Genomic DNA, 57,671 nt, shown 5'->3' with positions numbered 1-57,671 from the left:
AGAATATTAAATTACTATATTGGAATTCTTTTATACTAAGGGGGATGAAATGCATGGATGAGGAAAAAGAATTAACACTCATTTGTGTAGGAGAAGAGGAAAAGGTAAATAGTTTGCGAGAATTAGTACCTTTTCAAAGTGATATGATTATTTTTACAGTAGATGAACATGTAGCAGATGAAGTACGAGCATGTGGATTTGAATCAACGTATTGCTGTGATAAGGAACTAAATATAACGAGCATTTGTAGCGGAATCAAAAAAGTAATCTTGCTAGGAGATGAACTTCCAACAGTTAGCTTTTTCACTGAACGGATTCGCTTTTTTTTTCAAGCGCCTATTACAGTTGTCACAAGAAATAAAAGCTATCCAGTCAGGCTCTATCAAACAATTGGAGCTAAATTTGTAGTGTTTACGAACTGTGATAATATTTCTTTTTTATTTTTTGAATAGGGCGGAGGAAGCGAAGATGAAGGTGTTATTACTTGGAGATATAGCACATCGTTGGGCGGTATCAGTAGAGCGAGTTCAAGAATTGGCTGCGCTAGATCTTAGTTTTCCAAACCCATATATGATATTGCCATCAGAAGAGAGTTTGTATTTGGAAACGGATATTATCGAATATGAGCAGGTACGTGTAGAACTGTCACAAGTTTATATTCGAGGAAGAAGTTTACGTGCATTTTTGCGAAGAGGGTAAATTTTGAATGAAAAAGAGCGAATGATTAAGTGCAATAAGCTAGGCACTTATATGAATTCGCTCTTTTTCTTTCATATTTAAAAGATTATTTTCATGAAAAAGAAAGAAAAGACAAGGAAACAGGTGATAAAATATTAATATTAACCAATGTAAGCGTTTAAATAATTGAATTTTTTCTTATTTTAGGAAATACTCCTCTTTACAAGTTAAATATAGAGGAGTATATTTACATTCATAAATTGTTTATAAAAATTTCCAAAAACAACCTGATATCGCTGAGTCCAAGTATTTGGAGCGGGGGAACCAATTTTGTGCATTGTCACTTGGGGTGAATCTTTCATTAAGAAAGTAGGGCTACTCTTTAGGCCCGAATCCGACAGCTAACCTCGTAAGCGTTTGGAGAGGAGGTTTACTTTTGTGTTGTTCATTTTTGAACACTGAGTAGAGCCTCAGTGTTCTTTTTTTGATGGATAAATGGTAAAATTTAACATTTTGAAATGAGGGATTGGAATGCTAGATGTAGTGATGATCGGAATCTTTGTTGTATTAGTAGCATCTATGATAGGGCTTGCAAGCTGGTCAGATAAAGTTGTGAAAGAAGGGAAGCAATCATGATGATTGCCTTATCAGTTATTGTCGCAGCGATTACTGTGTATTTAGTTTATGCGCTATTAAATCCGGAAAAGTTTTAATTAGGGGGAATCATTCATTATGATTTGGATTGCAGTTGTCATCACAATGCTATTATTTATTCTTGTAGCAAAGCCAACGGGGATTTATTTAGAAAAAGCTTTTCAAGGTAGTAGAAAACTAGATAAAGTATTTGGACCTTTTGAAAAGCTTATTTTCAAAGTTACGGGTGTTAAGCATTACAACCAAACTTGGAAACAGTATGCATTATCATTAGTTGCACTTAACGGTTTTATGATTGTTGTCGTATATTTCATTTTCAGGTTACAAGGTGTATTGCCGTTAAATCCAGCACATATTGAAGGCATGGAGCCAACGCTTGCTTTTAATACAGCGATCAGCTTTATGGCAGATACAAACTTGCAGCATTATAGCGGTGAAAATGGATTATCTTATTTATCACAATTAATCGGAATTACATTTTTAATGTTTGCTGCACCGGCAACAACATTAGCGCTTGTAATGGCTTTTATAAGAGGATTAGCAGGTAAGGAACTTGGCAATTTTTTCGTAGATTTTACAAGAGCTCTAACAAGGGTCTTTCTTCCAATTGCATTTGTGGCAGCGCTGATTTTTGTTGCGCTTGGTGTACCGCAAACTTTAGACGGAGCGGTTACAGCACACACGATTGAAGGCGTGAAACAAAATATTTTACGCGGGCCTGTAGCTTCATTCATTTCCATTAAGGAACTTGGTAATAATGGTGGTGGATTCTTCGGAGCAAACTCCACGCATCCATTTGAAAACCCAGGACAAATCAGTAACATTTTACAAATGATGCTCATGATGCTATTGCCAACAGCCTTACCATTTACGTATGGAAGAATGGTTGGAAATAAAAAACAAGGACGTATCCTTTTCGTTTCTTTATTTATGGTGTTTTTAATTGGATTTGGAACCATTGTTTCATCAGAATTACACGGAAATCCAGCATTAAATCAAATGGGTATGGAACATGTACAAGGAAGTACAGAAGGCAAAGAAGTACGATTTGGAACAGTTTTTTCTTCACTGTATGCGACTGTAACAACAGCAGCGGAAACAGGTGCAGTTAATACGATGCATGACACGTTAACACCAATTGGTGGATTGGTACCACTTGTAAATATGATGTTAAATACAGTATTTGGCGGCGTTGGGGCAGGTTTCGTTAATATCATTATGTACGCAATTATTGCTGTTTTTATATCTGGATTGCTGGTTGGACGGACGCCAGAATTTCTAGGTAAGAAAATTGAAGGTAAGGAAATGAAATTAATTGCAGTAACGATATTATTTCATCCATTGCTTATTTTAGGATTTTCGGCTTTAGCACTTTCAACAAATCTAGGAACAGATGCAATTTCTCATTCAGGTTTCCACGGTTTAACGCAAGTTGTATATGAGTACACATCTTCTGCTGCGAATAACGGATCTGGATTTGAAGGCTTAGCAGATAATACACCGTTTTGGAATATTACTACTGGTTTAGTTATGTTTTTAGGACGCTATTTCAGCTTAATTACAATGTTAGCTGTTGCAGCTTCATTGAAAGAGAAAACGATAGTGCCGGAAACAGTCGGAACATTCCGAACAGATAATAGTTTATTTGGTGGAATTTTCATTGGGACAATTGTAATTGTCGGTGCGTTAACGTTCTTCCCAATGTTAGTATTAGGTCCAATTGCAGAATTTCTTACATTGAAGTAATGGAGGGTAAATGATGAGACCTGTAGTGGTAAAAGAAAAACAAGTGAATCAATCACGGGTACATGTTGTAGAAGATGAGGTTAGACAAGCGAAAACAATGGATCGTGATATTGTGAAACATGCGATGAAGCAATCTGTTGCGAAATTGAATCCGAAAGTAATGGTAAAGAACCCTATTATGTTCGTTGTGGAAATTGGATTTATAATCACTTTGATTTTATCCTTTCTTCCGAATGGTTCTAGTAGTATACCAGGATGGTTTAATATAACAGTTTCTTTCATTCTATTATTTACAGTTTTATTTGCTAACTTTGCAGAAGCATTAGCAGAAGGACGTGGGAAAGCACAGGCTGATTCTCTAAAGCAATCGAAGAAAGATGTATTTGCAAACGTCGTAAAAGAAAATGGGAAAATCGTTCAAGTATCAGCGACTGAACTGAGAAAAGGTGACGTTGTAATTGTAAAACAAGGGGAAATGATCCCGAGTGATGGCGAGGTTATTAAAGGGTTAGCGTCAGTTGATGAATCTGCTATTACGGGGGAATCCGCTCCTGTTATTAAAGAAGCAGGTGGAGACTTTTGTTCAGTAACAGGCGGTACAATGGTTGTTAGTGATGAAATTACGATTTCAATTACAAGTAATCCAGGTGAGTCGTTTATAGATAAAATGATTTCGTTAGTAGAGGGGGCTGCTCGCCAAAAAACACCGAATGAGATAGCTCTGAATACAGTACTGACAAGTTTAACTCTTATTTTCTTAATTGTAGTTGTAACACTACCGATTTTTACAAATTATTTAGGGTTTAAGATTGATACAGCCGTACTTGTTGCACTACTTGTTTGTTTAATTCCAACAACAATTGGTGGTTTATTATCAGCTATCGGGATTGCCGGTATGGACCGAGTAACGAAATTTAACGTGTTAGCAATGTCAGGGAAAGCGGTAGAAGCTGCAGGAGATATTAACACAATTATTCTAGATAAAACAGGTACGATCACGTTTGGGAATCGGATGGCACATACATTACTCCCAGTAGGAAATGAAACGATCGAACAATTGGGAAAATGGGCTGCACTCGGATCGGTGTTAGATGAAACACCAGAAGGTCGCTCTGTAATTGAATATGTAAAATCAAAAGCTTTATCATACAACAGTGAGCTTGCAGAACAAGGTGAATTTGTTCCATTTAAAGCAGAAACAAGAATGAGTGGTGTGGACTTACCTGACGGGACAAAAGTAAGAAAAGGAGCAGTTAATGCAGTTATTGAGTGGGTGCAGGCACAAGGTGGTACGATTCCAAAAGATTTGAATCAAAAAGCAGATTTCATTTCAAAAGAAGGTGGAACGCCACTTGTAGTTGCAGTGGATAGTCGCATTTATGGATTGATCTATTTAAAAGATACTGTAAAACCTGGTATGCGTGAACGCTTTGAACAGCTTCGCCAAATGGGGATCAAAACAGTGATGTGTACAGGTGATAATCCATTAACAGCAGCAACAATTGCGAAAGAAGCAGGAGTAGATGAATTTGTTGCGGAATGTAAGCCAGAAGATAAAATTGCAGTTATTAAAGCAGAACAAGATAAAGGAAAACTTGTGGCAATGACAGGTGATGGTACGAATGACGCGCCAGCGCTAGCACAAGCTGATGTTGGATTAGCGATGAATAGTGGAACGACAGCTGCGAAAGAAGCGGCGAATATGATTGACCTAGATTCCAACCCAACAAAAATTATTGAGGTTGTAGGGATTGGGAAACAGCTATTAATGACGCGTGGTGCATTAACAACATTTAGTATCGCGAACGATATAGCAAAATATTTTGCGATTATCCCAGCAATGTTTACATTAGCAATTCCACAAATGGAAGCACTGAACATAATGAAATTAACTTCACCGCTTTCAGCCATTTTATCAGCATTAATCTTTAACGCAATTATCATTCCACTGCTCATTCCTTTGGCAATGAAGGGGATTGCGTATAAACCGATGAGTTCTAATGCATTACTTGGTCGCAATTTATTGATTTATGGGCTTGGGGGAGTAATTGTTCCTTTCATTGGGATTAAAGTGATTGATCTAATTGTAGGGCTGTTTATATAAGGAAGAGGGGAAAAGAAGATGGCTAAAAAACAAAGTATACTTTCACCGGTCATTCGTGTTACCTTTACATTTCTTGTTCTATGTGGGCTTTTATATCCGCTACTGGTAACTGGAATTGCACAAGCAGTGATGAAGGATAATGCAGATGGAAGTCTTATATATAATGAGAAAAATGAAGTGATTGGTTCAAAATTAATTGGTCAAAACTTTACAGACCCGCGTTATTTTCATGGGCGTGTCTCTAGTATAGAATATAAAGCAGAAGCATCAGGATCAAATAACTATGCACCATCTAATCCTGATTTAGTAAAACGTGTAGAAAAAAGTGTAGCGGATTGGAAGGAGAAAAATGGGGCTGTTCCAGTTACAGAAGTACCGATGGATTTAGTGACAAATTCAGGTTCTGGATTAGACCCTGATATTAGCCCAGAGGCAGCTTACGTACAGGTTGATCGTATTTCAAAATTAACGAATATTCCGAAAGAAAAGCTGAATCAATTAATTAAAGATCAAACAGAAGGTGCTGCACTAGGTTTATTTGGAGAGGATCGTGTAAACGTCTTGAAACTAAATTTGGAGTTACAGAAAATAATGAAATAGTACCGTTGCTACCTCAATCTAATCGATTGGGGTATTGCTGTTTACTAGGAAAGGTTGTGCGCGTAATGTATGCAGATGATTATAAACCAACATTTCAAAGACGGACGCCAGAGGAGTATTTAGCGTATATTCGAGAGCAAAATCGCGGGAAATTAAAGCTGTATGTAGGTGCTGCTCCAGGAGTAGGAAAAAGCTATAAAATGTTGTTTGATGCACAAGAGATGAAAAAAGAGGGGATTGATATTGTAATAGGTTTAATTGAAACACATGGAAGAAAAGAGACAGAAGAAGCAATTTCAGATTTAGAGAAAATCCCTTTAAAAGAAATGAGTTATAAAGGGAGGATATTTTATGAGCTTGATGTAGATAAGATTATAAAACGAGCACCCCAAGTTGTTGTTGTAGATGAATTGGCACATAGTAATGTACCTGGATCAAAACATAAAAAGCGTTATATGGATGTAGAAGAGCTATTGGAGGCAGGAATATCAGTATTATCAGCCTTTAATATTCAACATTTAGAGAGTGTTCATGATATTGTGGAGCAGATAACGAATGTAAAAGTCCGAGAGCGTATTCCTGATTTTATTTTACAAAAAGCAAATGAGATTCAACTTGTTGATGTGACCCCTGAAGTTTTGAGAAAACGATTGATAGATGGAAAGATATATAAAGAAGAAAAAATTCAGCAAAGTTTGCAAAATTTTTTTACAGTTAATAATTTAGGTGCTTTACGAGAGTTATCCCTTCGTGAAGTTGCAGACGATATGGACGATAAAATGAGTCAGTCGGTGACAGAGCCAATAGGTGTAAAAGAAAAAATCCTCGTTTGTGTGCAATATAGCTCAACGGCAGAGAAATTAATACGGCGTGGTTGGCGTATGGCAGATCGATTAAACGCTGAATTATATGTATTCAACGTTGAAAGAGAAAATATAGAATCCTTATCGGCAAGTAAAAAGCAAACAATTGATGAGTGGAAGTCGTTGACGAATCAATTTCATGCTACTTTCTTGTTAGAAGAAGCGAAAGGAAGAAAGCCTGCAGATGTCATTATTGAAGTAGCGAAACGATTGCAAGTCACACAAATTTTACTTGGCCAATCAGCAAGAACAAGATGGGAAGAAATTCGAAAAGGATCAATTGTCAATGAAATTATGAGGGAAACGAAGCATATTGATATTCATATTGTGGCTGATCAGAGAGGATAAAGTGTTTCTTTGAAATAAAGTTTGATAATGTATTACGCCCATTTCCCCCATTTTGCATCCCCATAATTAGGAAACGGAATAGGATAAAAGATAAATGAAATCATGAAAGGAGCATGAATATGTACCATAAATCATGGTATCACTATCAATGGCAAAATCCAATGTATAGAAACTGGAGTAACAACAATTGGATTTATAATTGGAATCCTTATTACAGAAGCAACAGATTAACAGATTATGGACCAAAACCATTTGTAGTGAATATTGACCAAGCTACTAAGCAAAACAATACCTACCGCACCGCTTTATGGACAGGGAAAAATTTGCAAGTGACGCTGATGAGTATTAATGTTGGAGATGACATAGGTTTAGAGGTTCACCCGACAACTGATCAATTCATACGTATTGAAGAAGGACAGGGACTTGTTCAAATGGGTGATAGCAAAGATAAATTAGATTTTCAAGAAATGGCCTATGATGGTTATGCGATTATGATACCTGCTGGAACATGGCACAATGTAACCAATATGGGTAATATACCACTTAAAATTTACGCTATTTATGCGCCGCCAGAGCATCCATATGGTACAGTTCATGAAACAAAAGCAATTGCCATGTCTACTGAAGGACACCGCTATTACTAATTAATAATTCATCGATTAAAAATTATCATCTTGGATAAAATCATCTGAAGAAGAATTCATTTTGATCAACTTTTTCAAAATGAATTCTTCTTATGTACTTTAAAATAAGAGTTTGTGAGGTGTTTTTAATCAAACTGTATTCCAAGACTACATATAAGAGAGAATGTCTAAATGCAGTTGAAGAGCTGTTTTTAGACATTCTTTTTTTGCCTGTTATTTAGCCTTTTGAGTTTCTGCGTTTCTTGCAGGATGAGGAGCTAGCTTGTTTATCGCATATAACACCACGATTAGAAAAAGAATTGCCACTGTAAAGAAAATCCAAAAGTAATTTTGATTAAATAATAGAAAACCACCTACAATTGGTCCTGTACCCATGCCAATATAACGAATGAAGTTATAGATTCCAATGGCAGTTTCTCGTTCTTCTATAAATTCTTCTGTTAATAAAGTTGTATGAGTTGGCATAGATAATCCCATGCTAAAACCGTATAGGGATGTAGCCGCGATAAGCATTGGTATACTCATATGATATATGAAAGAGAATAGAATAACGCATGCGATATTAAAAAAACTAGTAATAAGTAAAGCCTGTTTTGTTGAGAGTAATATTTGTAAGAACTTGTAGCAATAACTTCCTAGCATAATAAATAAGGACATTGGTACAAACATAAGTCCAATTTCACCTGTATTTTGATGAAATAAATTTGTGAGTATGCTAGGTAAAAAAACGAGGAAACAAAAATAAATACAAAACTGCATAAAGCCAATAACCGTGATAGAAAATCCAGTATTATTTCTTAAAATACTCCAATAATGATTTGCTTTTTTAGCCGTTTTAGGTATAGCGGGTTTTGTTTCTGGTAGCAATGTCATATTGGCAATTAAAAGGAATACACCAATTGTAGATAAGAATAGGAAAATAGATACGTGACCATTTATGTTTCCAAGATAGCCACCTATGAGAGGACCTACAGCAGGAGCGAGGGCAAGTATCATTTGATAAAGACTCATCGCTTTGCCGCGTTCTTTCCCTTCAAATAAGTCGCCGATAATAGTGGCAGCTACAATAGGAATGGCAGCTATCCCTAATGCTTGAACGGCTCTGAAAATAAGAAATATGTAAATATTTGTTGTGAAAGCACAGCCAATGGCACCGATTATACTGATGAATAGGCTGGGGATCAAAATATATTTTCGACCTTTTGTATCAATGAATGGTCCGTAAATAAGCTGCATAATGGCAAGGACAAAAGTGAAAATTGAAACAGTTACATTTGCATGATAAAGAGAGGTGTGAAAGGAATTTTGAATCATTGGTAAGATAGGGGTGTAAATATTTTGTGCGAAAGATCCTAATAGAGCACTTATGCAAACAATGTATAAAATGGATTTTAATTTAGATGAAGATAATGAATGTTCCATAGTAAAACCTCCTTATTTTAGTTTCCTTGGAAACTAAAATAATTTTAACATTATTTTCTTACTTGTAAAGATAAAAAAATGATTTTAAAATGGTGTATAGTTTAAATTGTTTCTATGGAAACTTAAAAAGTATTATGGAGGGGATTTGATTTGGACCGTACATTAAGGCAGATAGAAATACTTTCGGATATTCGTACACTTGTTCATAAAAAAGAAGAGCATATGAGGGAAAATGATGAGCGTTTTCTTCGTGAGACAGGTGTAAGCGGTATGTCTCTATCAGAACTACACGTAATCCAATGCATAGGAACAAAAGCTTTAATGAATGTGACAGCGATTACGGAAGATATGGGAATGACAAAGGGAGCAATTTCTAAAATTTGTACAAAACTGTTTAATAAACAATTTGTTGAAAAGATGAAAATGCTAGATAATCAAAAAGAAATATTTTTCCGTTTAACAGATAAAGGGAATGAAATTTATATAGCACATGAGACACTTCATCAACAAGCTGAGGAGAAGTTGTTGCTCCTTTTGAATCAGTATACAGAAGCGGAATTATCATTGATTCAAAGATTTGTAAAGGATGTCGGAGCGCATTTAGAAAAGTAGAGAAATAATTTTTGCTCGCATTAAGCCTTCTGAATATGGATTTTGTAAAGACTCATATATAATAGAAAGAGATACTTAACGATGTGAATATTTAAAGAGTCTATGTATCAAGAGGAGAGGAAACAATGCTTGAAAATACGGGTTTAGTATTAGAAGGCGGCGGTATGCGCGGCGTATATACGGGTGGAATACTGGAATACTTTATGGAGCAGGATTTATATTTTCCATATGTTATTGGTGTTTCAGCAGGAGCGTGCCATGCGGCGTCGTATCTTTCAAGACAAAGAAATCGAAATAAAACAGTGAATATTGATTATGCAACACATCCGAGATATTTATCATACAAGAATCTATGGAAAAAACGTCAATTATTTGATATGGATTTCATTTTTCGTGAAATTCCAGAAAAGCATGTTCCATTTGATTTTGACACATATTTTAATAGTCCAGGACGTTTTCTTGTAGGAACGACAGATTGTGAAACTGGAGAGCCCGTTTACTTTGAAAAGGAAGGTACGAATGAAGAGGCATTGACGTTATTACAGGCTTCTAGCTCATTGCCATTTATCGCACCAGTTGTAAATTACCGTGGTAAACAATTATTGGATGGCGGAATTTCTGATCCAATTCCAGTTCGTAAAGCACAAAAAGATGGCTGTGAAAAATCAGTTGTTATTTTAACGAGAAATCATGGATATTCTAAGAAAAAATCAAAATTTGGATGGATTGCAGCAAAGGCTTATAAGAAATATCCTAATCTTGTCAATACGATGCTATTTCGTTATGAAGTATACAATGAGACACTTCATTATATTGAGAAAGAAGAGCTAGCTGGCAATCTATTTGTCATTCGTCCAGAAGTACCACTTCAAGTGGATCGAATGGAAAAAGATCAAAAAAAACTGCAAAATTTATATGAACAAGGATATAAAGATGCAGAGAGACAATTTGCTGATTTACAGGCGTTTTTACAAAGTTAATAGATGTGAAACCTCTTTAAGAGGTTTTTGTTTTTTGAAATAGATTGAATATAAAATCTATTCCGTTTCAATATGTGGTATAATATGGATATATTATTTAAAGGAATGATCCATATGGACAATGTATATAAAGGACTTCGGTATACTGGATATTTGGCAATGATTATTTTTGGTGGAGTATTTCTATTACGCTTTATGATTCATGATGAAGTTTTATTAGATCAACTAATTGGTTTTAGCGCGGGACTGGTGATGTTTATTTCTTCGTTTTTGATTCAGAAGTATAGTAAAGAATTACAAATGAATAAGGAATATTAGAAAAAGCCTTGTTTCACAACTTTTGTGAAACAAGGCTTTTTTATTAATGTGGTATGAAAACCAACTGATAAGCAAACAAAATACCAAATACGTATACAAGCGGATGAACAGCACGGAATTGTCCTTTTGCCATTTTCATAAGTGGATATGAGATGAATCCAAGCGCGATACCTGTTGCGATACTTGATGTAAGTGGCATGCTTAAAATGACTAAAAATGCTGGGAAAGCTTCATCAAATGCATCCCAATCAATGTGACGAACTGCGCCCATCATTAAGCTACCAACAATAATTAATGATGGAGCTGTAATAGCGGAAACGCCAGATACCGCACCAACAAGTGGTCCGAAGAATGTAGTTACTGCAAATAATACCGCAACAGTTAATGTTGTTAAGCCTGTACGACCACCAGCCGCAACACCAGCAGAAGATTCAATATAAGCAGTTGTTGGTGTTGTCCCGAACATAGAACCAATCGTTGCTGAAATAGAGTCGGAAAGAAGAGCACGTCCGGAATTTGGAAGCTTGCCATCTTTCATAAGGCCGCCTTGCTGTGCAACTCCAAGTAGTGTACCTGTTGTATCGAATAATGTTACAAGGAAGAGCGAGAAGACAACGCCGTATAATCCGTAGTGAATGACATCAGACACTGCTGTAATTGGATTAGAAACAATTACGCCTTCTGGTAAACCAGGCAGGGAGGTAACGCCGTTTGAAAACGTTAATTGTCCAGTAAAGTAAGCGATAACCCCTGTTAATAACATCCCGATAAATAATGCACCGTTCACGTTTAAAGACATCAGTACTAACGTAATCGCAAGTCCAGCTAATGCAAGTAAAACAGGCGGAGAATGAAGATCTCCAAGCCCAACTAGATTTGAAGGGTGTTTCGTAACAATCCCAGTTAGACGTAAGCCGATAAATGCGATAAATAAACCGATACCAGCTGTAATGGCATGCTTTAAGTTTTCAGGAATAGCTTCCATTAATTTTGTACGGAAAGAAGTTAATGATAGCAAAATTAAAATCATACCTGCTACGAATACAGCAGAGAAAGCAATTGCAAATGTCATACCTTCATGAGTTTTTACAACTGAGTAAGCAAAGTAAGCATTTAATCCCATCCCTGGTGCAACTGCAATTGGTAAATTTGCAAAGAATGCCATACATAATGTTCCGACAACAGCAGCAATAATTGTCGCTGTAAATGCTTGTTCAAATGGAACACCTGCATCACCAAGGATGACTGGGTTTACGACGATAATATATGCCATTGTTAAGAAGGTAATAATACCAGCCATAATTTCTGTTTTAATAGAAGTTTTATGTTTTGAAAGGTTAAACATATAAACATCCTTTCTGTTTACGAATGATTGTCACAACAGTTATATATAATATTCGTTTTTTAAGTGTAATGCAAGAGTTTCGTAAAAAAAGTTTATAACAATCCATATTTTATGTCTTAATTTCGAATGTTAATCAAACCAACACTTTTATGTTTCGGCTTTTCATGTATAAGTACTTTTTAGCATTGTGTACATCATAAGAAAGAGAAATGAAAAGGAGCTGAAATACGTATGTCTGAGCAGAAAAAGTTTTTAACGTTACCACCACAACATCAAAATAGGCAACCAGGAATTGAATCGATGATGAATCCTCTCCCAAAGTACGAAGACCCTAATTATCGTGGAAGTGCAAAGTTAAAAGGGAAAAATGTGCTTATTACAGGGGGAGACAGTGGAATTGGAAGGGCTGTATCGATTGCGTTTGCAAAAGAAGGGGCAAATATCGCTATTGCTTATTTAGATGAAACGGAAGATGCAAATGAGACAAAAAGAATTATTGAGGAGCAAGGAGTGAAATGCATATTGCTTCCAGGAGATTTAAGCGATGAACAACATTGTCAGCAAGTTGTAAAGGAAGCAGCCTCGAAACTGGATGGTCTGAATATTGTTGTGAATAATGTTGCGCAGCAATATCCACAGCAAAGTTTAGAATACATTACGGCGCAGCAACTTGAAAAAACATTTCGTATTAACATTTTTTCTTATTTTCACGTTACTAAAGCAGCACTTGCATATTTAAAGCAGGGAGATGTGATTATAAATACAGCTTCAATCGTTGCGTATGAAGGGAATGAACAGCTCATTGATTATTCGGCAACAAAAGGAGCGATTGTAGCTTTTACACGTTCACTTGCAAAATCTTTAGTTCAAAAAGGAATTCGTGTAAATGGTGTTGCGCCAGGCCCGATTTGGACACCGCTTATTCCAGCGAGTTTCGATAAGAAGAAGGTATCGGAATTTGGAAGTAATGTACCGATGAAAAGGCCAGGACAACCATATGAATTAGCCCCTGCTTATGTATACTTAGCTTCAGAGGACTCCACATATGTTACTGGGCAAATGATTCACATAAATGGTGGGGTGATTGTGAATGGATAAAAATAAGGGGGGAGAGCTTTATATTTTCATTCATAAGAATAGAACTCATAGTAAAAGCTAATTGTACCATCATATATTATGGGCAATTTTAAAGGGGATGCTTGGGGGGATATGAATGAAAAAAGTATGTTTTGTTGTAATACTCTTTTTCTGTCTACCAATCAGTACTTTTGCCAGTAGCGACCATTTAATACTTATTAATCTTACGACAAATCAATTATCTTTTTTTGAAAATGGAAACTATGTAAGAACGTTTCCTGTTACAACTGGAAGGCGTAATACACCAACTCCTGAAGGTACATTTTGTATCATTAATAAATATAAAAATAAAGAATATCATCGTAAAAATATTCCAGGTGGTGCGCCGAATAATCCGCTTGGAACAAGATGGCTCGGTTTAAACGAAAAAGAGTATGCAATTCATGGTACAAATCGAGAAGGGACGATTGGAGGAAGGGAATCAAATGGTTGCATTCGTATGCACGATCGAGATATACAATGGTTATACGATCGGGTATCGTTACAGACAAAAGTAATTATTTCTCGGTTTTACACATCTCCAGAATATGCAGCGCATAAGCTAGGATATCGTGTTATAAGTTGGAATGGACGTATAATAGAAGAAGAACAAATTGGAACATTAACACTTGTGGATCGTATGCATATATATTGGCAAGAACCAAACGGTCAATTTACGAAAGTAAAAACGGTATTGCCGAATGAACGATACGCCGTTTATTCTCGAGGGAAGAATGGAAACTATTATATAGGTAATAATTTGTATATTTTGGATGAAACAGGTGAAAAAGTTCGTTATGATCAAGTGCCTTATTCCATTTTAAGTAATATATATAAGCGAAAGTATAATGTACCGTAAAAGCTATCGTAAATAGACGATAGCTTATTTGTTATATCAATATAAAACCCGTTCGCTTTGGAGGATAGAGGGGGGAGAAGCGGTCAGTGCTTTTTTCGCCCCACCCCCTGCTGTGTTTAAAACAAATCGAGAAAATGAGTGGAATCTCTATTCGTTTTCATAGCCGCGATGTATGCGTTGGAAAATTAAAGAGGCTCTATTAGTTGATACAATCGCAACTATTATGTTCTTGTGAATATAATACAGTACAGATTGGGGGCGGGCGTGTTATGGGGAAAGGGAATAGCCAGTTTGCATTTAAAATCTTTTTATTGACGAATTGTTTATTTATTATTTATTTGTATGTATCATTTATGTTTGATTTTTACATTACTTTTATTGATTTAGTGCTTTTAATTGGTTTTATTTGGTCCTTTGTTGAAGCGAGAGAAGGGGAACCTGGAATATACCGCAGGATAACCATGTTTGGAAGCGTTTTTATATTGATTGTGTATATGATCTTGATGCATGATACTTGGAAATATGGATTTGCTATGATGTAGGGGCATATGATTCATCGTATGCTCCTACACCTAGAGATACATATTATGAAAGAAAAATCCCCACCTCAAAGGAGATGGAGATTTGCGTGTTAATATTTCGGTCTAAATGTTTGGCAGCATGTTTCAACGCTTGTTGACGCAGAGCTTTCAAGTGTTTCACCTGTTAAGGCCGAGTTTGTATAAGACTCATTTGATTGATTCGTGTTTTGATCATCAGGCTGGACAAAGATTGAATTCGCTTGACAAAAGTTCCCTTGTCCCCAAAATGAACAATTGGACACAGAACAGCGTACCTCTGGCATAAAATCCCCTCCTTATACATTAGTGTGGGATTTTACACAGCTTTCATGTATAGAAGGAGTTTCCTTTTCTTCTTATTTTTTGTTTTCTTTAAACCATTGTTCAAAAGCATCTTTTGGTTGCTCACCTTTAATACGATTTACTTCTTGTCCATCTTTAAAATGAATAATTGTTGGTGTTCCTTCAATTTTATAATCATCCCAAGATTTTTCATCATTAGAAATATTAATTACTTTCATATCAATATTCATGTCTTTAGCCATTGGAACAACGATAGGTGAGACTTTCTCACAATAGTGACAACCTGTTTGATAGAAGTAAACGGTTTGTTCTTTCTTTTCTTCGTTATTTTTACGGATGTCTGAAGAAGTAGTTTTATTTGTGTAGTAATTTTTTTCTTGTTTTTCTTTACTGCCACTTTCCATTTGTGTGACAGCGGCAATAGCTGCAAATAAGACGATAATGATACCGCCGAAGATAAGCATTTTTTTCATAATTTCAGCCCCCTATTTGTTTTTGATTACAATAAAGCTGCAAATTGCAATCGTGATAAATCCGATAAGTGCTAAAAACGGGATTGTGACGAATCCAAACCAGTTTATGTATTCTCCCGTACAAGGTACACGTCCGCAAGCAGCTCCTGCCTCTGAGAATGCGGGAACTTTTTGAATCGCATAATGATAGAGCGAAATACAGGCACCGATACTTGCAATTGGTAAAGAATATGTAGCAATGTGGTAGTCTTTTTTTACAACTGCAATACCGAGCCATAAAACAAATGGATACATAAAGATGCGTTGATACCAACAAAGTACACAAGGCTCAAATTTCATGATCTCGGAAAAATATAGGCTTCCAAGTGTAGCGATAAACGAAGCTCCCCAAGCGGTAAACAAAGCATATTCTTGTTTTTTCTCACGTTTCATGTTTTTACCTCTCTTATAATAGTTACATACTAAATTATAGTATGAAGAGGACAAGAAAATAAAGAGAAAATATTTTTATCAAGGTAAGTTTTATAAGAAGAAAACTTGGGAATAAAAAAACAAGGTGTATAAACCTTGTTTTTAAGGGCGATTTACGACTTTTGTGACATTAAAAAAGTTTTGAATAGCTTCTTTATTTGTTTCTTGATTTATTTTTAAGACGGAACCAGCATGTTTGGTAAGAGCCGATTCATATGCTTTATCAATGGGAATTCGCATTGTTTCCATTTTATCAATAGGCTTAGACAAAATACTATTTCCAAGTGTAAATAGCGCTCTTATATTTAAATTCGTTTCTATATATGGAGAGAGTTCGTGTGCCATTATCGGTAAATTTAGTACGCCATCTATAGAGTGAACGTTATCAGTAAGGGTTTGTTTCAATGCCTGGAGTACTTCTTGTTGTCGTTTCACACGGCCAAAGTCACTTTCAGTATCATGGCGAAAACGTGCGTATTTTAGTAAATCTTTCCCGTGAAGAGGTTGTAAACCTGGCTTTACATGCAGCCCCATATCATCGATTATGGTTTGTGTAACATTCACTTTAATTCCTTCAGGTGCAATGGTATCCACAATTTTAACAAATGCTTCAAAATCAATCGTAACGTAATGAGAAACATCGATTCCAAAATTATGTTTAATTGTTTTTCGTAATAATTCAGGGCCGCCATAGTAATAGGCAGCGTTGATTTTATTATATTTTTTATCATAAGAGGGAATTTCTACATAGCTATCTCGCATAATTGAAGCAAGCTTTGCTGTATTTTCTTTTTTATTGTACTGGGCAATCATAATGGTATCAGCACGGGCTTGTTTTTCACCTCGTGAATCACTGCCGATAATTAGGATATTCCATATGTCTTTTTCTTGTTTTGCGCTTTGAAATGATTGAGTGTTATTTGTTTTTTCACAGCCGATAAGCAGTATAAACATGTAGAGAAATAAGTACCAGGATTTATGCAAATGATCACGTCCATCCACTATTATTGATATATGTATTATGAGTAAGGGTGTGGAAAATTATTCAAAAAAATCGCTATTCTCGGGAAGGAGAATAGCGCTTCATTTACATTTGCACTTGATCTATTTCTTCTATATGTGATTTTTGTGAAGCATGGTCGATATATTGAAATAGAAGCTGAAGTTGTTTATCTACTTCGGATAGTTCTTTTCCATATTGGTAAGCATGTAAAAAATGCTCAATTCGTTTAGAAAATAGATGATCATCAGTTTGTACCATTAGAACAAGCAACTTGTCCCAATTACAACAATACGTATAATAGAGAGCTTTATCATAGTCGTTATATGTGTGCATTGTGTACCCTCCTTACTGAGGAGTTATATATAGTGTATGACAAGAAGAAGGAAATACACTTGAAAGAATTTGCTATGGAAAATGTTGAGTGAAAAATAAAAAACGAGGAATTTCCTCGTTTTTACGATTTTGGCATTGGAGTAGGTGTTGGCTTTGCGTAGCCTTCTTTATATTTATTATCAATGTATTTTCGAATTTCAAGAGTGGATTTTCCTTTTTTCTTCATAGATGCAGATTCGGTTGCAATTTCTAAACAGTTTACACAGGTCGTTGCGTGAGAATCCCAAACAACTTCTCCATTTTTCTTAATTTCACGAATAAAACAGTTTTTGTTGTTTTTATGCCCCACACTTTCTCCGCATCCACAGTAACAAGGAATCCAGTTTAATAATTCGGCATTTTTCCCTGCAACTGCATAGATCTCTTTCATTTGTGGATCTAGTTTGTCCAAAAATGTTGGTAGTGTGTCAATTCCTTTTGTCGTTTCTTGGATGTCACCTTGCTGAGTATGAGAAGCGTGTTCTTCGCTGTGTTCGGAAGATTCTTTGTGCTCGGAGGATTCTTTCTTTTCGGCTGCACCGCATCCAGAAAGTACAAGACTGCTTATTACGAGTAAAGAGAATAGATATTTTTTCATCTGCATTTCTCCTTTGTTTTCGTGATAGTGAAATTGTACCAAATATTCTGGTGATTTCCTATGTAGAAGTTTTGTTTTGTTTATTTTTCAATCGCCAGCGAATAGAGTGCCATAGAAACAGGAGAGGGATATAAACATATAAAATGTACATACCTGTTTGGGATACAAGCATATTTAATGTGTCGATACTTTCTCGATTTGTAAAAAATAAGGAAGCGATGTATACGACAAAAATAAAAAAAGGTAGTGTGATTTTAAATGGGATACGGAATGAACGCTTCATCGACTGACAAGAGGACCATACTGTTAAACAGAGATTTGGTAAAATGATAATAAACCATACAAAAATAATAATATATTCAAACCGCTGAATAAAGGGAACTTTAATAATTTTTAACATCGTTAACGTAGGCCAAATTGTATGTTTCAATAGTCCTTCACTATAGTACATAAAAGAGATAAGCGCTAAAACTACATAAAGAATGGTTGTAAAAGCAGCACCACCATGTGCCCACCTCTTTAAAGATTTTCCTTTTTCAATCAGTGGATAAAAGAAAAGTAGCGCTTCAAATCCTAGAAATTCTAATGTAGAGTCTTTCGCAGATTTTACAATATCTAAAGGTGAATGAGTGAAAATGGGCAGAATATTACGAACATGTGCATATTCCATTGGGAAAATTAAAAAGAACATTACGAATATAGGTAGTACAACTCCCCAAAAACACATTCCTGTTACAGAACGGAACCCACCTTTTATAATATAGTAAGTGACTAATAAAAATATTAAAGTTAGTTGCCATAATTTAATGGTTGGGAATACCCAAACTTGAATTACTTCGATATATGTACGAAGGACGGTGAGACAAAATAATAAAAAATAAATTGTAAAAAGCAAAGAAAATAAGGAGCCGATCCATTTTCCAAAGCATGTTGTATGAATATTGATTAGGTCGTTATCTTTTTCCAACATTTTTAACATACAAAATAATACAAAGTGAGTTGTAATTCCCGCAAGAATAAGGGAAATCCAAGCGTCATAACCGGCATTTTTTACAATAATGCGTTGATAGCCTAAAATTCCGACTCCGACTTGAAGAGAGTGAATTAAAAAAAACATCAAGTAAGGGGAGACAGTTAGTTCTTTACTATTCGTACCCACCTTATCACCTCACTATTCTCCGATACCAGATTGTACAACATTAACATCGACGTCAATATTAATATCTATAGATGGATACATTGCTTGAATTTGTTGTATGCTCCATTTTCTTGATCGACTTCTAATTTGGTCGCGTATCCCTAAAGGATCTATTTTTTTATGCTGAAATTGTTGAATCAATTTTTGAGACTGATTTTTAATCTTTTGTTCTACTTGATTTTTGACATATTTTATATTCCCCTTTTTTGTTAAATCAATCCAACTAGGGGCATTTTTTATTAATCCATTTAATTTTAAACGGATTGTTACTTTAGGAATATTACCTGTTTGATCAACGTGATAGACACTTTTTCCTGATAAATTTTGTGTTACGACAAGACCTTCATGATTATCTTTTTTTATTTGTGCTTCATAACGACCATTTTTAGTCGGATTCAGGAGCAACTTTACTAAAAAAGAGTCTTGTTTATCGGTATACATCACCACTTTGTCTCCTTTTAAAAAAGCAAGACCTTTTACGGAAACCGCGTGATCATCAGCGATTTGAATGTAAGGAAGAAATGGATCGCATACAGATGAATAATAATCATATAAAAAAATATTCAAAGCTGTCCGAGGGATATTTTCATTCCGTATATTTTGTTCAAGTAAGTCAACTAGATACAATGAACCGTTTGGTGCGACATATTTTAGAAGTTCTTCGACTGAACCATCTACAAGTGCTAATTGTACATCTCGCCCAATATTAGGATCACGTTGTAAATTACTGATGATTTCACCAATTCCATATGAACCAATAGGCTTTCCAAATAATATGACACGCATTTGTCCTAAAACAACATTGTGAGGTGATTTTGCATCTAAATGAGAAGCAATCGTTTCAAGGGATCTTGCAGTGGTTGACTGAGTTTTTGGTTTTGTTTTTACGCCAAGCGTGTAGTCAGGATATAAGATAGTACCTTGAATTTTTTTATCTTTTGCTATATCGAATCCAGCGACGTGAATGATTCTTTGCGTATCTACTATGGATGTTTGCGTGCAACCAAATTGGGAGCATAAACCAACAATTACTAATAAAAATAGAACGTTTCTCATGTTTCCTCACCATCACGTTTTTGTTTTGCTTTGTTTGGGTTATAGCGCCAATTTGCTTTTGGTCGCAGAAAAGAAGGGCGCTGGGCCGTCTGACTAAATGGCCAGCGAATGAAACCTTCCGCTGAACCGAAACCACGATATGGATATAAAGGTAATAAATAAGGTGATCCAAGTGATTTTAAATGTAGTAGATGTACCAATATAAAAACAAATCCCACAATAAGACCAAGTCCTCCGAAGGCACCCGCTAAAAGGATGAGTGGGAATCGGAGTAAACGAATGGTAGTAGACATTTTTACAGTTGGTGTCGTGAAAGAAGCAAGTGCAGATAAAGCCACAGCGATTAATAGGATTGTACTTGTTAAAGCTGCCTCAACAGAAGCTTGTCCGATTACAATTCCACCAACAATACCGATTGTTTGCCCAACTTTTGTAGGTAAGCGGGCGCCAGCTTCGCGCAATAATTCAATTGTAATTTCTAAAAAAAGTGCTTCTAGGATTGGAGGAAAGGGTACATTTGCTCTAGAAAAAATAATGGGTCCAAGCAAATCTGCTGGAATCATCTGATAATGAAATGTTAATACAGCTGTATAGATTGCTGAGGAAAATAGAGAAAATATAGCCCCAAAAAAGCGAATCAACCTAAAGAATGTGCCGATCGTCCATGGCAAATAGTAATCCTCTGGTGAAATGAAAAAATCTAATAGTGTTGTCGGTCCAGCTAATGCATAGGGAGAACCATCTGTTAAAATTAATACTTCACCATTGATTAAAGCAAATACAGCTCGATCAACTCTCTCTGTTGGTAAGAGTAGTGGAAAAGGTGAATTGCTATTATCGCTAATAAATTGTTCAATCATTGTTGCGTCGAAGGGGACGTCGAAATCAATATCCTTTAGACGTTGTGTAGCAGTATTAATAAATTGTTCGTTTGTGATTCCTTCTATATAGGCCACTACAATTGTTGTTTTGGATATAGATCCTACAACAACTTCTTTAAAAACTAGTTGCTCTGTTACAATAACACGACGTAATAAATGTAGGTTCGTGTCAATATTCTCCACGAAACCAACTTTTGGACCAATTACGCTATATTCATTTTCTGTATCATTATATAAACGCTTACCAAGAACAGTACTTTCTGCTCGAACTAGAGCATATTGTACTGTTTGTGATATATTTTGTAGTTTAACGAGTACATATCCATCCAATAGCTTTTCACGAATATCGTCAATGGAAGGCGAGATAACAATGTCTTCAATGGGGACGATGTTAGTTAAGTCAGTGATACCTTGAATCTGTTCTAATTGGTCTTTGATAGGTGTTAAAATAAATTGTTTAATTATGACTGCTTCTACGACAGATTTATAATAAAAAAGGCATAGTGTATCGTTTTCTGTAATGTTGTAAGAAACAAAATCAGTAGATTCCTTCATCGTATGAATAAATTCTGGAATGGTACAGCTCGTTTTTTTGTTTTTAGCTATAGAATTTTTTCTTGGTAAGCCAAACATGTTTTTCACTCCTTTCCCTTATATGGAATGCTCTTATTAGTTTTTGGGGAAGACAAAATTTTATGCAGGAAACATAAAAAAGCTGTCCAAAAGTTAGACACTGTGTATCTTTTGAACAGCTTTTTGATATTTGTTTATAAAAGTTAAAGGATAATTTTTATTTTGGAACAGGGGTATAAGTGATTCCTCATATTTCTTGAGAAAGTGCAAGCAGTTGCTCGCGGCCTTTAGAAATATGAGGGTGAAATTGGATTGTTGCATTTTCACGTGTTCTTTTCACATCTTGAATCGCGTGCTGTAATAAGGAATCAAGATGTGAATGAGATGGTTGTAGTTCTTTTGCAATGGCAGTTCCAGCAACAGTTCCTTGTGCCATCGCAACTTTCGCGCTTTCAATTCCTGTAATATTACCAGCAACATATAAGCCAGGAAGCTGTGTAGCCATTTTCTCATTATGAAGTGGAACATGCCCGCCAAGTTCTTCAATGTAATGAAACGGACATCCAGCGACAGCTGCTAATTCTGCTAGTGGATAGAGACCGCCAGCAATACAGACAAAATCAACAGCATGTATTTCTTCTGTTCCAGGAATAATCTCCCCATCTGGCGTGATAGTAGCAATTTTCACAGCTTCTACTTGTTTATCACCAATGATTTCAATAGCAGCCTTTCGCAAATGAAGCGGTGTGTTCCAAATTTTCATTCCACGCTTTGGATAAAATTGAATGGCTAATTTCCGCATCGCAGGATGTTTCATAAAACGGCTCCCAATTTTTAATAAAGGCGAGGGAGCGATATGAGCAACATGAAGTAGAGAGTTTAAAACGTGAAGCGGCTGTGCGCTTTGTTTTGTTACTGTATGCTTAGGCGGTAAAACGACGCTGTCAATTTCTAGCCCAGCAAGCTGTAATTCATGCATAATTGCAAATGATAATATATTTGCTCCAATAATCATTCCTTTATTGCCGACTTTGACGCGATGTACATTCGTCATAACTTGTGCAGCTCCAATGGACATAACACCAGGCAAGGTCCAGCCGGGAAGCGGCGTTGGGAACTCAGCTGCTCCTGTTGCAAGAAGAACATGCTTTGTTTGGAAGGTACCGATATTCGTATGAACAGCCCATTCATTTCCATTTTGTTCTAAATCATGTACGGTTACACCACATTCAATAGGGAGTGCTAAATCCTGCAACTGTTTTTGTAATTTCTTTGTTTCTTCTATACCATTCCACCATGTTCCGTTTGGTTCTTGATGAAGTTGGCCAAGAAGGCGACCACCAGGTTTTATAAATTCGTCAAAAACTCTAACAGATAATCCATATGTTTTGCAGGCGATGGCTGCACATAATCCCGCAGGACCAGCGCCGATAATGATGACATCAATCATTTGTGATCCTCCTTTTTTAAAGGAGTAGGTTGTTGCAAGCCGCTTTGTACAACCATTTGATCTTCAACTACAGTCATGCAGGCACGCACATTTTGCTTGCCATTTATTGTGACGCGGCACTCAAAGCAATGGCCAATATTACAATAAATAGAGCGTGGTGCTCCTGTTTCTTCATGAACACGAAACGTTCGAATGTTATTAGCGAATAGGGAAGCAGCGACTGTTTCGCCAGCTATTCCTTCGCACTTCGTTCCGTTAAATGTAAAAGAGACGGTTTTGCTGTCTGATAAGTTACCGAGAATTGGGTGGTGAATGATACGATTACTCATGATCTATCACCTAACAAGTCAAAGGTAACGGGACGAACTGGTGGCTGATGCTTTAATGGCTGACGGTTTTGCTCCTGTGATGATATAAAACTTTCTAGTGCACATCTGCATGTTCGGCCCCCACAAAATCCCATGCCTGCTCGGGTACGTAGCTTCAATTCTCGTGTAGAACAGTTGTATGTGTTCGCTGTATGAAGTAGCTCTTTGTATGTTACTTCTTCACAGCGACAAATGACAAAATCGTTTGCAATGTTCATGACAAAGCCCCCTTGTTAGATTGGTTGTTTGCTAATTTATATGCAAAATACATGCCAATCTATATATCCATTTTGATTTGCAGGCATATAAGTCGCTGCTATACAAATAAAATGGGCTCTTCACTTATTTCTACTTGGCATGGGGCAGGAAGAGGGACTGACCGCTTCTGTGCATGGCGGGTGCTCTCTTCTCACCCAAAAGGAAAGGTGCTATATTGTTTTTCAATTTGTATTTATAGAGAGAAGGATTAAAACGGGATATGTAATTTTTTCATGCGATTATATAAGGTAGCTCGTGTAATTCCAAGACGTTTCGCACATGCGAGTTTATTGCCACTTTCTAATTCCAGTGCATGCTGAATGATATTCCGTTCATATTTGTTTAAAGAGTCATCAAGTAATTCGCCTTCCGTTATATTTATTCTAAGAGGGGCAGGTGGTTGTTCTTGTTGTATTTTTGGAGAGAAGGGAAGGTCTTCTCGTTTTATGATCCCATCTGTCGCAAACACAACGAGACGTTCAATGGCATTGCGTAGCTCGCGAATGTTTCCAGGCCATTTATGTTCTAGCAATTCATACATAACATCTTGCGGTATACTTTGAATTGGACGATTATATTGAATAGAAAATTCATATAAGAAAGAATGAATTAGCTCCACAATATCTTCTTTTCGTTCGCGAAGTGGAGGTATATCAACGCTTACCACATTTAAACGATAAAATAAATCTTCCCGAAATTTTCCTTTCGCAATTTGTTCTTTTAAGTTTCGATTCGTAGCAGCAATAATATTAAAATCGGCATGCAATTCTTTTACCCCACCTACGCGGTAAAACGTTTTATCCTGCAAAACACGAAGCAGTTTTACTTGCATTTCCATCGGCATTTCACCAATTTCATCTAAAAACAATGTTCCGCCTTTTGCTAACTCAATTTTTCCTTTTTTTCCTTTCTGATCAGCTCCGGAAAAAGCTCCTTTTTCATAGCCAAAAAGTTCACTTTCAAATAATGACTCAGGAATCGCGCCGCAGTTAATAGATACAAATGGTGCTTTGTCACTTTCACGTGCTTCATGAATTGCTTTTGCGAATAACTCTTTCCCAACGCCGCTTTCCCCTAAAATGAGAACAGTTGATTTTGTTGTACATACCTTTTTCGTAATTTCAATTGTTTGTTGCAGTGCGGAGCTGCTTCCTTTAATAGCATGAAAAGGATCAACTGGCGGTGTTAATTTAGCAACTTGTTTTTCTAATTGATGCATTTTTGTAGAAACGGAGAAAAGCTCTTGATTAAGTCGAACTTGGCTCGTAATGTCTGTTTCGGATACAACAGCTCCAATAATTTCATTACGCAAGTAAATGGGATTAGAGTTAATCAGTACAATTAAATCTTCTCTTGGTTGATGTTGGTGTTTATGTAGTGATCGACCTTCTTGTAGAGTTTTTAATATTTCTAGCATATCTTCATGAAAAAATGATGTGATGGGTTTTCCTAAAATGTCTTGTCGTCTTACAGAAAAGATCGCTTCTGCCCCGTTTGTCCATACATTGACGTTCTCGTTCTCGTCAATGACAGTGACGGATGCATCTGTTGTTTTGATAACAGTTTCGAAATAAGCTTGTAAATATTCATAAGAATGAAAGATTGTTTCAGCTAGCATAACAGCTGTAATAAAACCAATTGGTTTATGGGAAGCATTCGTAAAAACAACGGCATGATAGTCTTTAAGTTTCTTTAATATATGTGAAATAGAAGGATAGTAGGAAGTTGTATAACAAGGTTGATATGTACCACAAGCAGTAAGCATGTATAGATCATTGTTTCTTTTGACTAGAACGGTTGTATCTTCATGATTTGTATGATTACTTTGTTGTAACTCTTCTAATGATGAAAAGAAGAGAAAATCTTTATTCATAAGTTGGTCTATAGAAGAGAGCTCGATTGTCATGCTAATGCCTCCTTATTGGATTGACTGTAAGTTTTTTATACACTATTTCATTATTTTTACACATTTTTAAAGGAAATGTAAAATGTTTTGTCGGAAAAGTTCAATAATTTCATGTTGGCTATGTGGTAATAATGAGCATCTCGTTTCTCAGTATGGTAAAGATAAAGGGTGGGATGAGAGAAAAAATCCTTGGGAATTACAGTTGCACGTTAAGTTGGCATTTTAATTGCAAGTAAAAGAAAATGTGAACATGAAAAAGTGATAATCTAGCAAAAAAAATTTGTTAGAAGCTTATCTCGATATTCGGTAGTAGTAAGAGATTATTTCAAAATTTAGAGAGAAGCGTGAGCCATCAGTTCCACTTTATAAATAGAAAAGAGGGAGTTTATGATAAAGCATTGTGATGTTCTTATCATTGGCGGAGGTATTATTGGGAGTGCAATTGCTTATTACGTTTCAAAATGCGGGAGAGAAGTAACGTTATTAGAAAGAGGAGAATTAGCGAGCGGTACATCATCGAGATGTGATGGAAACATTTTGGCAATTGATAAAGATCCCGGGTTTGATAGCCAAATGTCTCTTGAAAGTCAAAAGCTTGTTGATCAACTAGCGAAAGAATTGCGTCACTTTTTTGAATACCGAGCACCAGGCAGCATTCTCGTATGTGAAAGTGAAGAAGAGATGATCGCTGCGGAAAAATGGGTAAAGCGGCAAAAAGATGCGGGTTTACCATTTCGGATGTTAGACAGACAAGATATTCGGCAGGAGTCACCGTATTTTGCAGATGATTTACTGGGTGGATTAGAATGCGCAACAGATTCGACTGTTAATCCATATTTATTATCATTTTCTTTGCTTGATGAAGCGAAAAGGCAAGGAACAGATGTGTATCTTCATACAGAAGTAACCAGTATTCAAAAAGATATAATGGGTGCGTTTATTGTTGAAACAAATAAGGGGACATTTACAGCGAATAAAGTCGTAAATGCAGCAGGAGTATGGTCACCTGTTATTGGCGAGATGTTGGATGTGAAAATTCCAATTCAGCCGAGAAAAGGTCATATTATTGTTGCTTCAAGACAAGAGCCAGTGGGAACGAGAAAAGTAATGGAGTTTGGCTATTTAATTAGTAAGTTTGGCGGCACACGTCATGTGGATGAGGAAACAGAAAAATATGGAGTTGCTCTCGTATTTGAACCGACAGAAAGTCAAAATTTCTTAATTGGAAGTAGCAGGCAGTTCGTTGGTTTTCAAACGAAGGTGGATACAAGCGTTATAAAGTGTATTGCAAACCGAGCGATTCGTTTTTATCCGAAGATGGCTGATATGTTACTTATTCGAACATATGCAGGTTTGCGTCCGTGGACGGCAGATCATTTGCCAATCATTTCTCATGTCGAAGAAGTACCAGGATTTTATATTGCCGCCGGTCATGAAGGTGATGGGATTAGTTTGGCGGCCATTACAGGAAAGCTTATTGCAGAAATGATTGAGGGACAAGAGACAACCGTACCGATTGAATCACTAAGCCACAATCGATTTCAAGAAAGGATGGAACGAGTGTGAACGTAAAAAAAGTGTTTACGACAGTTGATACGCATACGGGAGGGAATCCAACAAGGACAGTCATAAATGGCCTTCCAAAGCTAGAAGGGAATACAATGTCAGAAAAGATGTTATTTATGAAAGAAAAGTATGATTGGATTCGTACATTTCTTATGTTTGAGCCACGCGGTCATGATGTAATGTCTGGTGCTTTATTAACAGAACCGTGTGACCCAGAAGCTGATGTTGGTGTTATTTATATAGAAACAGGCGGGTACTTACCAATGTGTGGTCACGATACAATTGGCGTTTGTACCGCTTTAATTGAAACCGGTATGGTTGAGGTGGAAGAACCGTATACCTATATTAAATTAGATACACCAGCGGGGCTTGTTGCAACAAAAGTGTATGTAGAAAATGGAAAAGCAAAAGAAGTAACATTTTGTAACGTGCCTGCTTTTTTATTAAAGTCTGTGGAAGTACATATAGAAAATATAGGGAATGTACAATGTGATATTGCCTATGGTGGTAATTTTTATGCGATTACAGACGCTAGAAAATTAGGCGTGGAGCTAACAACGGAAAATTCTGCGCAAATTATAGAAACAGCTATTCGGATTCGTGATGCCATTAATGCAGCGGTACCCATTTCACATCCGGAATTTTCTTTTATCGAAGGAGTGACGCACGTTGAATTTTTCTGTGATCCAACGGACGAACATGCGGATGTGAAAAATACAGTGATTGTACCACCGGGAGGGATTGATCGTTCGCCATGTGGTACGGGAACATCAGCCAAACTGGCTACATTGTATGCCTACCGTGAAATTGATCTGGAGGAATTATTTGTACACGAAAGTATTGTCGGTTCGCTATTTAAAGGGAAAATTGTTAGAACAACAAATATAGGGGACATAGAAGCTGTGATTACAGAAATTACTGGATCAGCATGGATTATGGGAATGCACCAGTTTTTATATCATGAGGAAGATATTCTGAAAGATGGATTTATTCTCATTCCACCAATGGAAGGGCATTGATTCTGAGTTAGAGTAGTTATGTTTATATGAGTTAAATAACAAGAGAGATGGAAGACGTTTTTATAAATTGGTAAGGGGAGATTGTATGAAGTTCGTAAAAGCAATTACAACAGTTGATGCACATATAGCTGGAGAGCCACTGCGCCTAATTATGAACGGCGTACCTCTATTAAAGGGACATACTTTACAAGAGAAACAAAAAGAACTAGTTGAAAACTATCAAGCATTTCGAAGAATTATCATGCAAGAACCACGTGGTCATGCAGCAATGAACGGTTGTATGATTGTACCACCTTGTTCAGAAAAAGCAGATTTTGCGGCGTTGTTTATGGATGCAAATGAATTTATTTCTAGTACAGAAGAGTTTGTGATGATAGCTGCTGGCGTTATGGTTGAAATGGGAAATGTGCAAATGAAAAATGATGTAGTAGCGGTGGAAACAATCGATGGAATTTTTCCTGTGAAAATCTGTATAGAAGATGGAGAGATACACGCTGTTTCATTACAGAAAGATTGTCACTACGAACTTCAATATAATGCCTCTCAGTCGGCCATTTCATTTGGACCAAATGAATCTTATGTAATCAGCCATACAAAGCATTTAGGTGTCAAATTAGACATGGATGAATTCATAGAATTAAAGAGCTGGGCACATACGACAAGAACCTCATTATCGTCCGAATGTAGTAGTATTTTAATAGATGCCAAGCAGATTGAGGAGAAACGATTCAAAACGATGGTGCAGAAGAAGAATGGACTTGTAAGCCGTTCTCCATATGTTAGGGCAACATGTGCATGTTTGGCACTTTTTAGAGAGGAAGGTATGTTACAAGAAGGAGAAAGTGTCCAGCATGAAAATATTACAGGCGGAACATATGAAGCAAAACTGATGAAATACACACAAAATGAAATGACGGTACAAATTACAGGGAGGGTCTTTATTACGGGAATGCATCAATTTTTATTAGACCCATCTGATCCGCTAGCGGACGGCTTTATTATTGTAGGTTCATAAAGAAAAGGAAGAGTTGTCTCTTCCTTTTCTCTATGTTTAGTTTGTCTTTTTTTCTTTTACAGACTGCATTAATTTCATCATTTCGGCTCTTACATCTTCTTTCTTCACATTTAATTTTTCGGCGATTTGTTTGACATGCATACCATCTTTTTTCATTTTTAATACATCATTAAACGGCGTATTACTTTTTTGTGCAATGATGGTTAAAACTGCGAGATGATGCAGGTGAATATGGTTATCTTCCATTATTTTCTTCATTTGTTCTGGTGTTGATTTTTGCATTTCAGCTACTTTTTGCAATAAAGCTTCTTTCATTTCTTTACTCATATGATGTTTATGCATTTTCTTTGGATCCACACCGAAATGTTTCGCCGTTTCTTTCCAAGATTTAGTTTGTTTATAGTACGATAAAACATCATTGATATCTTTTTTACTTATTTTCGCAATGTGTGCAGCCTTCCAAATTTCATGTTTTTTATAACCTAGTTTTTCTAAAGATTGTATTTGTTCATCTGAGATTAGTTTATGATGATGCGCCGTGAATTCTTTTTGTGAGGCCGCAGAAGCAGGGAAGACTGCCATTCCACATAAAAGTCCTGTTGCTAAAATGCTTGCTATTAATTTTCTGTACATACCATTGATTCCTCCTAATTGAATAAAATGGAAAACTGTATCTATAGAGTTTCCCGAAGTTGTGGAGAAGTTGTGAAGAACTTGTGAACATTGCAAGTTTTTTTCGCGATGTAATAAAAAAAATTTTTGTTAGTTTCACAACACAAAACATTGATTAATGGTAGAAAACTGCGTTATAATCGAAATTGAAAATCAATATCAATTATAAGGTGTATACATATAGATGAAAATAAGGGAGAGAAACATATGATCACATATACTTCCATTGCAAATATCATTAAAGAAAGACGAACCATTCGTACATTTACAGATAAAGCAGTAGAAAAAGAATTGTTAATTGAATTATTAAATGACGCAACGTGGGCACCAAACCATCAGCATCGTGAGCCATGGAAATGTAAATTATTTATTGGAGAAGGTCGTAAAACATTAGTAGATGCTGTATTACATTCTTTCACAGAAGAAGAACGAGCAAAAAGAGGTAAAATTTTATCCGATCGTTTTCTAAGTACACCAGCTCAAATCGTTGTATATATGGATGAAGATCCACGTCAAGTGCAACGTGATGAAGACTACGCGGCAGTGTGTGCATTTATGCAGAACTTCCAGTTATTAGCTTGGGAACGTGGACTAGGTTGTGTTTGGAAATCAGGTGGATTGAATTATAATCCTTTATTTATAGAAGGAATTGGATTAACAAAAGGACAACGTATTGTTGGAATCCTTCATATTGGTTATTTCGATAAGAAACCAGAAGGAAAAGAGCGTACGCCGATTACGAAGAAGATGGAAGTTATTGAAGGGTAATAGCTGAAGATGAGAAGCTGGATGCAAATGATTTAAAGTTTGTGTTCAGCTTTTTTGTTTTTTGGAGTTTTTTATATCTTAGTAATCTTATGATGAAGATTACTGATAAAAGAGAATAACAGAGTATCTATTTTTCATCATTTCTCATGAAAGCTTGTTTCCTCTCATACACTGTCTTAAGGGAAAGTGTAAGGAGGGAAAATAATGAGAGCTAGTGATGATAAAGCACTACAATATGCAATTGCCGAAATTACTGAAATTGCAACTGGGTTTGGACTGGATTTTTATCCGATGCGCTATGAAGTATGTCCAGCAGAAATTATTTATACATTTGGTGCATATGGAATGCCGACTCGGTTTTCACATTGGAGTTTTGGAAAACAGTTCTTCAAAATGAAGCTGCATTACGATTTGGGACTTAGTAAAATATATGAACTTGTCATCAACTCTGACCCATGTTATGCGTTTTTACTTGATACCAATTCATTGATTCAAAATAAATTGATTGTAGCACACGTATTAGCACACTGTGATTTCTTTAAAAATAATATTCGTTTCTCAAACACGAAGCGTGATATGGTTGAAAGCATGGCAGCGACAGCAGAACGAGTTAAAGCGTATGAACATAAATATGGAAAAGCAGAAGTAGAAGAATTTTTAGATGCTGTTTTGGCTATTCAAGAACATATTGATCCATCGCTTATGCGGCCGAAGCTTGCTTGGAGTATTGATGATTTAGAAGAGGAAGAAGAAAAGAAACGAGTATCTCAGTACGATGACTTGTGGGATTTAGATGATAGAAATAAAAAAAGAGAACGTTCGAATATACGGAAGAAAAAGAAAATCCCGCCGCAACCAGAGAAAGATCTACTTCTATTTATTGAGCAATATAGTAGAGAACTAGATGAGTGGCAACGCGATATTTTAACGATGATGCGAGAAGAAATGTTATATTTCTGGCCGCAATTAGAAACGAAAATCATGAACGAAGGCTGGGCTTCGTACTGGCATCAACGCATCCTTCGTGAAATGGACTTAACATCCGATGAAGCAATCGAATTTGCGAAGTTAAATGCAGGAGTCGTTCAGCCGTCCAAAACAAGTATTAATCCATATTACCTCGGTATAAAGGTGTTTGAAGATATTGAAGAACGTTATAATAACCCAACTGAAGAGATGAAAAGGCGCGGTGTGAAGCCAGGATCGGGCCGTGACAAAATCTTTGAAGTGCGAGAAATTGAATGGGACGTATCGTTCCTTAGAAACTATTTAAATAAAGAGCTTGTAATGAGAGAAGATATGTACTTATTTCAGCGCCAAGGAAAAGAATATAAAATAATTGATAAAGAGTGGGAACACGTTCGTGATCAGCTCGTTAATATGAGGACAAATGGTGGATTCCCATATTTAGTGGTGGAAGATGGAGATTATTTAAAGAACGGTGAATTGTACATTAAACATTGTTATGAAGGAATTGAGCTTGATTTAAAATATTTAGAGAAAGTATTACCATACATTCATCAGTTATGGGGAAGAACGGTGCATATGGAATCTAATGTAGAGAATAAAGGTGTTGTCTTTTCCTATGATGGGAAGATGGTGCATCGGAAGTATGTGTGAAGTTACTGTTTAACAGTAGCTTCTTTTTTTATGGATATGATTTACAAATAAAAAAGGGAAGAAGATATAATCCTTTGTTTAATAAGAATAGTTAAATGTTAAAGGATGTATAGAAAAAGAGAAAAGCAGTAGGATTTTATTATGAAGGGGCGGAAGGTAGTAAGGGGAAAATAGTTGGTGAGATTAGAATTTGAAAATGAACAAGAATCAAAAAATAGTGAATTAATTTCTTTGTTTCTTGGAAGTGATGTACAACCGTCTATCGGCTCTGTTAAGGATACAATTAGAGAATTGGATTCTGTGCTTAATGGAAAAAAAGAAAAATTTCAATGTAGTTATAATGCAACAGACATTGAGATGGATCGATATAAAACAGTAATAGAAGAGCTATACCCTGATGATGAAGATCATCCATTACAGTGTGAAATTGAAACAATAGAATTAAGAAAATTACTCTTAATATGGTTTGAAGAGTTGACACAGTATAGATATACACGAGGGGAAATTAAAAAAGAACAAAAAGAAATAATATTAAACTGGATGGAAGAGCAACAAAAGATCGGTGATAAGTTAGAAGAGAATTTGAAAAGATAAATAAAATTAATAGTACCTTAGCAATACAAAGGTTAGACTACGTTCTGGCATCAACGCATACTTGGTGAAATGAATGTAACGTCTGCTGAAGCAATTGAATTTGCCAAGTTGAAAGCAAGCGTAGTATGTTCTCATGATAGAAATATGTGTAAAGTCGCTGGAATAAATCAGCGGCTTTTTTCATACCAAGTATGTTTCAATTTAGTGAACAAGTATAAAGTTCGAGCTTTATATATTGTCATTATATTTTTTCACGGTTATTATATACCTATACGGGTATGTGTAATTTTAATTTTGTATATATCTGTAGCAGTAAGAAAAAATAGTTGTGGAGGTTAGGGAAATATGAGTAAAAAAATCGTCGTAGTCGGTGGAGTTGCCGGCGGAGCATCAGTAGCAGCGCGTCTTCGTCGTTTAAGTGAAGAGGATGAAATTATTATGTTTGAGCGAGGCGAATATATTTCGTTTGCGAACTGCGGATTGCCGTATTACATTGGCGGTGTGATTCAAGAGAGACAGAAGTTGTTAGTGCAAACAGTTGAGAAGATGTCAAAGCGATTTCATTTAGATATACGTGTATCAAGTGAAGTGATAAAAATTAATAAACAAGAAAAAACAATTATTGTGAAAAATGTAATGACAAATGAAACATACGAAGAATCTTATGATGTTTTAATTCTTTCACCAGGATCTAAGCCAATTGTGCCACCTATTTCAGGAATTGAAACCGCAAAGGCGTTGTTTACATTACGGAATGTACCAGATACAGATCGCATTAAAGGGTATATTGATGAGGAGAAACCACGCCATGCGACTGTTATTGGTGGAGGATTTATTGGGGTTGAAATGGCAGAAAACTTGAGAGAAAAAGGAATAGATGTGACGCTTGTTGTGATGAATAATCAAGTAATGCCACCAATCGATTATGAAATGGCAGCATATGTACATGAACACATGGAGAAGCATGGCGTTCAGCTCATTTTGAAGGATGGAGTAGAGGCTTTTGAAGAAGATGGTAAAGTTGTTCGTTTAAAAAGTGGTTCAAAAATCAATACAGATATGATTATTCTTTCTATCGGTGTTCAGCCAGAGAGTAGTTTGGCAAAAGAAGCAGGATTAGCACTTGGAGTAAGAGGAACAATTAAAGTAAATGAAAAACTACAAACTTCGGATTCGTCTATTTATGCGATTGGTGATGCGATTGAGGTAAAAGATTTTGTAACGGAAACAGAAACAATGATTCCGTTAGCATGGCCAGCAAATCGACAAGGTCGTCTATTAGCGGATATCATTCATGGGCATACAGAATCGGTATACAAAGGAACGATGGGAACATCAATTGCAAAAGTATTTGAATTGACAGTTGCTTCAACAGGAGTAAATGAAAAGGTATTGCAGCATTTAAATATACCCTATGAGGTAGCACATGTACAGGCAAATTCTCATGCGGGTTATTATCCGAATGCATATCCTATTTTATTAAAATTAATTTTTAATAAAGAGTCAGGCGAAATTTATGGTGCACAAGCTGTTGGACGTGACGGTGTAGATAAACGAATTGATGTCATTGCAACGGCAATGAAAGCGAAACTAAAGGTAATGGATTTACCAGATTTAGAATTAGCATACGCACCGCCGTATTCTTCTGCAAAAGATCCAGTAAACATGGTGGGGTATGCTGCAAGTAATATAATCGAAGGGCTTGTAGATACTGTGCAATGGCATGAGATTGACCATATTGTCCAAAACGGTGGATATTTGATTGACGTTCGTGAACCAAATGAGTTGAAACAAGGAATGATTAAGGGATCGGTTAATATTCCATTAGACGAATTGCGTGAAAGATTGGATGAAATTCCAGTAAATGAAGAAATATATATTACATGTCAGCTCGGTATGAGGGGCTATGTTGCTGCACGTATGTTAATGGAAAAAGGATATAAGGTGAAAAATGTAGATGGTGGTTTTAAATTGTATGCGACTGCTTTGCCAGACCAGATTGTCTATAAAGAGGTTTAAAGTAAATCCCTATTCATTATGATAAAGCTAACTAAAATAGTGCTTTACAAAATACCCTTTAGGGTATAAGATGGTTTGTAAATGCAAATCAAAATCTTACTACAGTAAGTATTTCTTTCAATAAAGCATATTTTACAAAGTATTGAGGTGATCGGGCATTGGAATATAATCAAGATATTAAAAATAGGCTGAAGCGAATTGAAGGACAAATTCGTGGTGTTCTTCGAATGATTGAGGAAGAGAAGGATTGTAAAGAGGTAATTACACAATTAACAGCGTCACGTTCTGCTATGGATCGCGCAATCGGATTAATTGTCGGGACAAACTTGGAGAAATGTTTGCGAGACCAATTTGAAAAAGGCGATACATCAAATGAAGATTTGATTAAAGAGGCTGTACAATTACTTGTGAAAAGTAGATAATCTGTCAAACGAATGTGTTGACAGATTTTTAAAACATCACTTCATACCCCTATAGGTATATAAGGTATTAAATTTTTTTAAGCGAAAATATACCATAGGGGGTAAGGTAGCGATTGACTTATCATTACAAACAATAGATGTGCTGAGAAAGTTATATTCATGTAGATGTTCGTAGTAAAGCAAATGATATGGATTGAAAAATAGAAGAAAAAGATGGAGGTATAGAATATGAATGCAAAACAAGTATTAGATGTGAAAGGCTTAGCATGCCCAATGCCAATCGTAAGAACAAAAAAAGCTATGGAAGCTTTACAATCTGGAGAAGTACTAGAGATTCACTTAACAGATAAAGGCGCGATAAAGGATATTCCAGCGTGGTCAAAAACAGGTGGGCATGAAGTACTAGATCATACGGAAGAAAACGGTGTACTAAAATTCTGGATTAAAAAAGCGTAAAAGTGACTGTTCTACGGATACGAATCGTATAGAGAAAGATTGGAGGAGAGTGTGTATGGGGGCAAATACAGTATTCAATATCATTTTAACTATACTTGTTGCTTCGTTTATCATTTCTCGCTTTTTACCGGTTAAGGGTGTTAAAAATATAAGTGGGAAAGAGCTAAGAGGTTTACTTCATAAAAAGAACAAACAATTGATTGATGTTCGCACACAAGGTGAATTTAGGGGGAATCACATTCAAGGATTCCAAAATATCCCCTTAAATGAGTTCGCACAAAAAGCGAGTCATTTAGATAAAAACAAAGAAGTAATTGTTATTTGTCAAAGTGGAATGAGAAGTAAACAAGCAGCAAAAATGCTAAGAAAATTAGGCTTTCAACATATTACGAATGTCTCAGGTGGTATGAATGCTTGGAATTAAGGAGGAAATAAAAAATGAAAGAAATGACAGCAAAAGAATTAGAAAATAAATTGATGAACCACGAAGTATTAAATATAATCGATGTTCGTGAAGTAGAAGAGGTAAAGGAAGGGAAAATTCCAGGAACTCTTCATATTCCACTAGGTTTATTGGAATTTCGTATGCATGAATTAGATAAAAACAAAGAATATATTATGGTATGTCTCTCTGGAGGGAGAAGCTCACGAGCTGCTCAGTTTTTAGAAAGCAATGGTTTTAAGGTTATAAATATAACTGGTGGCATGTTAGAGTGGAAAGGTAAAACAGAATAATACTGTATACAAGGCAGTGTTTTTTATAAATAAAGGGTTTCGTATATTTTTTGTAATACCTATATAGGTATATGGAGGTGGAGAGTTAACATGGAGAATAAGAAGAAAACAACGATCGTTTTGTTTAGTGGAGATTACGATAAGGCGATGGCGGCATATATTATTGCGAATGGTGCAGTGGCATATGATCAGGAAGTGACGATTTTTCATACGTTTTGGGGGCTAAATGCACTTCGGAAAGATGGACATGTGAAGGTAAAGAAAAACTTTTTGGAGAAAATGTTTGGAAAGATGATGCCTCAAGGTGCAGATAAGATGGGATTATCCAAAATGAACTTTGCGGGGATGGGTCCTAAAATGATTAAGCATGTTATGAAAAAGCATAACGCTATGCCACTTCCAGACTTAATTGATATGGCAAAAGAACAAGGTATTAAGCTTGTAGCCTGTCAAATGACAGTTGATTTATTAGGGTTAAAAGAAGAAGAGATCATGGAAGATGCCGAGTTTGCTGGTGTGGCAGCTTATTTAGCAGATGCTTCTGATGGAAATGTGAATCTATTTATTTGATAAGTAAATAGATTCCTTAAGAAAAAACGATGAACGCCATTGGAGAACTAGTGGCGTTCATTGATTAAGCCCAAATAACTTTCATTAATCTTTCATATTCATCATCTGCAGCTTTATATAATAGTCTTGTATGTTCAAATACAAGGGCAGGATTAAAGTATGGTTCTGTAAATACAAGGGAAGTCGAAATGTCGATAGAATCGCTGTTACTAATTGTGAATTTTGCGAATCGATATGCTGTATTTAGTTCGTTGATTACATGCAATAATTCGCTTTTTTTAGTTGAATCATGAACTTGAGCGACATTGAAGCAATATATATCGACTGTAGGATGCTCGCTATTAAAGGCAGCAATAAGCCGAACTTTTGCGCCACTCTCTGTATCTAAGTTCACTGAAAAAAATACAGAGCCATCATTTTCATCTATGTTTTCTTCCATATATATTTCATTGGATTTTAGATAATCTTTAAAGTCTGAAACGTTATGTTTTACCGCAGCTTTCATATGTTTTACCTCCTGTTAATTGGAATATACACCTATCCTTTATTATAATTTAAAGATATGGAAATTGATAGATGAAAAGTTAGAATTTTTAAAATGTTATTGTGTATGAACAGACAGGAACCATCTGATTTGGAAAAACAAAGAATATCTCACGGATAGAAGTCACATCTTATAGCGGAATTAAAAGTATAAAAAACCCAGCTCTACCTTCATGGAGCTGGGTTTTTTATTAATTCTCATTCGATGTTGTTTCTGTATCTCCATCGTTATTGTTATTTTTTTTGGTAGTAGAATTTTGGTGATTATCGCTATCGTTATTTGTATCTTTTGTTTTCTCAGAGTTTGTTTTTTTCTTGTCTTCTTTATTATCAGAATCAACCTTCTTATACTCAGATAGTCCAAGATGAGTACGAAGTTGTTTTGTTAAATTGTCTAAATCTTCTTCTACGGGAACATAATAATACGTACCACCGTCACTTGCGCGACCACATTCTTTATCACCAGCTGACATATAACAATCTTTACCATTAATCTGTAAATTTTCAATTGAAGAATCTACACCGTATTTATAGAATGATAACATATCATCAAATGTTAAGTTTGTAACAAATTGTCCATCAATGTGATCAATAATATCACCTACTTTTGTTACAGAATCAACGCTTGCTAGCTTTTTCAGAATGGCTTCAATAACAAGCTGTTGGCGTTGACCACGCATTGCATCACTATCAATATGACGTGTTCTTGCAAGAGCAAGAGCTTCTTCACCGTTTAATTTTTGAACGCCTTTTTTCAAGTGGATTGCACCTGCGTTATCGTTACTATCTTGTTCAGTAAATTCAACAGGAACATCTACTTCAATACCACCTAAATCATCCACAATTTTTATAAATGATTTAAAGTTGAATTTTACAAAGTAATCAACAGGAACATTGAGTAATTTTTCTACTGCATCAATACTAGCCTGCGGGCCACCATTTTTCCCGTTTTTAGCAGAACCATATGCATGTGCATGTGTAATTTTATCCATTTTCTTTTCTATTGGGATATAAGTATATGTGTCTCGTGGAATACTCAAAAGTTTTACAGTTTTACTATCTTTATTAAAAGTTGCAAGTAACATTGCATCTGTTCTGATAGCAGCACCGTATTCTTTGCCACGTGTATCGCTTTCATCAACGCCCATGATTAATACAGATACATTATTAGAAATAGGTTTCACTGCTTTATCACGTAAATCTGATTTATCCCCCCGTGCTAAACCGTGAGCAGCATTTCGAACAGCAGAGGATGCTTTATTTACTAAAAACCAAGTATAACTGCCTCCTATTATTAAAAATACTAAAAGAGCACTTATAACGATTTTTGTTTTTTTCCTTCCTTTTTTCGTATTATTTCGTATATTTTTTTGCCAAGATGGGATTTGATCCATTTCATATACTCCTTCATTTGGATTAAAATACGACACTCATATCACCTAATTATAATGAAATTTGGTGGAAAAGAACATTACAAATCATTTACATTTCACAAAAATTCGATTTATTTTGCGAAAAGTCAGATTTTTTTGGGTTACGCACCAAATTTTAGGAGAATAAGCAATAGAGAAGTAAGATTTGTTGAAAGGTTTTGTTGCAAAGTTTGAAAAAAGTATAAACAGGTTGATAAATGAAGAGAAATGTTTAGAAAGAGGCTAGTAATTGTTGAAGTTGATTGTACGTCGAAAAGGCGGAGTCTATTTGAAGATTTCGCCTTTCTTTCTCTACAGCTAGCTATTTATAAGAGCACATCTTATTTAAGCCTTTATTTGGATATGTAATTTTGCATATCTAAATAAGGGGGATTAATATGCAGAGTGTGATTAAATTATATTAAACAATAATTAAATGTTGTTTGAAAATTAAAATGGTTATTTTTCAATGGGATATATCAAGTTGTAACTATTGTAATTACTTAAATAATACTGAAAAATAATTTTATAAGTATAATATTTCCACTCGCATTAATATTCAACAACTAAATTATTGAATATAGTCGACAAAATTCTACTATTTACGCATTAAAAATTTAATGTTTTAATAAAGGTGTAATTGGTATGACCACTAAGGAGAGGAGAGGGGTGTACTAATAAAAGTGCAATAAAGTTTCAAGTAACACTATGCTAAAAATAATTTTTTGAATACTCAGTTTATTAGGTTTGGTAATAATTTAGAATCAAAAAAGTGTCGCATTTGTAAAAATGGAATTTTAAGTCTCTACAAAGCAAAAATAATCTTATTTTATTCCGAGGTGAAAGTATAAGCAATGTACAGTATAATTTCATCTTTTGTAATCTTGTAGGGCTCTTGTCGACAAAACTGGGAGAGATATTATGAAATTATTATCAAAAAAGTCATGGCAGGATTAGCTGTAGGAGCAATGGGTTTATCTATCTGGGCTTCTGTAAGTCAAACAGCAACTCCAGAGAAAAATAAATATTATACTATTCATTTGGCAGCTACTTCAAATTAGGTGATGAAATTTTATTGTTTACTTGTGAAAAACATAGTATTTAAATGAGGGGAAGTAAGGTCCTTACATTCTATGAGAAACGAGAGTTTAGCACTCTATCCAAAAGAATTCTCTTTCCTCAAGCATGTGCAAGAAGAGAGCCTAGCGCTAGGGCGTTCAAGATGTATGAATAAAATTGTAAAAGACAATAGTAAAGAGGTGTACTGAATGAAACATAAAATACTTACAGGGTTTTTAATAACATCCATTGTTACTGGAGTGAATATTCCTATTAATACTCTCGCAACACCAATCGTTCAAGCAGAAACGCAACAGGAAAACATGGATATTTCCTCATCATTACGAAAATTAGGTGCACAATCTAAATTAATTCAAACATATATAGATAAAGCTTTAATGAGCCCTAATGTACAACTAGAGGAAGTTCCATCTTTAAATACGAACCAATCCCTAATCAAACAAGATATGAACGAATGGTCATCGGAACTTTATCCAAAATTAATTCTATTAAATTCAAAAAGTAAAGGATTTGTAACGCAATTTAATAGCTATTACCCAGCATTAAAACAGTTTGTAGACAATAAAGAAGATAAAGAAGGGTTCTTGGATAGACTTGAAGTTCTCCAAGATAAAGCTACGACAAACCAAGAAAACGTACAACGTCAGATTAATGAATTAACAGATCTTAAATTACAGCTTGATACAAAGCTTAAAGATCTCGATACTGACGTGACAAAAGCACAGGGTGTACTAAGTTCAGAGGGAACAGGGAAAATAGACCAGCTAAAAAATGAATTACTAAATACCCAAAAATCAATTCAAGATGATTTACAACAGATAGCATTATTACCAGGAGCTTTAAATGAACAAGGACTTAAGATATTCCAAGAGATCTATAGTCTTGCAAAAGATATTATTGAACCGGCTGCTCAAACGGCGGTGGCAGCGCATAACAAAGGAAAAGAAATTAACAACTCTATTTTAGAAGCAGAGAAAAAAGCAGAGCAAGAAGCGAAAGAACAGGGTAAATCTGCTCTAGAGATTGAATCGGCTAAAAAAGCAGCTCGTGAAGCAATTGAAAAAAGCAAACAAGGTGAAATAGCAGCAGCAGCAGCTGCACAAACGAAAGAGTATGACCTTATGAAAGTTATTGACCCTGAAAAAATTAAGAGCACATATAGTGCCTTCGCTGAAGTAAATAAACTAACAGCCGAGCAGCGAGCACATTTAGATGATTTAGAGACACAAAACCAAAAATTTTATGATTTAACAAAGAACCTAACAGTAGCGGATTTACAAAAATCAATGCTTCTTATTATGCAAAATGATTTACATACATTTGCAAATCAAGTGGATGTAGAACTTGACCTACTAAAACGCTATAAAGAAGATTTGAATCTAATCAAAAATAGTATTACAAAATTATCTACTAATGTTGATACAACTGATCAACAGTCTCAAAAAGATACATTAAGACAATTAAAAAATGTAACAAGTTACCTTGAAGAGCAAGCTAATAAGTTTTAATATTATGAATTTAATGAAAATAATTTAAAGATTATAAGAATCTATCAAAAAACTGAGAAGGAGAATAGTTATGAAAAAACTTCCATTTAAAGTGTTAGCTGTAGCCACTCTAGCAACACTTATAACTACTACTAACGGTAACACTATTCATGTACTTGCACAAGAACAGACCGCTCAAGAACAAAAAGTAGGGAATTATGAATTAGGACCTGAAGGGCTGAAGAAAGCATTAGCTGAAACAGGATCTCATATTCTTGTAATGGATTTGTACGCAAAAACAATGATTAAACAACCAAATATAAATTTATCCAATATTGATTTGGGTTCAGAAGGAGCAGAATTAATTAAAAATATTCACCTTAATCAGGAACTGTCACGAATCAATGCAAATTATTGGTTAGATACAGCGAAGCCGAAGATTCAAAAAACAGCACGTAATATTGTAAATTACGATGAACAATTTAAAAATTATTACGATATATTGGAAGCTGCTGTACAAAAGAAAGATAAAGCAGAGTTAAAAGAGGGTTTAAATGATTTAATCACTACAATTAATACAAATTCAAAAGAAGTTACAGAAGTAATTAAGATGTTACAAGACTTCAAAACAAAACTGTATGACAATTCTACAGGGTTTAAAAATAATGTTGGTGGCCCAGATGGACAAGGTGGATTAACGGCACTATTAGCTGGAAATAATGCCCTGATTCCACAACTTCAAGCTGAAATTGAGAAGCTACGTTCTACTCAGACAGAGCATTTTAACAATGTATTAGCATGGTCAATTGGTGGTGGATTGGGAGCATTCATTTTAGTTGCTGCAGCCATCGCAGGAGGAGTAGTAATTGTTGTGACTGGCGGTACAGCAACACCAGCTGTTGTTGGTGGCCTTGCAGCTCTCGGTGCAGCTGGTATCGGTTTAGGAACAGCATCTGGTGTCACGGCGTCTAATCATATGAACTCCTATAACGAAATTTCTAAAAAAATCGGTGAACTAAGTACGAAAGCCGATCTTGCTAGCCAAGCAGTTATTTCGCTTACTAACGCGAAAGCAACTTTGACAGATTTATATCAAACAGTGGATCAAGCGATAATGTCTCTAACAAATATCCAACAACAATGGAATAAAATGGGGGCTAATTATACAGATTTACATGATAATATCGACTCTATGCAAGAACATAAATTCTCTTTAATACTTGATGATTTAAAAGCTGCTAAACAAAGTTGGAGTGATATTCATAAAGATGCAGAATTCATTTCGAAAGACATCGCTTTTACACAAGAAGCAAAGAATTAAAAATCAAAACCTATAGGAGGAATATGAAATGATGAAAAAAATCCCTTACAAATTAATCGTTGCATCGGCGCTTTTAACTATGACAACAACTTCTGTAGTCTCACCAGTAGCAACTTATGCAAGTGAAATTGAACAAACGAATAATGGAGATACATCTCTTTCAGCAAATGAAGTGAAAATGAAAGAAACTTTGCAAAAGGCTGGGTTATTTGCAAAATCTATGAATGCCTATTCTTATATGTTAATTAAGAATCCAGATGTGAACTTTGAAGGAATTACGATTAATGGGTATGAAGATTTACCTGGTAAAATTGTGCAAGATCAAAAGAATGCAAGAGCACATGCTGTTACATGGGATACGCAAGTAAAAAAACAGCTTTTAGATACATTGACAGGCATTGTTGAATACGATACAACATTTGATAATTATTACGACACAATAGTAGAGGCGATTAATACAGGGGATGGAGATACTTTAAAAGAAGGGATTACAGATTTACGAGGTGAAATTCAACAAAACCAAAAGGGTGCACAAAATTTAATAGCAGAATTAACTAAGTTAAGAGACGCTATTGGAGAAGATGTTAGAGCATTTGGAAGCAATAAAGATCAGTTGAAGTCGATTTTAAAAAACCAAGGTGCTGATGTTGAGGCTGATGAAAAGCGTCTAAATGAAGTTTTAGGCTCAGTAAACTATTATAAACAATTAGAATCTGATGGATTTAATGTAATGAAGGGTGCTATTTTGGGCCTACCGATAATTGGTGGAATCATAGTCGGTATAGCAAGAGATAATTTAGGCAAATTAGAGCCTTTATTAGCTGAATTACGTAAGACTGTAGATAATAAAACAACATTAAATCGTGTAGTTGGAGTTGCTTACAATAATATTAGTGAGATGCATAGTGCGCTTGATGATGCTATTAATGCTCTTACTTATATGTCCACGCAATGGCATGATTTAGATTCTCAATATTCGGGAGTACTGGGACATATTGAGACTGCATCTCAAAAAGCGGATCAAAATAAATTTAAATTCTTAAAACCTAACTTGAATGCTGCTAAAGACAGTTGGAAAACATTAAGAACGGATGCTGTCACATTAAAAGAAGGGATAAAAGAATTAAAAGTGGAATCTGTTACTCCACAACAATAGGGAAAGATCGGCTCTATTATAAAATCGCCTAAAAAAACATAGAAAACCTAGGAACAAATCGTTAAATATTAATTTAACAATTTGTAATACACCGAAAAGGCGGAGTCTGATTAAGGACTTCGCCTTTCACTATAAATTCTCTTTGAATGATATTCATAAAGATGCAGAACTCATTTTATTTTTAAAGAGGAATAGAACCTATAATCAAAACCTACATAGGGGGAATATGAAATGATAAAAAAAATTCCTTACAAAATACTCGCTGTATCGACGTTTTTAACTATTACAACAACTTATGCAGTTACACCAGTAGCAACTTTTGCAAGTGAAATTCAACAAACGAACAATGGAGATATATCTCTTTCAGCAAATGAAGAGCAGATGAAAAAAGCTTTGCAAGATGCTGGGTTATTTGCAAAATCTATGAATGAATATTCTTATTTGTTAATTAATAATCCAGATGTGAGTTTTGAAGGAATTACTATTAATGGGTATGCAGATTTACCTATTAAAATTGCACAAGATCAAAAGAACGCTAGAGAACATGCTGTTACATGGAATACGAAAGTAAAAAAACAACTTTTAGATACATTAACAGGCATTATTGAATACGATACAACATTTGAAAATTATTATGGAACATTAGTAGAAGCGATTAATACAGGGAATGGAGATACTTTAAAAAAAGGGATTACAGATTTATGGGGGGGAATTCAACAAAACCAAAAGTCTGCAAAAGCATTAATAGAAGAATTAACTAAATTAAAAGACGCTATTGGAGAAGATGTTAGAACATTTGGAAGCCATAAAGAGACTTTACAATCGATTTTAAAAAACCAAGGTGCTGATGTGGAGACTGACCAAAAGCGTTTAGATGAAGTTTTAGCGGATATAAACTATCAGAAAGGCATAGAATCTAAAGGATTGACAATGGTGAAAATCCCCTTTTTCCCCACGATGATTGCTGGTGGTATAATGATAGGTGATGCAAGAAGTAAGTTATCAAGTTTAGAGCCTTTATTATCACAATTACGTCAGACTGTAGATTATAAAATAACATTAAATCGTGTAGTTGGAGTTGCGTTTCATAATATTAGTGATATGCATAGTGCAATTGATAAAGCCATTACTTCTCTTACTTATATGTCCGCGCAATGGCATGATTTAGATTCTAAATATTCAGGAGTGCTGGAACATATTGATAAGGCATCTGAAAAAGCGGATCAAAATAAATTTAAATTCTTGAAACCTAACTTGGATGCAGCTAAAGAGAGCTGGAAAACATTAAAAACAGATGTTGTCACATTACAAGAAGGGATGAAAATTGCAGAGAAAAAAGAACAGGATCTTATGAATCAGCTTCGTCCATCAAACGTTTTCTACTTTTATAAAAAAATTCATAACGCATACACATTTGAAATAAAGACTGGAACAAATGCACCAAATGCGTCTTATAAAGTTATGAATTTAACTAAAAATACTGTTCATAATATGTGGAGTGGAGGACCAAATACAAACATGTGGGCTGACTGGCTTTCATTCAATCCAAAAGATGAATTTGCGGTGGTAGCAGTAGTGGATGGGAAAGAATACGTTGTATATAAAGACAAGGTAGAAAATATAATGAACTGAACCCGAAAAGGGTTCAGTTGCAAAGTTTGAAAAAAGTATAAACAGGTTGATAAATGAAGAGAAATGTTTAGAAAGAGGCTAGTAATTGTTGAAGTTCATTGTACGTCGAAAAGGCGGAATGGGAAGTGTCGCAGTTAGCATTTTAGCGCACTTAGGATATGAGATAGTAGCTGCGACTGAAAAAATGGAAGAGAAAGAAATGTTGCTTCATTTAGGTGCGAAAGAAATTATTCATCGAGATGAAATAAATGATCAATCTGGAAAACTGATGTTTAAAGGAATTTATGCGGGTGTAATTGACACAGTTGGCAGAAATACATTAGCAACCACTTTCAATACGGAGGAAGTGTAACGACGTGTGGTAACGTTGCAGGACATGAATTTAAAACTTCCGTATATCCATTTATCCTGCGTGGCATTCATTTGCTCGGAGTAGATTCTGTACAATGTCCAATGATATTAAGAAAGCAGATTTGCTCAATATTAGGAGATGAGTGGAAAAATCTAAACTTATTACCTTATACGACAGAATGCACATTAGAAGAAGTAAATGATAAATTTGACCTTATACTGCAAGGGAAATTAAAGGGAAGAACAATTGTGAAGGCGTTATAATATCGGATCTATCTAAATATATGAAAAAAGACGCCCTTATCCAGGACGTCTTTTTTTGTACTATAGTGTTTGTTTTAATGTGAATTTTCCTTGTTCTCCTAAAACTCCATCTGCAATATTGACAGCGTGATCACCGATACGCTCTAAATTACTTACCATATCAACAAAGATGATACTCGCATCACCAGAGCAACTACGTTCATTTAAGCGTAGTACGTGGCGTTTACGCAACACACGTTCCATTTGATCAATTTTACGTTCTTTTGTAATGACTGTTTGTGCGAGTGCAGTGTCAAAGTTTGTTAAAGCGCCAATTGCATCTTGCAATGTTGAAGTTGTAAGTTCAAGCATTTCATTTAGTTCTGCCATTGCTTCATCTGATAGTGTTATGCGATTAGAAATTTGAGAGTCTACAAGCTCCACAACGTTTTCTACATGGTCTCCAATACGCTCAATATCTCCGACAACAGATGCTAAGGCTGAATGTTTTTCGGAATCCATTGGTGAAAGTGGTTTTTCAGAAAGTAATACTAAATAATCGGTAATTCTTCTATCTAAGTTGTTAATAGCACCTTCTAATTGAGCTGCCGTATTAGCATGTTTCTTTTCTTTTGTATTTAAAAATTGAGTTGCTTCTTTTAGTCCGTGTAATGAGAACTCTGCCATACGAATAATTTCTTTTTGCGCCTCTGTTAAGGCAATGGCAGGAGATTGTTCAATAAAGATTGGATTTAAGTGCTGTGGTTTAAAGTCAATTGCAGCATCTTCTCCGCGAATAATCTTTGTTACAATCCATGCTAACACTGCAATGAATGGGAATTGAATAATCGCATTCGTTACGTTAAATGTTCCATGAGCAAAAGCAATTGTCATTTCTGGATTTAAGTTTAACGATGTCTGGAAATATTGAATCAAATTTGTAAATGGTACTAATAAAATTGTAAAGATGATGGTACCAACTATGTTAAAGATAACGTGTACTAGTGCTGCGCGTCTTGCTGCAATAGAAGTACCAATCGCTGCTAATACAGCTGTAATTGTTGTTCCGATATTATCACCGAATAGTACAGGTAGAGCAGCTTTTAAATCGATTGCACCTTGGCCAAATAATTCTTGTAAGATCCCAATTGTTGCGCTTGAGCTTTGTACAATTAATGTAAAGACTGTACCTACGATAACCCCTAGGACTGGACTGTTACTCATACTAACAGTTAATTCTTGGAAAGATTCTAAAGAATGAAGAGGTTTCATACCTGTGCTCATTAATTCCAAACCGAAGAATAACATACCGAATCCGAAAACGACTTGTCCGAGAGATTGGACTTTTTTATTTTTAAAGAAGAATAGTAAGATTGCTCCAACTGCCATAATTGGAAGAGCATATTCTCCGATTTTAATTCCAATAATAAATGCTGTAACGGTCGTACCAATATTTGCCCCCATAATAACACCAATTGCCTGTCTTAGCGTCATAAATCCAGCACTTACAAGTCCAACTGTTAAAGCAGTTGTTCCTGAACTAGATTGAATGAGTACGGTAACTAACATACCTGCTAGTACGCCCATAAGTGGGTTAGTTGTAAAGCGATCAAGTATGTCGCGGAGGCGATCACCAGCTGCTTGTTGCAGTCCGTCCCCCATGTACTTAATCCCGAATAAGAAAATACCTAATCCACCAATAAACTGGAAGATCATGTCTTGAACATTAAATTCCACACATTTCACTCCTTAAATTTCATGTACGGTGTAATTATCAACTAAAATTTGAGGTACTGTAAACGATTTACTGATAAAATTAACACTAAATTTACAAAGGGGTTAAAAGTTTACATTTATTTAAAGAAACTCCTGGATTTAATTGGTTTTAATGTTGTATTTAGGATGTTTTTGTAAAGGAATACCATTAGATGTAAAGGCCCTTTGTATATGTTTTGGGTTAATGCTAGAGAAATATGAAACATAAATTATGTCTTGCAAAGTAATAGCATGAATATGTATCAGTAAACTCATTTCACTATTTGTAAAAAGTAGGCATTGTTCCTGACGAAAGAATTTCCATTTACAATTACGAATTTCATAACTGCTATTGTGAATTACAAGCAGCCGGTGTGATAAAACAACATATAAATATGGATATTTCTATATTTTTGTAAAATTGGTATAATGTGAGAGTGTTAAGGGGAGTAGAATAATAGATAGTTAAATAAAGATTGTATAATCTAGCTTAGAATTAAGTAGGGGGAAAAAGTAATGAAATATGGATCTACGGTTTTAATGATAATGTTTATCTTATGTGGGACTATTTTATCAGGCTGTAATTCTGAAAAGCAACAAGTTGATACGAAAATAGAGAAGGAAAAGGAAGAGAAGGAAAAGGAAAAGAAGGTTACAAAGGAAGATCAATTTGAAGAAGTTCCGGTGCAGGCATCTATTACTGCTAATGATCCAATGGAAATCGATTTGAAACATAAAATTGATCCAGGTACGGTGACACCTGAATCTGTTTATGTAATGGATGAAGAAAATGCGAAGGTAGATAGTAAGCTAAAAATAGATGGAACAAAGCTTATTATTGAATCTAAGGATAAAGAGAAAAAACAAGGTACATATACGGTATTTGTAACAAGTAAAGTGAGAAAAGCAGATGGTTCAGAAATAGGAAAACCGCTCAAAGTAGTTTTTAACGTGAAAGAGAGTCAAAAACAAAATACAACTGAGCAAACTGAAAAGAAAAATGAATCTGAACCGCAGGGAAATGTCCAAAAAGAAGTAGTACAAGTAAAAGACTTTACATCATACAATGGGAAATGGACAGATTCAGATGACTATTGTGGAAATGGGATTTTTGTTATACTCCAGTTTAGTGAAAAAAATGTAGCGAGAGTTCATTTAGGTGCACAAATGCATGGTCAAAAGTCGAGAGATTGTGCAAATGCGAGACCGGATGGGGCAAAGGGAGGAGCTATTGTTACCTTTGATAATAATGGCGTTGGAACATTTACATTTACAAATCTAAGAAGTAATGTATTGCAAGAGGGAACGATTCAATTAGCTGGAAATAAAGTACTGTTAACGACGAAAATATTGGCTCCTGGAGAAAATGGGTCTGAGACTTATTTTGGAGACAATGTAACAACAAATTTAAAGTATCATCGTGATAAATAAGAGTTAGAAAAGGCTGCTGGGTCATCCAGCAGCCTTTTCATTTTTTTTATCCATCTGTTTTTGCTTTCGTACATTTGTAATGTAAATAAACAGAAACGTGATAAGTAACACAGAGGAATAACGATAGACAGTTGCATAGTCTGTAAAGTGTGCGATGAATCCGAAGATAATAGCACCTGCTCCAATGCCAAGGTCAAATGCAGAAAAGAATGTTGCAGTAGCAACGCCGCGGCGATGCGGAGCTACACGGTCAATCATCCATGCTTGTAAGGCGGGCTGTATGGCGCCGAATCCACTTCCGTAACAGCTTGCTGCAATAATTAAACTTGGTATTGTTGTTGTATATGATAATAGGATAATACCTGCAAATGTTAAGATAACACCAGGAATAATCACAAATGTATGGCCCTTTACATCGTATAACCTTCCGGAGAAGGGACGTGTTACTGCGATGGCAAGAGCGTTAAATAAGAAGAAAAGGCTAATATCAGCGATACCGACTTGCGCTGCGAATAACGTGATAAAGCTCCCAATTCCTCCGTACATTAATGTAATACATAGTATTAATAATGAAGGAAGTAAAGCTTTCCTTTCGATAAATCCATCTAAAAACGTTTCGTGTGTTTCTGGAATTGGTTTTTCAGTTGCTTGAATTTTGAGTAACTTTGTTAATATTAATGAAATTATTGTGCAAGATAGCGCACATAAAAAAAGAATCGTAAAGCTATAAGTCTGCATGAGCCAGAGTCCGATAAGAGGACCAAGTGCCATCGCGATCGTTCCAGAGAGGCCGAAATATCCCATACCCTCGCCACGGCGTGCTGCAGGAATTAAGTAAGAGACTACAGTCCCATATGTGGTTGTTGTAATACCAAAACCAGCTCCGTGTAAAATGCGAACAGCAAGAAGAAGGAAGACAGTGGAGGCAAATAGGTAGCTGCCCATCGCTAGTAAACAAATTGCAGTACCAGTCATTAAAATAAGCTTTTTACTGAATTTTTGTAGTGCATTTCCAGTGAGTGGCCGAATAATTAAAGCTGCCACAGTAAACATTCCAACAACAAATCCGATGTTTGAACTTGTACCACCAATTTCTTTCACATAAACAGGTAATGTTGGAATTAACATTTGAAAACCTAAAAACATACATAAGTTTGCTAAGATGAGCGCCATAAATTCTTTTGTCCATAATGGTTCTCGTTTTACGAGTGCTGCTTCTCCCATATATTCATCCCCTAAATATTTTTCTCTCTTCTTTTGAGTATATGTAGTGGCCAATCGAACAGTCAAGAAAGGTGAATCGAAATGAAATAACAATTTTGAGACCAAAAAATTTACAAATTTGTGTAATCACTACACAAATTGCTGCAAAAAAGGTAAAGTATAGATGTATAGTCTGCTAGTTGTTATGATTGATAGAGATGTTTTTTCTAAAAAGAAATCTGATTCAAATAAATAGTGAAGTAGATGGGGGTTTCTACTATTTTACTATTCATATTTGAAAGGGTTTACAAAATGATGAAGAAGAAAGAGGCGTATATGCATGAGACGATTAGGTATTTCTATTTATCCAGAACATTCTACAGTAGAGAAAGATAAGGAATATTTAACATTAGCACATCGATATGGTTTTACACGTGTGTTTACATGTTTATTATCAGTAGATGGGGAAAAAGAGAAAATTGTTAAAGAGTTTAAAGAAACGATTTCGTATGCGAATGAATTAGGTTTCCAAGTACTTGTTGATATTAGTCCGGCCGTTTTTGAACAGCTTGATATTTCTTACAACGATCTTTCATTCTTCAGTAAATTAGGTGCATATGGTATTCGTCTAGATGTTGGTTTCTCAGGATTAGAAGAATCTATTATGACATATAGCCCGTATGGATTGAAAATTGAGATTAATATGAGTAACGGTACGAAATATGTTGATAATATTATGAGCCATCGTCCGAACCGTGAAAATTTAATTGGTTGTCATAATTTTTATCCGCATCGTTATTCGGGCATTTCTTATGATCACTTTATAAAATGCTCAAAACAATTTAAAGATTACGGCATGAGAACTGCTGCTTTTATTACATCATTTGATGCGACATATGGTCCATGGCCGGTAACAGAAGGTTTATGTACACTTGAACAACATCGTGAATTGCCGATGACAACGCAGGCAAAACATTTATTTGCAACAGAATTAATTGATGATGTAATCATTGCGAATGCATATGCATCAGAAGAAGAATTAAAAGCGCTCGGAGAAGTAAATAAAGAAAAGCAAACGTTTGATATAGAGATTTATGAAACAACAACAGAATTAGAAAGAAAGATCATATTAGAAGAACCACATTTTTACCGCGGGGATGTGTCTGAATATATGATTCGTTCAACACAAAGCCGTGTGAAATATAAAAAAGAAGAGTTTAAACCGCATAACACAAGAGCGATTAAACGTGGTGACATTCTTATCGATAACGAACAATATGGTCAATATAAAGGAGAATTACAGATTGCTTTAAAAGATATGGTAAACACAGGGAAGACAAATGTAGTTGGCCGTGTAGTAGAGGAGGAAATCTTCTTATTGGATTATTTACAGGCTTGGGATAAGTTTGGATTTGTGTTAAAAAAATAATCCCTATCAATATGAATTTTTTGAATTAAAAAAGGTTGCCCTCCTATTATAAGGCAACCTTTTTCGCTTATTCATATCGTAAACATTCAATCGGATCAAGTTTCGCAGCTTTGTTAGCTGGCAGTAACCCGAATAGAATACCAATTAACATAGATAATGCTACTGAAATTAAACCTAATTTTATGGAAACAACAAGTGGCCATCCCGCGAAAATTGCGACAATCCAAGCGAAGAAAATACCGAGCATAAATCCAATGAATCCGCCTAATGCTGTTAAAATACAAGATTCAATTAGGAATTGCATCAATACTTTTCCGCGCGTTGCACCAAGTGCTTTACGGATACCAATTTCACGCGTACGTTCTGTTACAGAAACGAGCATGATATTCATAACACCAATACCACCAACTAAAAGTGAAATTGCTGCAATACCACCGAATACACTTTTTAATATACCTGTGAAGTTATCAATCTCTTTTAATACTTCTTGTGGATCTGGTACTTTAAATTTTCCTGTGTGCTCTGGTTTTTTCGCATCATTTAATGATTTTACAACTGCATCCTGCACAGCTCCCTTATCTTGACCTGGAGCAATTTTTACTGTTAAGCTGTCATAATTATTTTTCCCAAATAGAACAGGCCAGTTTTCAGCAGAGATGATACCTTCTTTAAACTCCATACCACCCATCGTTTCTTTTATAGAATATACACCGATTACTTTGTAAGGCGTACCTTTTATATCAATATATAAGTTTGGTTCCCATGAAGAGAACAATTTATCGAATGCATCTTTATTTAGTACAATGGCATGCTTTGGTTTATCTAAATCAGCAGCTGTTAAAAATCTGCCATGCTCAAGCTTAAATTTAGAAGCATCTTCAAAATAATCACCTTTCGCGCCAATTATATCAATATCTAATTCTTTTTTTCCGGCATATACTTTCTCTTTTCCTCTAACGTCAGGGTATACATCTTGAACACCAGGGATTTTTGAAACATTGTCATACATGCTTGCTGATATTTTTCCATCCATATCAGCATAATCTTCTGTTGTATAGTTTACTGAAAATTGATCCGTCTTTTCTTTCCCGATTTGTTCACGGAACTTTGCGTTTGTTCCGTCTCCAATAGAGATGATTGTAATAATCGCACTAACCCCGATAATAATCCCAAGCATCGTTAAAATAGAACGCATTTTATGAGCGAAGATAGAGGAAAGGGCCATGCGTATATTTTCACTTGTGTTCAAAATTAACCTCTCCAATCTTGGACGATATTTCCGTCACGAATTACAATTTGGCGTGCTGCCGCTTCCCCAATTTCTCGATCATGGGTAATCATAATGATTGTTGAGCCTTGTTTATTTAATTCGTAAAAGAGGTCCATAATTTGTTTACTTGTCTTTGTATCAAGTGCACCAGTTGGTTCGTCGGCTAAAATGAATTTTGGATTATTTACAATTGCGCGAGCAACGGCAACACGCTGCTTTTGCCCACCAGATAGTTCATTTGGTAAATGGGTTGCACGATCTGCTAGACCTACTTTTGTTAGTGCAGCTAGCGCACGCTCGCGGCGTTCCTTTTTGTCTACTCCAGCGTAGATAAGTGGTAACTCTACATTTTGCAGTGCATTGAGACGAGGAAGCAGCATAAAGTTTTGGAATACAAATCCGATTTCCTTATTCCGAATATGGGCTAACTCCGTTTCAGACATGTTTGAAATGTTTTGTCCAGCTAATGAATAAGTTCCGTTTGTCGGCTTATCTAAGCACCCGATAATATTCATTAATGTTGATTTACCAGACCCAGATGGCCCCATGATAGAAGTGAATTCTCCCTGGTTTAGCGTTACATCAATACCATGCAGAATTTCAACTGTTTCTTCACCGTTTTGAAAGGATTTCGTGATGCCTCTTAAATCAATCATTGGGCATTAACCTCCATACCATCCTTTAAGTCTTTTTCAGGTTTAGAGATGATTTGGTCACCTGTTTTCACGCCGGACACTTTTGCTTCGCTATCTGTTTCGAATTCAACAGTTACTGCTTGTTCTTTTGCTTTTCCATCTTTCACGATGAATACAACATTTTTATCGCCTTTTTTCACCATGCTGCTTTTTGGAACAACTGTACCAGTTGCTTCACCTGATTTACTTGTTACGTATACGTGGAATCCAGTTTGCAATTCTTCATTATTATCTAATGTAACAATAAATTGATAGTTAGATACTGTCTTGTTTTCATCCATGCTCTTTACTGGTGTTGTACCGATTTCAGTGACTTTACCAGTCCATGTTTTTCCGGGGACAGTTTTTGATGTAACGGTTACTTCTTGCCCAACTTTAACGTGAGCTAATTCGTATTCTGATAGCTGACCTTTTACTTTTAGAGGACCAGCAGTGCGAAGGGTAATGCCGCTCATACCAGTTTTTTCATCTGCATTTTTTGTAATATCTTCAATTACGCCATCGGCAGGACTTGTTACAGAAAGAGTATTTAGTTTTTCATTGCTTGCTTGAATCATTTGCGTTGCTTTTTCAACTTCAAATTTTTTCATTTCAAGCTGAGATTCAAGTTGCCCGATTTCAGTTTCAGTTGCTTTTAACAATTCCCCTGGTGAACCGGCATTTTTATCTTTTTGCAGCTTTTGTTTTGCTGCATTTAGTTGTTTGTTTAGTAATTCCACTTCTTTATTAGCCATTTTTTTTTGCATTTCTGCTTCTGTTACACCTAATTTCATAGCAGGATCATTATATTTAAAGAGTAGCTGACCTTTTTTTACTTCATCGCCCTTTTTAACAGATAGCTCATACGTACCTTTTGATGGGTCAAATGCGATTGTTTCTATTCCATTCGGAATGACTTCGCCGCCAAATTTTTGTGCATTTTCAATCTGCTTTTCTGTTACTTTATAACTGCTGTATGCCATAGCTACGTCAGAACCACCGCCAGCAAAAGCAAAATATGAACCTGCGGCAATTCCAATTGTTATTAAACCAGTAATGATTACTTTATTTTTCTTTTTCATTTATTTATCACCTTTTCGCTCGTTTTGGTATCTACTTTTAGTATAGAAGAGAAGGGAAATATGACAAATCTTTTTAGCTTACAATAACATTACAGTTTTGTAAGGTTTACAGATTAATAAAAATTAGGCTGAGATTGTATGGGATAAGCGAGGTTTGTTTTGTAAGTAAGCAAATTCATTGACGAGCCTTTTCTTTCTTACAATAATATTGTATGAAGGAAAGGAGGGAGAAAAATGGAAACTTATTTTCGAGCAGTTCCATTAGAACCGTTTGTTCCATACTCAAAACAACATGTTATTATACTTCTTCTTATCGGTATAGGAGTGTATTTTCTATATCATTTTCAAGATCTACTTCGTCAAGAGAAATGGAATAAGATGGTTCGCTATGCGATAGCTTTTTTATTCATTGGAAGTGAAATCGGGCTTGATGTATGGCAAGTGAAGGCTGGGATTTTTCAGTTGAGTACATCATTACCATTTGAACTATGCACGATTAGCTTACTATTAGCAACAATGATGGTTATTACAAAAAGTTATAAAATATACGAAATCGTCTTTTTTACGGGGATCATTGGTGCATCACAAGCAATCTTAACGCCAAACTTACAGTATGCTTTCCCGCATTTTCGCTTCATAGAATTTTTCATTGCACATGTATTATTAATATGGGCACCGCTCTTTATGACATGGGTAGAAGGATATAGGCCGACTTTTCACTCAATCAAGCGTACGATGATTTTTTTAAATCTATTAATTCCAATCGTTTCGTTTGTGAATTATGAAACCGGTGGCAATTATATGTTTTTAGCACATAAACCTGAAACAGCTTCATTACTTGATATGTTAGGACCGCATCCATACTATATTATTTCATTAGAAATTGTTGCGTTTATAGGCTGTTTACTTTTGTATATGCCATTTGCTAGCAATGAAAAACGGATACAAAAAGAATCACTAGAATCTTAATCTAGCGATTCTTTTTTTGTATAGAAAATATTTACAATTCTGAAAATTATTTATAAAATAGAACAGAATATAAATAGAATGGAAATTTGTATAGAGAGAAGGGGAAAAATGGTAAGAAAGGTCGTTTCAAATGGGGTAGATATTACAGTGCAATTGATCCTTTCCATTATAGGAATCATTTGTTTAGGTGCTCTTCCAAAATTATTTGAAGGATTGCATATTAACTTTTCACAGTATGTACAGGCTGTAAAGATGTTAGCTATCAAACTGATAGATCTTCCAAACTTAACATATGGGATGAATAAACCGTTATTTCCGCAACTATTCGTCCATTATAAAGAAACGATGGTTATTTTTTTAGCTTCATTCTTTATTTCTCTATGTATGGCTTTTGGTATTGTTTATATCATAATTAGAAGTCGTCCGCACATACAAAATCGTATCAAATCATTTCTTCTTTTTCTTGAGTCTATTCCAGACATTCTTCTTATTATTGGATCACAAATTATTGTCGTATGGTTTTTTCAAAAGACAGGTTTTTTACCGGTGAAAATTGCCGCACTAGGGGGAGAATCAATTCGGGGCTTACCGATTATTTGTTTAAGTATCCCAACTACGATTATGTTTATCAAGTTATTATTGCTTCGCTTTGAAACAGAATTAGAAAAAGACTATGTTTTATTTGCGAAGGCAAAAGGATTGGAACGTTTTTATATTTTAAATCATCATGTTGTACGAAACGTATTGCTTAGTACACTGTTTTTTGCGAAAACGAATATTTGGTTCATGTTATCGAATTTATATATTATCGAATGGCTTTTTAATACGCACGGTATTTTTATATTCATTAAAGACTATCCAGCGATTGAGATGTTTACAATCGGTGTTTTACTTATTTACATCCCAATTTTTATTTTATTTAAGTCGTTTCATTACTTCGTTCCGGATGCGATGAAAGAGAGGGCGTAAGAGATGTGGAAATATATAAAGCGTGATAGAAGGTTTTGGATCAGTAGTTTATTTCTCATTGTATTAGTTCTCGTAAGCATTGGAAATACGATATGGAATGATGGACAGATTCGGCAAGTATCTTTGCAGTATGATGCACAAGGAAATCCAGAAGTGCCACCATTTTCGCCTTCATTGCAGTTTTTACTTGGAACAGATCGAAAAGGTTATGATCTTTTAAATTTAGTTATTGAGGGTGCAAAATGGACGATTGGTATATCTGCTTTTATTGCTATCATGCGTATGATAATAGGTGTGTTTTTTGGCATAATATTAGGAACTTATATAAAAAGAGGCTTTTCAAAAATTGAAGCTTTTTTTGATAGTTTTACAGTAATTCCAACGGTCATGATTGCATATTTTTTACTTCGGTTTGCGACTAGCTTTGAAAATGGAGCAGAAACATCAAG

At 35.4% G+C, this 57,671-nt stretch carries 59 protein-coding genes, 2 pseudogenes and 1 riboswitch (1 of these 62 only partly in view); of the genes and pseudogenes, 37 read left to right on the top strand and 24 right to left on the bottom strand.

Annotated features, from left to right (window positions below):
• The first annotated feature begins 53 nt into the window (after window positions 1–53).
• The 9 genes from CN288_RS00600 (at window position 54) to CN288_RS00550 (ending at window position 7,637) form a co-directional block, all read left to right on the top strand.
• A complete protein-coding gene (locus tag CN288_RS00600; RefSeq protein ID WP_026592833.1) occupies window positions 54–452 on the top strand; it encodes a hypothetical protein in 399 nt (132 codons plus the stop codon).
• A gap of 16 nt (window positions 453–468) precedes the next feature.
• On the top strand, window positions 469–699 hold the full coding sequence (locus CN288_RS00590) for a hypothetical protein (protein ID WP_026592832.1): 231 nt from the start codon (window positions 469–471) through the stop codon (window positions 697–699).
• Between the two features lie 263 nt (window positions 700–962).
• Window positions 963–1,108: riboswitch (cyclic di-AMP (ydaO/yuaA leader) on the top strand.
• 101 nt (window positions 1,109–1,209) lie between these two features.
• Window positions 1,210–1,314 carry a hypothetical protein gene (locus CN288_RS00580; RefSeq protein ID WP_026592831.1) on the top strand — a complete coding sequence of 35 codons (105 nt, stop codon included), beginning with the start codon at window positions 1,210–1,212 and terminating at the stop codon, window positions 1,312–1,314.
• A complete protein-coding gene (gene kdpF, locus CN288_RS00575) occupies window positions 1,311–1,391 on the top strand; it encodes a K(+)-transporting ATPase subunit F (RefSeq protein ID WP_000972378.1) in 81 nt (26 codons plus the stop codon). The genes CN288_RS00580 and kdpF overlap by 4 nt, the downstream gene beginning before the upstream one ends.
• 19 nt (window positions 1,392–1,410) lie before the next feature.
• Complete coding sequence (gene kdpA, locus CN288_RS00570) at window positions 1,411–3,078, top strand: potassium-transporting ATPase subunit KdpA (RefSeq protein WP_098301677.1); 1,668 nt, start codon at window positions 1,411–1,413, stop codon at window positions 3,076–3,078.
• A 13-nt stretch (window positions 3,079–3,091) separates the two neighbouring features.
• A complete protein-coding gene (gene kdpB, locus CN288_RS00565) occupies window positions 3,092–5,182 on the top strand; it encodes a potassium-transporting ATPase subunit KdpB (protein WP_026592829.1) in 2,091 nt (696 codons plus the stop codon).
• Between the two features lie 18 nt (window positions 5,183–5,200).
• A complete protein-coding gene (gene kdpC / locus CN288_RS00560) occupies window positions 5,201–5,782 on the top strand; it encodes a K(+)-transporting ATPase subunit C (protein ID WP_090694524.1) in 582 nt (193 codons plus the stop codon).
• A 56-nt stretch (window positions 5,783–5,838) separates the two neighbouring features.
• Entirely contained in the window at window positions 5,839–6,993 is a 1,155-nt protein-coding gene (kdpDN, locus tag CN288_RS00555) for a KdpD-like non-kinase potassium sensor (RefSeq protein WP_176527638.1), read from the top strand.
• 119 nt (window positions 6,994–7,112) lie between these two features.
• Window positions 7,113–7,637 (top strand): cupin domain-containing protein, encoded by a 525-nt coding sequence (locus tag CN288_RS00550; RefSeq protein WP_026592826.1) that lies wholly within the window; start codon window positions 7,113–7,115, stop codon window positions 7,635–7,637.
• A gap of 213 nt (window positions 7,638–7,850) precedes the next feature.
• Here the strand turns inward: CN288_RS00550 and CN288_RS00545 are convergent, their stop codons facing one another.
• Window positions 7,851–9,059, bottom strand: coding sequence for an MFS transporter (locus CN288_RS00545; RefSeq protein ID WP_098301674.1), 1,209 nt, complete (start codon window positions 9,057–9,059; stop codon window positions 7,851–7,853).
• A gap of 150 nt (window positions 9,060–9,209) precedes the next feature.
• On the opposite strand from CN288_RS00545, the gene CN288_RS00540 reads away from it, so the two are divergent.
• The 3 genes from CN288_RS00540 (at window position 9,210) to CN288_RS00530 (ending at window position 10,969) form a co-directional block, all read left to right on the top strand.
• Window positions 9,210–9,671, top strand: a complete 462-nt coding sequence (locus CN288_RS00540; RefSeq protein ID WP_026592824.1) for a MarR family transcriptional regulator — start codon at window positions 9,210–9,212, stop codon at window positions 9,669–9,671.
• A 125-nt stretch (window positions 9,672–9,796) separates the two neighbouring features.
• The gene (locus CN288_RS00535; protein ID WP_090694528.1) at window positions 9,797–10,651 is read left to right on the top strand and encodes a patatin-like phospholipase family protein; all 855 of its coding nucleotides are present in this window, start codon (window positions 9,797–9,799) and stop codon (window positions 10,649–10,651) included.
• Between the two features lie 84 nt (window positions 10,652–10,735).
• Window positions 10,736–10,969 (top strand): hypothetical protein, encoded by a 234-nt coding sequence (locus CN288_RS00530; protein WP_231503957.1) that lies wholly within the window; start codon window positions 10,736–10,738, stop codon window positions 10,967–10,969.
• A gap of 43 nt (window positions 10,970–11,012) precedes the next feature.
• On the opposite strand, the gene CN288_RS00525 is transcribed toward CN288_RS00530, so the two are convergent.
• Entirely contained in the window at window positions 11,013–12,314 is a 1,302-nt protein-coding gene (locus CN288_RS00525) for an NCS2 family permease (RefSeq protein WP_098301673.1), read from the bottom strand.
• A 231-nt stretch (window positions 12,315–12,545) separates the two neighbouring features.
• On the opposite strand from CN288_RS00525, the gene CN288_RS00520 reads away from it, so the two are divergent.
• The 3 genes from CN288_RS00520 to CN288_RS00510 all read left to right on the top strand — a co-directional run bounded on the left by CN288_RS00520 (window position 12,546) and on the right by CN288_RS00510 (window position 14,831).
• Complete coding sequence (locus CN288_RS00520; protein ID WP_026592820.1) at window positions 12,546–13,412, top strand: SDR family oxidoreductase; 867 nt, start codon at window positions 12,546–12,548, stop codon at window positions 13,410–13,412.
• Window positions 13,413–13,527: 115 nt separating this feature from the next.
• The gene (locus CN288_RS00515) at window positions 13,528–14,289 is read left to right on the top strand and encodes a L,D-transpeptidase (RefSeq protein WP_026592819.1); all 762 of its coding nucleotides are present in this window, start codon (window positions 13,528–13,530) and stop codon (window positions 14,287–14,289) included.
• 269 nt (window positions 14,290–14,558) lie between these two features.
• Entirely contained in the window at window positions 14,559–14,831 is a 273-nt protein-coding gene (locus CN288_RS00510) for a hypothetical protein (protein ID WP_026592818.1), read from the top strand.
• Between the two features lie 89 nt (window positions 14,832–14,920).
• On the opposite strand, the gene CN288_RS00505 is transcribed toward CN288_RS00510, so the two are convergent.
• The 13 genes from CN288_RS00505 to CN288_RS00445 form a co-directional block, all read right to left on the bottom strand.
• The gene (locus CN288_RS00505; protein ID WP_018782370.1) at window positions 14,921–15,133 is read right to left on the bottom strand and encodes a DUF1540 domain-containing protein; all 213 of its coding nucleotides are present in this window, start codon (window positions 15,131–15,133) and stop codon (window positions 14,921–14,923) included.
• A gap of 72 nt (window positions 15,134–15,205) precedes the next feature.
• Entirely contained in the window at window positions 15,206–15,625 is a 420-nt protein-coding gene (locus CN288_RS00500) for a thioredoxin family protein (RefSeq protein ID WP_098301672.1), read from the bottom strand.
• A 12-nt stretch (window positions 15,626–15,637) separates the two neighbouring features.
• Complete coding sequence (locus CN288_RS00495; protein WP_026592816.1) at window positions 15,638–16,057, bottom strand: disulfide formation protein C; 420 nt, start codon at window positions 16,055–16,057, stop codon at window positions 15,638–15,640.
• A gap of 141 nt (window positions 16,058–16,198) precedes the next feature.
• The gene (locus CN288_RS00490; protein WP_170833699.1) at window positions 16,199–17,050 is read right to left on the bottom strand and encodes an LCP family protein; all 852 of its coding nucleotides are present in this window, start codon (window positions 17,048–17,050) and stop codon (window positions 16,199–16,201) included.
• 133 nt (window positions 17,051–17,183) lie between these two features.
• On the bottom strand, window positions 17,184–17,432 hold the full coding sequence (locus CN288_RS00485; protein ID WP_090694542.1) for a YhdB family protein: 249 nt from the start codon (window positions 17,430–17,432) through the stop codon (window positions 17,184–17,186).
• Window positions 17,433–17,553: 121 nt separating this feature from the next.
• Window positions 17,554–18,069 carry a PCYCGC motif-containing (lipo)protein gene (locus CN288_RS00480; RefSeq protein WP_026592813.1) on the bottom strand — a complete coding sequence of 172 codons (516 nt, stop codon included), beginning with the start codon at window positions 18,067–18,069 and terminating at the stop codon, window positions 17,554–17,556.
• A 58-nt stretch (window positions 18,070–18,127) separates the two neighbouring features.
• Window positions 18,128–19,228, bottom strand: coding sequence for a GerAB/ArcD/ProY family transporter (locus CN288_RS00475; RefSeq protein ID WP_026592812.1), 1,101 nt, complete (start codon window positions 19,226–19,228; stop codon window positions 18,128–18,130).
• Between the two features lie 12 nt (window positions 19,229–19,240).
• On the bottom strand, window positions 19,241–20,323 hold the full coding sequence (locus CN288_RS00470; RefSeq protein ID WP_098301671.1) for a Ger(x)C family spore germination protein: 1,083 nt from the start codon (window positions 20,321–20,323) through the stop codon (window positions 19,241–19,243).
• On the bottom strand, window positions 20,320–21,837 hold the full coding sequence (locus CN288_RS00465) for a spore germination protein (protein ID WP_098301670.1): 1,518 nt from the start codon (window positions 21,835–21,837) through the stop codon (window positions 20,320–20,322). The genes CN288_RS00470 and CN288_RS00465 overlap by 4 nt, the downstream gene beginning before the upstream one ends.
• Window positions 21,838–22,024: 187 nt before the next feature.
• Window positions 22,025–23,227, bottom strand: coding sequence for an NAD(P)/FAD-dependent oxidoreductase (locus CN288_RS00460; RefSeq protein ID WP_090694556.1), 1,203 nt, complete (start codon window positions 23,225–23,227; stop codon window positions 22,025–22,027).
• Entirely contained in the window at window positions 23,224–23,556 is a 333-nt protein-coding gene (locus CN288_RS00455; protein WP_026592808.1) for a (2Fe-2S)-binding protein, read from the bottom strand. Before CN288_RS00455 ends, CN288_RS00460 begins: the two co-directional genes overlap by 4 nt.
• Window positions 23,553–23,813: a (2Fe-2S)-binding protein gene (locus CN288_RS00450; protein ID WP_026592807.1), complete on the bottom strand. Its 261-nt coding sequence runs from the start codon at window positions 23,811–23,813 to the stop codon at window positions 23,553–23,555. Before CN288_RS00450 ends, CN288_RS00455 begins: the two co-directional genes overlap by 4 nt.
• A gap of 248 nt (window positions 23,814–24,061) precedes the next feature.
• Complete coding sequence (locus tag CN288_RS00445; protein WP_141527911.1) at window positions 24,062–25,759, bottom strand: sigma-54 interaction domain-containing protein; 1,698 nt, start codon at window positions 25,757–25,759, stop codon at window positions 24,062–24,064.
• 390 nt (window positions 25,760–26,149) lie between these two features.
• Here CN288_RS00445 and CN288_RS00440 point away from each other — a divergent pair, with 390 nt between their 5' ends.
• The 3 genes from CN288_RS00440 to CN288_RS00430 all read left to right on the top strand — a co-directional run bounded on the left by CN288_RS00440 (window position 26,150) and on the right by CN288_RS00430 (window position 29,359).
• Window positions 26,150–27,325, top strand: a complete 1,176-nt coding sequence (locus CN288_RS00440) for an NAD(P)/FAD-dependent oxidoreductase (RefSeq protein WP_098301685.1) — start codon at window positions 26,150–26,152, stop codon at window positions 27,323–27,325.
• Window positions 27,322–28,344: a proline racemase family protein gene (locus CN288_RS00435; protein ID WP_098301669.1), complete on the top strand. Its 1,023-nt coding sequence runs from the start codon at window positions 27,322–27,324 to the stop codon at window positions 28,342–28,344. Before CN288_RS00440 ends, CN288_RS00435 begins: the two co-directional genes overlap by 4 nt.
• Before the next feature lie 85 nt (window positions 28,345–28,429).
• Window positions 28,430–29,359: a proline racemase family protein gene (locus CN288_RS00430; protein ID WP_026592803.1), complete on the top strand. Its 930-nt coding sequence runs from the start codon at window positions 28,430–28,432 to the stop codon at window positions 29,357–29,359.
• A gap of 36 nt (window positions 29,360–29,395) precedes the next feature.
• On the opposite strand, the gene CN288_RS00425 is transcribed toward CN288_RS00430, so the two are convergent.
• Window positions 29,396–29,992: a hypothetical protein gene (locus CN288_RS00425; protein WP_090694574.1), complete on the bottom strand. Its 597-nt coding sequence runs from the start codon at window positions 29,990–29,992 to the stop codon at window positions 29,396–29,398.
• A 246-nt stretch (window positions 29,993–30,238) separates the two neighbouring features.
• On the opposite strand from CN288_RS00425, the gene CN288_RS00420 reads away from it, so the two are divergent.
• The 9 genes from CN288_RS00420 (at window position 30,239) to CN288_RS00380 (ending at window position 37,215) form a co-directional block, all read left to right on the top strand.
• Entirely contained in the window at window positions 30,239–30,799 is a 561-nt protein-coding gene (locus CN288_RS00420; protein WP_098301668.1) for a nitroreductase family protein, read from the top strand.
• 204 nt (window positions 30,800–31,003) lie between these two features.
• Window positions 31,004–32,419 (top strand): stage V sporulation protein SpoVR, encoded by a 1,416-nt coding sequence (gene spoVR / locus CN288_RS00415; protein ID WP_026592800.1) that lies wholly within the window; start codon window positions 31,004–31,006, stop codon window positions 32,417–32,419.
• Window positions 32,420–32,596: 177 nt separating this feature from the next.
• Complete coding sequence (locus CN288_RS00410) at window positions 32,597–33,013, top strand: hypothetical protein (protein WP_098301667.1); 417 nt, start codon at window positions 32,597–32,599, stop codon at window positions 33,011–33,013.
• Between the two features lie 345 nt (window positions 33,014–33,358).
• Window positions 33,359–35,032, top strand: coding sequence for a CoA-disulfide reductase (gene cdr / locus CN288_RS00405; protein ID WP_098301666.1), 1,674 nt, complete (start codon window positions 33,359–33,361; stop codon window positions 35,030–35,032).
• 158 nt (window positions 35,033–35,190) lie between these two features.
• Entirely contained in the window at window positions 35,191–35,454 is a 264-nt protein-coding gene (locus CN288_RS00400) for a metal-sensitive transcriptional regulator (RefSeq protein WP_026592798.1), read from the top strand.
• A gap of 228 nt (window positions 35,455–35,682) precedes the next feature.
• Complete coding sequence (locus tag CN288_RS00395; RefSeq protein ID WP_098301665.1) at window positions 35,683–35,910, top strand: sulfurtransferase TusA family protein; 228 nt, start codon at window positions 35,683–35,685, stop codon at window positions 35,908–35,910.
• Window positions 35,911–35,965: 55 nt separating this feature from the next.
• Complete coding sequence (locus CN288_RS00390; RefSeq protein ID WP_098301664.1) at window positions 35,966–36,334, top strand: rhodanese-like domain-containing protein; 369 nt, start codon at window positions 35,966–35,968, stop codon at window positions 36,332–36,334.
• Between the two features lie 14 nt (window positions 36,335–36,348).
• Window positions 36,349–36,645 carry a rhodanese-like domain-containing protein gene (locus CN288_RS00385; protein ID WP_098301663.1) on the top strand — a complete coding sequence of 99 codons (297 nt, stop codon included), beginning with the start codon at window positions 36,349–36,351 and terminating at the stop codon, window positions 36,643–36,645.
• Window positions 36,646–36,735: 90 nt separating this feature from the next.
• Window positions 36,736–37,215: a DsrE/DsrF/DrsH-like family protein gene (locus CN288_RS00380; RefSeq protein WP_098301662.1), complete on the top strand. Its 480-nt coding sequence runs from the start codon at window positions 36,736–36,738 to the stop codon at window positions 37,213–37,215.
• A 64-nt stretch (window positions 37,216–37,279) separates the two neighbouring features.
• Here the strand turns inward: CN288_RS00380 and CN288_RS00375 are convergent, their stop codons facing one another.
• The 3 genes and pseudogenes from CN288_RS00375 to CN288_RS30140 all read right to left on the bottom strand — a co-directional run.
• Window positions 37,280–37,720 (bottom strand): hypothetical protein, encoded by a 441-nt coding sequence (locus CN288_RS00375; protein ID WP_098301661.1) that lies wholly within the window; start codon window positions 37,718–37,720, stop codon window positions 37,280–37,282.
• A gap of 229 nt (window positions 37,721–37,949) precedes the next feature.
• Window positions 37,950–39,152 carry an LCP family protein gene (locus CN288_RS00370; RefSeq protein WP_098301660.1) on the bottom strand — a complete coding sequence of 401 codons (1,203 nt, stop codon included), beginning with the start codon at window positions 39,150–39,152 and terminating at the stop codon, window positions 37,950–37,952.
• Window positions 39,153–39,402: 250 nt separating this feature from the next.
• Window positions 39,403–39,489 (bottom strand): annotated as a pseudogene (locus tag CN288_RS30140) (IS6 family transposase); the annotation flags it as partial.
• Window positions 39,490–40,438: 949 nt separating this feature from the next.
• Here CN288_RS30140 and hblC point away from each other — a divergent pair.
• The 5 genes and pseudogenes from hblC to CN288_RS00345 all read left to right on the top strand — a co-directional run.
• Window positions 40,439–41,758: a hemolysin BL lytic component L2 gene (hblC, locus tag CN288_RS00365; protein WP_098301659.1), complete on the top strand. Its 1,320-nt coding sequence runs from the start codon at window positions 40,439–40,441 to the stop codon at window positions 41,756–41,758.
• Window positions 41,759–41,828: 70 nt separating this feature from the next.
• Window positions 41,829–43,058, top strand: a complete 1,230-nt coding sequence (gene hblD / locus CN288_RS00360) for a hemolysin BL lytic component L1 (protein ID WP_026592790.1) — start codon at window positions 41,829–41,831, stop codon at window positions 43,056–43,058.
• A gap of 28 nt (window positions 43,059–43,086) precedes the next feature.
• Entirely contained in the window at window positions 43,087–44,214 is a 1,128-nt protein-coding gene (hblA, locus tag CN288_RS00355) for a hemolysin BL binding component B (protein WP_098301658.1), read from the top strand.
• Window positions 44,215–44,445: 231 nt separating this feature from the next.
• Window positions 44,446–45,846, top strand: a complete 1,401-nt coding sequence (gene hblB / locus CN288_RS00350; RefSeq protein WP_098301657.1) for a hemolysin BL regulatory component HblB — start codon at window positions 44,446–44,448, stop codon at window positions 45,844–45,846.
• 112 nt (window positions 45,847–45,958) lie between these two features.
• A pseudogene (locus CN288_RS00345) lies at window positions 45,959–46,461 on the top strand (zinc-binding dehydrogenase); the annotation flags it as partial.
• A gap of 60 nt (window positions 46,462–46,521) precedes the next feature.
• Here the strand turns inward: CN288_RS00345 and CN288_RS00340 are convergent.
• Complete coding sequence (locus CN288_RS00340) at window positions 46,522–48,177, bottom strand: Na/Pi cotransporter family protein (protein WP_098301656.1); 1,656 nt, start codon at window positions 48,175–48,177, stop codon at window positions 46,522–46,524.
• 534 nt (window positions 48,178–48,711) lie between these two features.
• On the opposite strand from CN288_RS00340, the gene CN288_RS28565 reads away from it, so the two are divergent.
• Window positions 48,712–49,626: an Ig-like domain-containing protein gene (locus tag CN288_RS28565; RefSeq protein WP_170833665.1), complete on the top strand. Its 915-nt coding sequence runs from the start codon at window positions 48,712–48,714 to the stop codon at window positions 49,624–49,626.
• A 21-nt stretch (window positions 49,627–49,647) separates the two neighbouring features.
• Here the strand turns inward: CN288_RS28565 and CN288_RS00330 are convergent, their stop codons facing one another.
• Entirely contained in the window at window positions 49,648–50,850 is a 1,203-nt protein-coding gene (locus CN288_RS00330; protein WP_098301655.1) for an MFS transporter, read from the bottom strand.
• A gap of 319 nt (window positions 50,851–51,169) precedes the next feature.
• Between CN288_RS00330 and CN288_RS00325 the strand changes: the two genes are divergently transcribed.
• Entirely contained in the window at window positions 51,170–52,258 is a 1,089-nt protein-coding gene (locus CN288_RS00325) for a DUF871 domain-containing protein (RefSeq protein WP_090691246.1), read from the top strand.
• A gap of 67 nt (window positions 52,259–52,325) precedes the next feature.
• On the opposite strand, the gene CN288_RS00320 is transcribed toward CN288_RS00325, so the two are convergent.
• The 3 genes from CN288_RS00320 to CN288_RS00310 are packed head-to-tail and all read right to left on the bottom strand — an operon-like array spanning window position 52,326 to window position 55,284.
• Window positions 52,326–53,483, bottom strand: coding sequence for an ABC transporter permease (locus CN288_RS00320; RefSeq protein ID WP_441296541.1), 1,158 nt, complete (start codon window positions 53,481–53,483; stop codon window positions 52,326–52,328).
• Between the two features lie 26 nt (window positions 53,484–53,509).
• A complete protein-coding gene (locus CN288_RS00315; protein WP_026592782.1) occupies window positions 53,510–54,184 on the bottom strand; it encodes an ABC transporter ATP-binding protein in 675 nt (224 codons plus the stop codon).
• Window positions 54,181–55,284, bottom strand: a complete 1,104-nt coding sequence (locus tag CN288_RS00310; RefSeq protein WP_098301654.1) for an efflux RND transporter periplasmic adaptor subunit — start codon at window positions 55,282–55,284, stop codon at window positions 54,181–54,183. The genes CN288_RS00315 and CN288_RS00310 overlap by 4 nt, the downstream gene beginning before the upstream one ends.
• A 234-nt stretch (window positions 55,285–55,518) precedes the next feature.
• Here CN288_RS00310 and CN288_RS00305 point away from each other — a divergent pair, with 234 nt between their 5' ends.
• The 3 genes from CN288_RS00305 to CN288_RS00295 all read left to right on the top strand — a co-directional run.
• Window positions 55,519–56,253, top strand: coding sequence for a YwaF family protein (locus CN288_RS00305; RefSeq protein WP_098301653.1), 735 nt, complete (start codon window positions 55,519–55,521; stop codon window positions 56,251–56,253).
• A 108-nt stretch (window positions 56,254–56,361) separates the two neighbouring features.
• The gene (locus CN288_RS00300; protein WP_090691256.1) at window positions 56,362–57,222 is read left to right on the top strand and encodes an ABC transporter permease subunit; all 861 of its coding nucleotides are present in this window, start codon (window positions 56,362–56,364) and stop codon (window positions 57,220–57,222) included.
• A 3-nt stretch (window positions 57,223–57,225) separates the two neighbouring features.
• Window positions 57,226–57,671: the 5' end (the start) of an ABC transporter permease gene (locus CN288_RS00295; RefSeq protein WP_026592778.1), read on the top strand. It continues 559 nt past the right edge of the window; the window shows 446 of its 1,005 coding nt (coding positions 1–446); its start codon is at window positions 57,226–57,228; its stop codon lies beyond the right edge, outside the window.

Source organism: Bacillus sp. AFS023182 (genome assembly GCF_002560575.1).
Taxonomy (GTDB): Bacteria; Bacillota; Bacilli; order Bacillales; family Bacillaceae_G; genus Bacillus_A; species Bacillus_A arachidis.
Note: the sequence above shows the minus strand (reverse complement) of the source record. Positions and strands in the feature narration are given on the sequence as shown.

Excerpts from the sequence above, each read along its gene's own strand:
- CN288_RS00390 (WP_098301664.1), top strand. The coding sequence starts at position 35,966 with ATGGGGGCAAATACAGTATTCAATATCATTTTAACTATACTTGTTGCT.
- CN288_RS00480 (WP_026592813.1), bottom strand. The coding sequence starts at position 18,069 with ATGAAAAAATATCTATTCTCTTTACTCGTAATAAGCAGTCTTGTACTT.
- CN288_RS00500 (WP_098301672.1), bottom strand. The coding sequence starts at position 15,625 with ATGAAAAAAATGCTTATCTTCGGCGGTATCATTATCGTCTTATTTGCA.
- CN288_RS00380 (WP_098301662.1), top strand. The coding sequence starts at position 36,736 with ATGGAGAATAAGAAGAAAACAACGATCGTTTTGTTTAGTGGAGATTAC.
- kdpB (WP_026592829.1), top strand. The coding sequence starts at position 3,092 with ATGAGACCTGTAGTGGTAAAAGAAAAACAAGTGAATCAATCACGGGTA.
- CN288_RS00485 (WP_090694542.1), bottom strand. The coding sequence starts at position 17,432 with ATGCACACATATAACGACTATGATAAAGCTCTCTATTATACGTATTGT.
- CN288_RS00420 (WP_098301668.1), top strand. The coding sequence starts at position 30,239 with ATGATCACATATACTTCCATTGCAAATATCATTAAAGAAAGACGAACC.
- CN288_RS00300 (WP_090691256.1), top strand. The coding sequence starts at position 56,362 with ATGGTAAGAAAGGTCGTTTCAAATGGGGTAGATATTACAGTGCAATTG.
- kdpA (WP_098301677.1), top strand. The coding sequence starts at position 1,411 with ATGATTTGGATTGCAGTTGTCATCACAATGCTATTATTTATTCTTGTA.
- CN288_RS00550 (WP_026592826.1), top strand. The coding sequence starts at position 7,113 with ATGTACCATAAATCATGGTATCACTATCAATGGCAAAATCCAATGTAT.
- CN288_RS28565 (WP_170833665.1), top strand. The coding sequence starts at position 48,712 with ATGAAATATGGATCTACGGTTTTAATGATAATGTTTATCTTATGTGGG.
- CN288_RS00490 (WP_170833699.1), bottom strand. The coding sequence starts at position 17,050 with ATGTTTATACTGCTTATCGGCTGTGAAAAAACAAATAACACTCAATCA.
- kdpC (WP_090694524.1), top strand. The coding sequence starts at position 5,201 with ATGGCTAAAAAACAAAGTATACTTTCACCGGTCATTCGTGTTACCTTT.
- CN288_RS00545 (WP_098301674.1), bottom strand. The coding sequence starts at position 9,059 with ATGGAACATTCATTATCTTCATCTAAATTAAAATCCATTTTATACATT.
- CN288_RS00375 (WP_098301661.1), bottom strand. The coding sequence starts at position 37,720 with ATGAAAGCTGCGGTAAAACATAACGTTTCAGACTTTAAAGATTATCTA.
- CN288_RS00510 (WP_026592818.1), top strand. The coding sequence starts at position 14,559 with ATGGGGAAAGGGAATAGCCAGTTTGCATTTAAAATCTTTTTATTGACG.
- CN288_RS00305 (WP_098301653.1), top strand. The coding sequence starts at position 55,519 with ATGGAAACTTATTTTCGAGCAGTTCCATTAGAACCGTTTGTTCCATAC.
- CN288_RS00330 (WP_098301655.1), bottom strand. The coding sequence starts at position 50,850 with ATGGGAGAAGCAGCACTCGTAAAACGAGAACCATTATGGACAAAAGAA.
- CN288_RS00465 (WP_098301670.1), bottom strand. The coding sequence starts at position 21,837 with ATGTTTGGCTTACCAAGAAAAAATTCTATAGCTAAAAACAAAAAAACG.
- CN288_RS00320 (WP_441296541.1), bottom strand. The coding sequence starts at position 53,483 with ATGGCCCTTTCCTCTATCTTCGCTCATAAAATGCGTTCTATTTTAACG.
- CN288_RS00395 (WP_098301665.1), top strand. The coding sequence starts at position 35,683 with ATGAATGCAAAACAAGTATTAGATGTGAAAGGCTTAGCATGCCCAATG.
- CN288_RS00310 (WP_098301654.1), bottom strand. The coding sequence starts at position 55,284 with ATGAAAAAGAAAAATAAAGTAATCATTACTGGTTTAATAACAATTGGA.
- cdr (WP_098301666.1), top strand. The coding sequence starts at position 33,359 with ATGAGTAAAAAAATCGTCGTAGTCGGTGGAGTTGCCGGCGGAGCATCA.
- CN288_RS00370 (WP_098301660.1), bottom strand. The coding sequence starts at position 39,152 with ATGGATCAAATCCCATCTTGGCAAAAAAATATACGAAATAATACGAAA.
- CN288_RS00450 (WP_026592807.1), bottom strand. The coding sequence starts at position 23,813 with ATGAACATTGCAAACGATTTTGTCATTTGTCGCTGTGAAGAAGTAACA.
- CN288_RS00425 (WP_090694574.1), bottom strand. The coding sequence starts at position 29,992 with ATGTACAGAAAATTAATAGCAAGCATTTTAGCAACAGGACTTTTATGT.
- CN288_RS00445 (WP_141527911.1), bottom strand. The coding sequence starts at position 25,759 with ATGACAATCGAGCTCTCTTCTATAGACCAACTTATGAATAAAGATTTT.
- hblC (WP_098301659.1), top strand. The coding sequence starts at position 40,439 with ATGAAACATAAAATACTTACAGGGTTTTTAATAACATCCATTGTTACT.
- CN288_RS00430 (WP_026592803.1), top strand. The coding sequence starts at position 28,430 with ATGAAGTTCGTAAAAGCAATTACAACAGTTGATGCACATATAGCTGGA.
- hblB (WP_098301657.1), top strand. The coding sequence starts at position 44,446 with ATGATAAAAAAAATTCCTTACAAAATACTCGCTGTATCGACGTTTTTA.
- CN288_RS00455 (WP_026592808.1), bottom strand. The coding sequence starts at position 23,556 with ATGAGTAATCGTATCATTCACCACCCAATTCTCGGTAACTTATCAGAC.
- CN288_RS00530 (WP_231503957.1), top strand. The coding sequence starts at position 10,736 with ATGGATATATTATTTAAAGGAATGATCCATATGGACAATGTATATAAA.
- CN288_RS00505 (WP_018782370.1), bottom strand. The coding sequence starts at position 15,133 with ATGCCAGAGGTACGCTGTTCTGTGTCCAATTGTTCATTTTGGGGACAA.
- CN288_RS00535 (WP_090694528.1), top strand. The coding sequence starts at position 9,797 with ATGCTTGAAAATACGGGTTTAGTATTAGAAGGCGGCGGTATGCGCGGC.
- CN288_RS00460 (WP_090694556.1), bottom strand. The coding sequence starts at position 23,227 with ATGATTGATGTCATCATTATCGGCGCTGGTCCTGCGGGATTATGTGCA.
- CN288_RS00600 (WP_026592833.1), top strand. The coding sequence starts at position 54 with ATGGATGAGGAAAAAGAATTAACACTCATTTGTGTAGGAGAAGAGGAA.
- CN288_RS00515 (WP_026592819.1), top strand. The coding sequence starts at position 13,528 with ATGAAAAAAGTATGTTTTGTTGTAATACTCTTTTTCTGTCTACCAATC.
- CN288_RS00495 (WP_026592816.1), bottom strand. The coding sequence starts at position 16,057 with ATGAAACGTGAGAAAAAACAAGAATATGCTTTGTTTACCGCTTGGGGA.
- CN288_RS00470 (WP_098301671.1), bottom strand. The coding sequence starts at position 20,323 with ATGAGAAACGTTCTATTTTTATTAGTAATTGTTGGTTTATGCTCCCAA.
- CN288_RS00590 (WP_026592832.1), top strand. The coding sequence starts at position 469 with ATGAAGGTGTTATTACTTGGAGATATAGCACATCGTTGGGCGGTATCA.
- spoVR (WP_026592800.1), top strand. The coding sequence starts at position 31,004 with ATGAGAGCTAGTGATGATAAAGCACTACAATATGCAATTGCCGAAATT.
- hblD (WP_026592790.1), top strand. The coding sequence starts at position 41,829 with ATGAAAAAACTTCCATTTAAAGTGTTAGCTGTAGCCACTCTAGCAACA.
- kdpF (WP_000972378.1), top strand. The coding sequence starts at position 1,311 with ATGATGATTGCCTTATCAGTTATTGTCGCAGCGATTACTGTGTATTTA.
- CN288_RS00520 (WP_026592820.1), top strand. The coding sequence starts at position 12,546 with ATGTCTGAGCAGAAAAAGTTTTTAACGTTACCACCACAACATCAAAAT.
- CN288_RS00525 (WP_098301673.1), bottom strand. The coding sequence starts at position 12,314 with ATGTTTAACCTTTCAAAACATAAAACTTCTATTAAAACAGAAATTATG.
- CN288_RS00385 (WP_098301663.1), top strand. The coding sequence starts at position 36,349 with ATGAAAGAAATGACAGCAAAAGAATTAGAAAATAAATTGATGAACCAC.
- CN288_RS00580 (WP_026592831.1), top strand. The coding sequence starts at position 1,210 with ATGCTAGATGTAGTGATGATCGGAATCTTTGTTGTATTAGTAGCATCT.
- CN288_RS00325 (WP_090691246.1), top strand. The coding sequence starts at position 51,170 with ATGAGACGATTAGGTATTTCTATTTATCCAGAACATTCTACAGTAGAG.
- hblA (WP_098301658.1), top strand. The coding sequence starts at position 43,087 with ATGATGAAAAAAATCCCTTACAAATTAATCGTTGCATCGGCGCTTTTA.
- CN288_RS00315 (WP_026592782.1), bottom strand. The coding sequence starts at position 54,184 with ATGATTGATTTAAGAGGCATCACGAAATCCTTTCAAAACGGTGAAGAA.